Origin of the sequence: Amycolatopsis arida, assembly GCF_900115565.1 — a bacterium.
Lineage (GTDB): Bacteria > Actinomycetota > Actinomycetes > Mycobacteriales > Pseudonocardiaceae > Yuhushiella > Yuhushiella arida.
The window spans coordinates 1-56,950 of record NZ_FOWW01000012.1 but is presented as its reverse complement, the minus strand read 5'-3'; the positions used below and the strand labels follow the sequence as shown (position 1 = coordinate 56,950).

The following is a 56,950-nucleotide window of genomic DNA, read 5'->3' as shown; positions in this document are numbered from 1 at the left end:
AGACCACGTCCGGTCCGGGGCGGACTCGATGGCTGAACGTAGCTCCGTCACGCTGTGTTGCCCAGTCGAGCGATCACGCTGTGTCCACATCGTGACGCAGCCCGCCCACCCGATTGGGGGACCCCGCTTACTGACCGACCGTCCGGTTACTTGTTCATGCTGTCGAGGACCGCCTGGGCGACGGATTTCATCGTCGTACGGCGGTCCATCGCGGTGCGCTGGATCCAGCGGAAGGCGTCGGGCTCGGAGAGGCCCTGCGCGGTCATCAGGAGGCCCTTGGCGCGGTCGATCACCTTGCGGGTCTCGAGGCGGTCGGCGAGGCCGGCGACCTCGGCTTCGAGGGCCTGGAGCTCGGCGAAGCGGCTGACCGCCAGCTCGATGGCCGGGACGAGGTCGCGCTTGGCGAAGGGCTTGACGAGGTAGGCCATGGTGCCGGCGTCGCGGGCGCGCTCGACCAGGTCGCGCTGGCTGAAGGCGGTGAGGATGACCACCGGCGCGATGCGGTCGCCGGTGATCTTGGAGGCGGCCTCGATGCCGTCGACCTTGGGCATCTTGACGTCGAGGATGACCAGGTCGGGCTTGAGCTCGGTGGCGAGCTTGACGGCCTCCTCGCCGTCGCCCGCCTCGCCGACCACCTGGTAGCCCTCTTCGCGCAGCATCTCCACGAGGTCCAGCCGGATCAGGGCTTCGTCCTCGGCGACGAGGACGCGACGCTGCGGTGCGGCACCACTGGCCTCGGTAGCCCCTTCGGTCACCGGGGTCCTCCTGCTGTAGTCGATGGCGGGCGACACCCGCAGCGTACCGGCCGCCGGGACCTGCGCAGACATGGCGTTCACCACGAAACGTGACCGCGTGTTCGATGGCTTGTCGGGGGTCCGCGGTGGTAGCCCACGTGCTCGGTGGGAACGCCGGTCGCGTAGAGTTTCCGGTGCCGCCCCCGTAGCCCAATCGGCAGAGGCAGCGGACTCAAAATCCGTCCAGTGTGCGTTCGAGTCGCACCGGGGGCACTCCGCTCGATCACCCCCGTTCGGCCCCTCACCAGGGAAATCAGGTGAGGGGCCGATCTTGGAGTGTCCACCTGTGTCTCACCGTGTACCGCTGTGATCCGCTGGTTGTGGAACCCGTGTGGAACGCTGCCTTCCTCGGTGGGCAGCCCCAACGCCCGGCCGATGCGCTCGCGGGCGGCGTCTTCCTGGCCGGCGATGACCTTGGCGTAGATCTGGTGCAGCACGGTTACCGAGTGGCCGGCCCACTCGGCCACCTGAGTGGAGGGCACCCCAGCGGCGAGCCAGGTGGACACGCACGCGTGCCGAAGGTCGTAGGGCCGCCGGCCGAGCACCGAGACATACTCGGCCTCGCTCAACGCGGCCTTGCGCGCCTTGTCCCACACCCGCGCGATGGTCGACTCGCCGACGTAGCCACCAGTGAGGTTGCGGAACAACCGCCCATCGCCCGCGGTGCCGTGGCGTTCGAGGTGGGCGTGCAACAGCGCGGTCAACGGTGGCGGACAGGGCACGTGCCGCACCTCTCCCCTACCGCGCTGCTTGAGCTGCCGCCGATCCCGCCGATCCCCCGAGTCGGTCCACGCGGCCCCCGCAGTCGGCGCCGTCTGCGAGATCAGCAGCTCACCCCACCCCTCCTCCGGGATCTCCAGATCCTGCTTGCTGAGCATCGTGGCCTCCTCCGGGCGGAGTGCGGCGTAGTACATCGCCCCGAAGAACGCCACCAACATCGGCCCAGACGACCGTCGCGGCTGCCCCTCGACATGCTGGGCCTCGACGGCCGCCAGGAGCCGGCGCGCTTGCTCAGGGTTGATGACCACCCGCTTGTCGATCGCCTTCACCTCCTTCGGCGGAGTCCACTTGATCTCTCGCACCCGGTTGCGGCTCACCAACGTCAGCTCCACCGCGTACTCGACGGCGTTATGGAACACAGCACGCTTAGGCGCAACCGTTTTCGCCCCAGCCGACGTGCCATCCATCTTCAGCGCGAGCTGATCGAGCACGGCCCGCACGATCGCCGGGTCGTCCAACCGGGACACCGCCAGAGTGTTCGCCGCCAACCACCGGAGCGCCTTCTCGATCTCCGTAGGCTTCTCGCATCATCAGCACGGCGCGGTGCTCCAGCGGCCGACCGCACACTCCACACCACCGGTTGACCAAGGCGCGGCCCATCCGATCACGACCGACCGAGCCGAACAGGTAGCGACCGTCGGCCGTGCGAGGCGTAATCCAGGCACGACCAATCCGCCCACGGTCGGGAGGTGCTGTAGCGACAACGGAATCGGCGGCACGGTGACGTCGGCCATGATCCTTTCTTCTGTCTCCATGGGGTTGTCGCGTCGCGCACGCACGCACGCGAAGGCCGTGCGCGACGCTGAAGGTGGGTGAATGACGGTGAGGCGATGCCCGTGTCGGGGCCGATTGCGGGTTGTCAGGCTGCGTGTGGCCTGGTGTCGCGTGCGTGCCCGTTGGTGTGGCTGCTGATGCGGAGTTCGAGCCGCACGGTTTGGTTGTGGCAGCGGTACGAGGCGCGTGGGTCGAGCCAGTCGGTGTCCCGGTTGTCGTCCGGCGCGAGGCCGACGGCGGTGGGCACGCCGAGCTCGGCATCGGTGTCGGTGAACAACGTGCCGGCGCCGAGCGTGATCTCCTCGGCGACCCTCGGCGTGACGGGTACGAGGGACCGCGCGATGTCGCCACAGTGCTCGGAGCGACGTGTCTCGACCACGATGGCGACGAGCCGTCCCGGTTGGCCGACGGGTGCGTTCTCGAACGACACGTAGTCCTCGGCATCCGGACCAGTGAGCAGGAACACGGTGCCGTAACGGTCCGACTGGCGTTCGAACCTCGGCCACCACAGTTGGCCCTGGCCGAGCTCGATCGTGGCTGTCTCCTCGGGTGTTCCGCGGTTGCGGCTTGCTCGGCGGCGGTGATGATCTCGGCCATGGACAGGTCGTTGCGGAACCGGTGCCCGATCTCGGCTTCCAGCTCGGCGTACTCGGCGGCCAGCTCCGGGCGAAGTTGTGCGGCGCGCACGAAATCCGCGCGGCTGGCGAGCACGCACAGGGAGCACGACAGGGTTAACTGGACTACGAGCGAACTGGAGGGCCGAGAATCCTCCATCTCTCACGCAGCACGCGTATCCCACGCACATGTCCGCGGCCGGGCGCTCGTCCGGAATCGGCGCCGGCGGGATGCTGGCGGCAGCGCGGCTGGACCATCCCGGCGCGCGATGCCGGCGGGGCGTCGGCGATGCTGTGCGCGTGGAGTACGTGTCCAGAGTGCCGCGACCGCCGCTGGACGGGCTGATCGACGACCTTTACTACCTGGAGGGTGCGCCGCCGTACGCCCGGCTGACGCTGCCGCCGGCGCCGTCGGCGTGGCTTATCGTCAACCTCGGGGCGCCGTTTCGCATCCGTGCCGGCACCGACATCGAGACGGCCGAGTACGCCGACGGCTGCGTGGTCACCGTGCCCACCCGCGCCTTGGAGTTCGGCTACCCACTCCGGACCCGGTCCGTCGGCGTGCACTTCAAGGTGTGGGGGCTGGCGCCGTTCCTGCCGATGCCCGCGGCCGAGCTGTGTGACCGGCCGGTGACGGTAGAGCAGGTTTGGGGCCGGCCCGCCATTGCTGAGCTGCGAGACCGGCTGGCCACGGCGGACGGACCGCACGAGATGCTGACGCTGCTTGAGGAGGAGCTGATGCGACGGCTGTGCGAGACCGCCGGCCTGGGGCTGGTCCGCCATACGAGCAGCGTCATCGCGGCGACCAGTGGGGCGGTGGCGATCGGCGACCTGAGGGTGGCAGCCGGTGTCAGCAGCACTCATCTGGCACAGCGGTTCAAGGAGCTTATCGGCGTCACGCCGAAGCGGCTGGCTCGCACCTACCGCTTCGCCGCCACCGTGTTCGCGATCAACCCCGCCGGACCGGTCGACTGGGGCGACCTCGCCGGTGGCGCCGGCTACTTCGACCAGGCCCACTTCGGCCACGAGTTCCGGGCGTTCACCGGGCTCACGCCGACCCGGTACGTCGAAGTCCGGCGGCGGTTCCTCCGCGAACATCCCGGCCACGCGCTGGACGGCTGGCCGCTGCCGGCCGATTGATTTCTTACAAGAGCGACAGCTCACGACACGCTAATTTGGGGGCACCCCAAGCAGAGGAGAGCCCGTGGGCAAGGTGGTCATGTACAGCTCGGTGTCGGTGGACGGCTTCGTCGCGGACGAGAATGACCAGCCCGGACCACTGTTCGACTGGTTGTCCAGCGGTGACGTCCCGTTGGACGAGAGCGGCGAGCTGAAGGTGTCGCAGACGTCCTACGACTACACCCGGCCGTACTGGGACCAGATCGGGGTGACAATCGCCGGCCGCCACGTCTTCGACATGACGGACGGCTGGGACGGGAAGCCTCCGAGCGGGACCGACCATGTGGTCGTCGTGACACACCGGCCGAAGCCCGAGGGCTGGGACCCCGAGGCGCCGTTTCACTTCGTCGACGGCGTCGAGGCAGCCGTGGCCAAGGCGCAGGAACTTGCGGGTGACCGCATGGTCGAGGTCGCCGCCGGCGACGTCGGTGGCCAGGTGCTTGCCGCGGGCCTGGTCGACGAGGTGCGCATGGACGTCATACCCGTCGTGTTCGGGTCCGGCAAGCGCTACTTCGGGTCGGTCGACGCGCAGCACCTGTTGGAGGATCCTGACGTGGTGATTCAGGGCAACCGGGTGCTTCACCTGCGCTATCGGGTGCGCCGTTGACCGATCTGAGCGGGTACGCGAAGAAGTCCACTGCGAACGGTGACACAAGATCGGGCCTCCGGCTGCGTTTGCGCATCGCTGTCCCTGGTCGGGCAGCCGACGCCGATCCGCCCCAGCACCTCACCTGCGGCAAGTTCAACTTGAGATCACTGGTTGCCGGTTTCCGTCGTATCTTGGGCCCCCCATCAGGGGTATCCGGGGATCACCGGCATGCCCAGCTTCACCACACCCCGGTGCTGGTCTTGGTGCGCGCCAATCGATCCAGCGAGGCGAGTTTCTGCCGGGCCGCTTCCAGGCTGACCTGAAGCCCTTGAACTTCGCCGAGCCAGCCATTGGCGTGGGCCTCGGCGATGCGGTCGGTGAGGTTGCGGGCGATCTCGATTAGCCGATCCCGCTGTCGAGGCTCTACGCGCAGCATCGGGCAGCGAACGCAGGCGTGTTCGTGCGCGCACGTCCAGCACCACGAACGGAACGACCGCACCGGCTACGGGACCGACACGTCCCCACCGCGGCAACCCAACCGCGACGACCTCCACAGTCATGCAGCAACCTCCTCCCACTCGGGTGCACGACTCCTATCGGGAGCCCCCGCGTTACTCGGCGCGACACACGGGTGTGTCGCGCCGTAGTCCGGTCAATATGTCGGGTCATGCCCTGGTCGTAGGCCGGGTGGTATGGCACACCGGACGCCCGGATGCGTTGATACCTGGGCTTCGGTCCAGTCGTGGATCGGAAGCCAGGTGTCGACGGTGCGCCGTCCGCTGCTGGCAGCCTCGTCACGACTCAGGCGAGCCTGCTGGCGCCGCGCAATGCTCGTCCGCGCCGAATGATCCAACTCTGGGGTGACTCGTTGTTACGCGCGGGTGATTCCGTTCACCATGTGGTTGCGATCGTGAGCGCAGCGTCGGGCAGCCGCTCGTCGGAGCCCCGAAATAGCTGTAAAGCGCCCACAGATACAACACGCGGCTCGGCACCGACCGAAGTCCGTAGGAAGCGAAGTCTCCTTACCGCAGGTACTTGAGGATCATCGAGACGATCTGGTCGACCAGGTCGTTCGTCGCGAGCTGCGGGTTGTGGCCCATGAAGCGGTGGGTCAGTGACTCGATGGTGGCGACGACGAACCGGGCGGCCTGATCCGGACGCGTGACGTGCAGCCCGGTGTCCGTGCGGAGCAGCGCGGCGACCGCGGCCACCGCCTCCTGCTCGACCTGCCGGAACCGGGCCAGCAACTCCGGCGGTCGCGGCGCCTCCTCGAACAGCACCTGATGCAGTCGCGGGTTCTCGACGTGCAGGCCGACCACAGCCTCGGTGAGTGCCGGCAGCCATACCTCCACCGGTCGGGGCTCGGTCAACGTCTCCCGCACCACCTCCGCGGTCTGATCGAGGTGGGATCGCGCGAGCACCAGCAGGATCGCGTCCTTGTTCGGGAAGTACTGATACAGCGACCCGACTGACAGTCCGGCCGCTGCGGCGATCCGGTCGGTGGTGCCGGAGGCGTACCCGTACTCGGCGAAAACCTGAGCCGCCCCGGCGAGGATCCGCTCCCGCGTGCGCCGTGCCCGCTGCTGGATGGGCGTCTTCCTGGGCTGATAGACCGACTTCGACACGGACACCGGGGCCTCCGAACGCGAGTACCAAAAGTGAGGAATTCCTCATATTCTACCTGGGACGAACACACCCCCAGGAGGTATCCCGGATGACGACCCAGTTCACCCCAACGGCGACGGATCCGCAGGCCATGCACAGGCTTCGGGCCGCGCCGTTCCTGCTCCCGTACCTGGTCTACGTCCTGCACACCCTCGAAGAACTGCCCGGATTCGCCTCCTGGGCAACGAAGCACTTCGGCCCCGAGACCACCGGCATGTTCGCCACCTACCACATCCCGTTGATGCTGCTGGTGCTGCTCTGCTCCTGGAAGGCGCTCCTCGCCGACCGGCACGGCGGCTGGGTGGTCATGGCCATCGCCTTCCAGTGGCAGTTCGCGGTCAACGCGCTGTTCCACCTGACCAGCTGGATCACGCTCGGCGACTACGCCCCCGGTGCTGTCACCGGCGCGGTCGTGTCCATTCCGGCCACCGTCTACTTCTTCCTCTGGGTTCGACGCCAGGCCCGCGCCACCACCACCGAGATCACCCTCGCCATCACGATCGGCACCGTCATCGCCGCCCTCGCGATCGGATTCCTGTTCCTCTAACAAACGCCCGTGCCGCACGCCGTCCCACCACCGCCAACTACCTCGTCACCCGACCAACTTTACGGCTGCTACCCACCGTTTGTAGCGGCGGCCAACCGAACGCCCATTGTCGCTCGACCGGTGTGGTACACCTGCCCACGGCGGCTGACCGGTTGCGATCCTCGCCGGCCCCGGAGGGCCGGTGCTGCCCGACACGATGACCTCCACGATCCGCACGGAGGTGAACGCCTCGATCTGCCGCGGCATCCACGACCGGATGAGCCTCGCCGAGCAGGCGGGGATGCTGCGGCTGCTGGAAGAGCGCGACAGCGACGGCACGACGCGGTTCAACCGGCTGAAACAGACCGCCAGGGCCCGAGCTGGTCGCACTTCAAGCGCCTGTTCACGCATCTGGAGTGGCTGGACGAGCTCGGCGACACCGCGATGTGGGTGGACGGCGTCGCCTCGCCGAAGGTCACCGACCTCGCCGGGGAAGCGGATGCGGCGGACGCCTCCGAACTGCGGGACTACACGGTCGTCAAGCGGGTCGCGCTGTTGGCCTGCCTCGCTCATACATCATCGAGGGCCTCCTCAAGAAAACCAGCGAGGTCAAGCCGACCACCGTGCACACCGACACCCAGGGCCAGAGCGTGCCCGTTCTCGCCTTGGCGCACCTGGTGGGCTTCGATCTCATGCCCAGGATCAGGAACGAAAGGGCCTGACCTTCTACCGCCCGTCCAAGCAGACCGAGTACGTCCACATCGACTCCCTGTTCGGCGAGGCGGGCAAGAACGTCATCGACTGGGACCTGATCGAGTCCCAGTTCCGGCACCTGATGAAGGTCGCCGTCTCCGTCAGGGAAGGCGCCATCTCCTCCTCTACGCTGCTCAAGCGGCTGTCCTCGCCGACAGCGACCCCATCGAGCAGGAGTAGGCGATGAAGTTCAACGCCCTGCTCACGAACGCGGTGATCTTCCACAACGCCCTGGACATCGCGGAGATCGTCCGCCAGCTCCTGGAGGAGGGCTGGGAGATCGACCCGGAGGACCTGACCCACATCTCGCCGTACCTGACCGAGCACACCAAACGGTTCGGCGAGTACTCCACCCACGAACTCGGTATCCAGCCCGAGGCGTACGACCCGAAACTCGACGTCGACTTCACCCAGCTCCGCGACCAGGACCCGGCCGCCTCCGGCTTCAGCACAGCCGCCTGACCGTCACCTCTGTGAAGGACCCTGTCCTGCCCGTTGAGCAGTACGGCCCTCGGCCTCGCTTACATTCGGCAGGAGCTGAGCGTCACGCCGGCGGCCGGGTGAGTTTGGCGGCCACGGCGTCGAGGACCCAGTCCAGGCCGGTCGTGAAGGATGCCTCGGCGTCCACGTCCGTGCCGTCGTACACGGCCTTGGTCAGCGCCGGGAAGCGGCCCGTGGCCAGCACTCTCGTCAGGTGCGGGCCGCGGGCGCGCTGCCAGTCGTGCTTGGACAGGCCCGTGGCGCGCTCGGCCCGCAGATTCGTGATCTCGCGCCTGATCGCGCCCGTGAAGTAGGCGCTGACCGTCTCCACGGCGCGCATGACGGTGTCGATGTCGGCGAGGCCGTCGAGGGCGGACAGGGTGGACTCGGCCACGGCGAGGCCGTTCGGGCCCAGGGCCGGGCGGCCGCCGAGCAGGTCGGCCAGCCATTCGTGGCGGAGGGCGGCCTGCCTGGTGCGGTGGGCGAGGACGCGCAGCGCCTCCCGCCAGTCGCCGGGCTGCTCCTCGGGGAGGATCTCGGCCTGGACCTCGTCCACCATGAGGTCGAACAGCTCCTCCTTGGTGGAGATGTATCCGTACAGCCGCATCGGGCCGGCCTCCAGCCGGGCGGCGACCTTGCGCAACGAGACCGCCGCAAGGCCGCCCTCGTCGGCCAGCGCGATGGCGGCGGCGACGATCCGCTCCCGGTCGAGCGGCACGGGGCGAGTCGGCGGCTCCGGCCGGTCCCACACGGTCATGGTCACTCCGAACTGTTGCGATGCATCGACTGTTGCGATGCATCGTAATGAGGAAATACAGTGTATCGACATGAGACATCGTATCGCTGTGGTCGGGAGCGGCCCCGCCGGCCTTACCTTCGCCCGCGTCCTGCACCGTCATGGTCACCCCGTCACCGTCCTTGAACGCGATCCCGCCCGCGACGCCCGCCCCCCGGGCGGCACGCTGGACCTGCACGAAGGGCTGGGCCAGCTCGCGCTGGACAAGGCGGGGCTGCTGGCGGAGTTCCAGGCGCTGTCTCGCCCCGAGGGGCAGACCATGCGCATCCTGGACGCGGACGGGACCGTCCTGCGCGACTGGCGACCCCGTCCAGACGACCGCGCCAATCCCGAGATCGACCGCGGGCAACTCCGTGACCTGCTGCTCGGCCCTCTCGACGTCCAGTGGGGTCGGGGCGTGACGCAGGTGGTGCCGGGGACCCCGGATGGCGTACTGGTCCATTTCGCGGACGGGCGACAGGAGACGTTCGACCTCGTAGTCGGCGCGGACGGCGCCTGGTCCCGGATCCGCCCGGCAGTCTCGTCGGTGACGCCGCACTACACCGGCGTCACCTTGGTCGAGACCTCCCTCGACGACGTCGACACCCGCCACCCTGACCTCGCCCGGTTGATCGGCGACGGTTCCGTGGCCGTGTACGGCGTGAACCGAGCTCTCGTCGCCCAGCGCAACAGCGGCGGCCACGTCAAGGTGTACGCCCAGTTCCGCGCGCCGCTGGACTGGCACACGAACCTGGACCTGGCCGACGTCGAGGCCGTGCGATCGAGTCTGCTGGCTCTGTTCGACGGCTGGGCCGCTCCCGTCCTCGACCTCCTCCGCCACGGCACCGTTTTCGTCCACCGCCCCCTCTACGTCCTGCCCGTGTCCCACACCTGGACCCATGTCTTCGGGGTGACGCTACTGGGTGATGCCGCCCATCTGATGCCCCCATTGGGGGCGGGCGCGAACCTCGCGATGCTGGAAGGCGCCGAACTCGCCGAGTCCATCGCCAACGGCCCCGAAGATCTGGACGAGGCCGTCCGCGCCTGCGAGGAACAGATGTGGGCACGGGCCGGCAGGTGGGCGAAGATCACGACGGCCGGTCTGGAACGCCTCGTGAGCCCGGACCCCGCCGAAGCCCTCGCCCTCTTCGACCAAGTCCAGCCATCCTGACTGCCAAGCGCGAGAGCTCGCACGGCTTCACGGGAAAGTACGGCACCGCCGCGGTCCCTTCCGGCAAACCACCGTTAGACGAACGCACGGACGCCTGCACCCGAACGCAGCCCTCAGCCCGCTACCGCGAATCCGGTCCGATTCTCCTCGCACACATAACTACCGGGTGCGCGAAGAGTGATGGGCTCCAGCCGGGACGCCCTGGCCGTCCTCCGTGTCGTCAAAGGATCCTTTGATGGCATCCGCTCTGGAGGGGCCATCGGACCGCGGGGAGCATGGGAGAACGCGCGGCTCGATCCAATGCGCTCCGTTCCGGGTTGACGACGGGGTTTGACGACAGGCAGTAGCCGGAGGTGTCATCAACGAACGGATCAAGACGACAGGGAGGCCGCGAGCGTGGTGGAACTGGTCTACACGCGGGTGTCCGGGGTGGAAGTCCAGCTGCGCGGACACGCTGGTCAGCCTACCCGCGGCCTCACCGGCCGCCGCGGTACTGCGGCCAGCAGGAATTCGGCCGACACGATCTCGGGTTGCACATCGGGCCGCACCGCGGGGCGCAGTTCGGCTGGCAGGCCGGGTTGCAGTCCGGGTAGCACGGCCGCACCCCGGCCGACCGGACGCCGCGGCCCACCTGCCGCAGCCGATCTCGCTCACCCCGAGCACGGCAAGCTCGGCCTGGGCCTGCTCGGCGCGCTGGCCGTCGTCCAGGTCGATCACCCCGGCACGCAACGGGATGCCACGCCGCACCGCCTCGACGATCTTCGCCCTCGTCCGCGCATAGCCGGGCCGCTTGGTGATCGCGGCGTGCCGAGCCGGGTCGTCGGAGTAGTAGCTGGTCGCCACGCTGACCTCCGGCTGGGAGTTGCGATCCTCGCCGGCCCCGGAGGGCCGGTGCTGCGGGCTCTTTTCGTTACTCGTCGCCGCCGGGCTCTGGTTGCGATCCTCGCCGGCCCTGGAGGGCCGGCGCTGCCCGGGATGACCAGGGATTCTACGTCTCGCCAGTGGGTGGAGGCCTCCCTACTTGGTCCCGCAGGCCGCAACACGCCGTGGCGGCGGTTCGGAACCTCTCGGCGTGTCGGGCAGCACTACAGGTTCCGAACCGGCGTCCTGGGTCGGATCAGGGAGCCAGTGCGGTGGGGTGTGACGAAGGCAGCGGCAAGGTGGGTGGCGGTGGTGACGGTCCCTGGGTCGAGTTGGTAGAGGCGGACGCTGTTCACGCCCGGTCGATGATGTCGGGAGCTTGGCTTGCAGTTGAAGGGTGCTGCGAGGGGCTGTAGTCGAGTTCGAAGGCGGGCTTCTCATTTCTCAGGCTGCAGTGACCGTGTCGGTGTGCGGCACGGTTGTTACGACTCGGGGGAGATCTGGAGGGGGATGTGGGGGTGCGTGGGTGAGGGGGGAGCGATGACGACCCGATTGCGGCCGGTGTTCTTGGCGGTGTAGGCGGCGTCGTCGGCGGCGTGGAGGAGGCTGGTGTAGTCGTTGGCGGTGTGGGGGTAGAGGGCGGCGCCGATGGAGGCGGTGAGGCCGGTAACGGTGGGTGGCTTGCCGGGGGTGGGGATGGGGACGGGGACTTCGAGGGCGGCGATGGTGGCTTTGACGCGGCGGGCGATGGTGAGTAGTTCGGTGTCGGTGACGCCGGGGAGGAGGGCGACGAACTCGTCGCCGCCGTAGCGTCCGACGTAGTCGCCGCTGCGGACGGAGTCGGTGATGGCGGTGGCGATGGCGCGCAGGACTTCGTCGCCGGCGAGGTGGCCGTTGCCGTCGTCGATCTGCTTGAAGTGGTCGATGTCGATCATGAGTACGCCGGCGGTGGATCCGAGGCGTTCGGCGCGGACGAGTTCGCGGCGGGTGAGTTCGGACCAGAACTCGGGGGCGAGGATGCCGGTCTTGGAGTCGGAGCGGGCGGCGGTCTGGAGCTGGGGCAGCAGCAGGCCCAGGTGCAGGGCGATCGGTGGGACCAGGAACACGGGCAGCAACCATGGCCGCGCGGTCACGACCAGCGCGGTGCCGCATCCGGTGCCGACGGCGGCGAGCACGATGAGCACGTCGGACGGGTTTCCCAGGGCGTGACGGCCGGGTTGGTCGGGGTTGGTGATGATGATCATCAGGATCACCAGCACGTAGTTGACTCCGAAGTAGACGACGCCGGCCAGCAGCAGGCCGGCCAGGCCGGCTGGGCCGTCGATGTGGGGCATGAACGGGGCGAGTTGGCCGGTGCTCAGGTGCAGCACCGCGCCCGCGGCGGCGCAGGCCAGCACCACGGTGGCCGCGGAGAACACCTTGCGGTGCACCAGGCTGCGGCGCCGGTACACCCGTAGCCAGGAGTGGGTGTAGCTGATCACGATCACCAGGACGGCCAGTGGCGGCGGGAGGAGCAGCAGGCCGGCGAAGATCCAGATCGACTGCAGGTGCATGTGGGGGCGGCCCTCGGCGCCCAGTTCCCGGATCCGCTCGATGCGCTGCACGGCCTCCAGGTGCACGACCTCCGCCGCGACCAGCAGCCCACACCACACCAACGCCTGGGACGTGATGGGCACCAAGGTCGCGGTCGCGACGATCGCCACGACGGCGGCCGCTTCGACGGCGACGAGGTAGACCAGTGCCGGCCGGGTCAACCGCCACATCGCCCAATGTCGCGGATCGCAACCCAACCGTGGGGTGGTTGAGCTGGGTTCCGGTCTTCGCACCTTGGACAATTCCACGCGGAGCCCCTTCTCCCGGCGAATCCAGGAGGTTCGTCATCGTAATCGACCGCACGCGGTGTGTCACTAGGCCGGATGGTCCACCGGGCTCCGGTCACACCGCGTGCCCACCGCACCGGAGGCAACCCATGTCGATCAACATCCGCGCCCTGCAGACCGGCCTGCCCAGCAACCGGCGCCGCGGCCAGCGGCCAACCGACTGGACCCGGTCCTGCCCCACCGACTGGGCCGTCCGCACCGCGCCCACCGACTGGGCCGTGCGCCGCTCCCCCACCGACTGGGCCGTGCGCGAGCTGCCCACGGACTGGGCGGTGCGCACCGCACCCACCGACTGGGCCCGTCGCACCGATCCGCGCCGCGTGCCCGGGCCCCGCTTCTGACCTGCCCCGGCCAGGGGCTAGTCCGACGCCTCACCGGCCGCCGATCGCCACCCAGCCGGGCGGTCGGCGGGCCGGAGAGCGGCCCGGTGCCACGCCCACCCGGCGGCGCCCGCGGCCGCCGTGCCCAGCAGGCCGGCGCCGGCAACCACCACGTGGGGGGCGAGGTACTCGGCTGACGCACCGGCCAGCACCACCCCCGCGCCCTGGGACACCCGCAACGCGGTGATCGCCAAGCCGAACGCCTGCCCGCGGCGCTCGTCCGGTACGTGCTGCACGAACATCGTGGAAGCCACCACGTTGTACGCGCTGGCCACTCCCGAGACCAGAAAGATCCCCAACGTCACCGGCAGGCTCGGGTCGGCCGCGCAGCCGAGCAGCACCGCGCACGCCACCATCGGCAACGGCACCAGCACCCGCTCGCGGTTCGCGTCCGGCGCCCGGGCCAGCACCACCATCCCGATCACACTCCCGCCGGCGAACGCGCCCAACAACAACCCCACCGCCACCGACCCGCCGCCGAGCTCAGCGGCATACGGCGCGGCCAGCGCCTCCCCCGCGACGTAGAACCCAGACACACAGCCCAACGCCACCAACGCCCGCAACCGCCGGTCCGACCACACCAACCCCACCCCGGCCCGCACCTGCCGCCACCACACCCCACGCCGTGCAGTGCCGGACGCCGCGGGACGAGACGCCGCCGGACGTCGACCGGTCCCCCACCCCACCAGCACCGCCGAGACCACGAAACTGACCGCGTTCACCAGCAGCGCCCCCGACGGTCCCAACCACGCCACCAACGCACCCCCACCGGCGAACCCCAGCACCTGCCCGCCCTGCAACACCATCGACAACAGCCCCATCCCGGCCACCAACCCCCGACCCGGCACCACCTGCGCCACCAGCGCCGCCCGCGCCGCGTTCCACGGCGCGTTCAGCAGATGTACTCCCACCACCAGCACCCCCACCACCGGCAGCGGCATCCCCGGCACCGCCATCAACCCCACCAGCACCGCCCGCACCCCGTCCGCGACCACCATCACCGACCGCCGCGGAAACCGATCAGCCAACCCCGACAACACCGGCCCACCCACCAAGTCCGGCAGAAACGTCAGCGCATACACCACGGCCGCCCACCCCGGCGACCCCGTCCGACCGAACACCAACACCGACAACGCCACCCGCGCCAGCTGGTCCCCCACCACCGTCACCCACTGCGCGACGAACAACGCCCGAAACTCCCCCAACGCCAAGACCTCGCGAAATCCCCCCGACCGCCCTCCCCGCCCCACCACACCACCTCCACCCGCACCCACCACACCACGAGACCATGCGACCACAACGAGCAGCACACCCACGCCCCATGATGAGCCACAACGCCTGGTCGATCTCCGCGCGTCTCACCGGCAGCGCTGCCGGTGCGTACCCCGCAGATCAGCGCGCCGAGGTGTTCGTTGCGATCCTCGCCGGCCCTGGAGGGCCGGTGCTGCGCTGGCGGGTTTGGGCAGGTGGCTGGCGCCCTCCAGTTGCGATCCTCGCCGGCCCTGGAGGGCCGGCGCTGCCCTGGATGACCAGGGATTCTACGTCTGGCCAGTGGTTGGAGGCATTCCTACTCGGTTCCGCGGGTCGCAACACGCCATGGCGGCGGTTCGGAACCTCTCGGCGTGTCGGGCAGCACTACAGGTTCCGAACCGGCGTCCTGGGGCGGATCAGAGAGCCGGTGTGGGGTCTATGCCCGCGATCGGCAGGACGGCGTTGGTGGGGAGGCCGTCGCGGAGGATTCGCCAGGGTCGGCTTCGTGGGTGGGGATGATGGCCGCGCAGCCTGCGCGGCGCGCGACTCGTGCCCGAAATGCAGGAGCGAGGGGTATGCCGAGGTAGCCGGCTCCGTCGGTGCCCCAGGCCGGGTCGATGACCTCCCCTGAGGAGGTAGCACACCAGCCGTGTTCGAGCACGAGGAATCTGGAGCTCAGGCTGTCGAGGAGAAGGTCCTCGCATCTGCCGTACTGCCAACCCCGGCGCCTGCCGGCCGTCCGTCGGAGCGCGCCGATCTGGTCCAACCATGTGATCACGTGGCGGTGAGCGTGGCTTGCCGCGGTGACGGTCTGGCCCGGATCGCCGGCTGCTGGTTCCGTCATGGTCTCCTCGCACGCTGATTCAGTAGTCACAGGTCAGCAGCCGAACGATCCACGGCTCACGATGCTGGACGCACCATAGCGAACCCGCGCGAGGGCGTGGAGCGACGAGTCGTTCTGACGTTCGCGCCAGCGCTGCCATCGGGTTGCGCGACCGGAGCGAGGCTGCTCAGCGTGCGCCGGGTGTGGTTTCGGTCCAGTAGTCGGGGTTGCGGCCGTAGTCGGGGGTGGTGAAGGCCCGGTCCCAGGCAGCGTCGGGGGCGAGAAGTTCCTGCCAGGGGGCCGATTTCGGTGTAGAGCACGCGCATGGAGTTGAGCGCGGCGTAGTGGAGGTCGGGACCGTCGGTGGACACGGCGTCGTCTGGGACGGCGACCTCGACGTTGTGGGCGAGTCCGGCGCGTACGGTGGCTTCGACGCAGACGTTGGTCTGCAGGCCCGCCACGATCAGCCCCGCCCAGTGGAGCTCGACGCCGACAGCGAGCCGCTGGCCGAACTCGCCGGGCTGCTGTCCCGGCTCAACGGCTTCTACCTCGGCAACGCAGGCGTCCAGATCTTCCGCGCCGGCGACCCCGGCGTCGGCCCCGAGCTCCAAACCTGGAACGCGGCCCACACCTGGAAACACACCTACCACGGCCTGGCCGACAACCTGTTCTGTTTCGGCCAGGACCTCTTCGGCGTCCAGTTCGCCATCGAGGATCGTCGTCGCGTGGTCGCCTTCGACCCCGAAACCGCCCACCGCGACCCCCTCGGCGACACCCTCCACGACTGGGCCGCCTGACTTCGCCGCGATCTCCGTCTACGTCCCCACCTGACCGACGCCCTGAACCAGGAGGCGAGGCGGAACAGGCTCGCGCGCGTCGACGCCTACCCGCGACGGCTTTGTTTGAGCGTGTCGAGCATTGCGCGGTAGGCGACCTCGTCGTCGTGCTGCGCTGCAGAGTCGGAGGCGAACTCGGCGAGAGCGTGGGAGCACCGGGCAACGGGGAGCCAATGGCCACCTAGACGGGGCTCAGCGGTGGGGCCCGAACCAGGCGGGCGGTGGCGTCTGTGTCAGGCCATCGTCACGGCGATGGTCAGCAGGATGAGCACGACCTCGACGGCCGCGAGCCGCATTGCGCCCCGACGCTCACCCCGTCATGGCTTTGCGAAGCACCGTGTCGTCGGGCTTTCCACGCGTCGTTGCAAGCATGGCCAGCGTCGCGGTCGCCATCGTGTCGGCGTTACCCGAACGGGACTTCGCCGCAGCCCTTGGCTACTTCATGTCAACGTACTGTTGCGCGAAAGCGAACCAGGACCGCTCGTCGACCTCGCGGCCCGCGCTCACCGGCAAGCCGTCGACAGCCCGGAACGCCTCCTCCTCCTTCTGCGCGGTGACGAGCTTGGCCCGGAAACTCTCGGCCAACGCTTTCGTCGCATACGACTTCGACCACTCACGACCGGCCACCGTCCAGCGCACCGTGTAGGACTTCCGACCGCGGCGCCCAACCTTTTCGCGGAGCTTCCAGATCCGAACGTCGAACGTCGTCGACATCAGGCGGCCTCCTCGCAGTGCTGTTCGACCCAGGCGTCGAGGTCGGCGCGTCGGATGCGGATGCTGCCGTTGGGCAGCTTGATGCAGCGGGGCGCGCGTCCCTTGGTGCGCCAGTCGTTGAAGGTCGAGCGGGCTATGTCCAGTTCGGCGCAGACTTCGGCAATGCTGAGGTAGTTGCGGATGCGGCTTGCCATCGTGGGCGGTGCTCCTCCATGCGGTGACTGTGGGTGGCAGCGGTTGGTGGCATGGCGCATCTCCTCCTCGGGTGGGGGTTGGTGGGGTGGCGAACTCTGCGAACTTGCAAACTTTGGTGGTGGCCTGCGGGTTCTTGTGGAGCAAAGTTCGCGGGGTGCGAACTTTGCTTCCCGTGTTTGTGCTGGTCGGGGGGTCTGTTCGCTGGTTCGCGGTGTTCGCGTCGTTGGGGGCGCGGGCGGTGTAGAGCTCGGTGGGTCGGCCGCCGCCGGGGCGGGTTCGGTGACTGCGGGTGATGCGGCTGGCGTCGACGAGCTGATCGAGCACGCGCTGGGTGACGGTCAGGGTGGACAGGTCGCCGCCTTCCCACGCCGCCCGCAGGATCGCTGACAGCGAGTTGCCTTCGCGGCGCATCTTGGCCATGACCCCGCCCACTCGGACTCCATCACCATCAGCCGCAGGTCCCGCTCGCCGCCGGCCGGGTCAGCGTTGTCGGGCAGGGCGAAGCACTGGGCCAAGCCCTCGCCGGAGGACAGCCCGGATTTGATGTTGGTGCGGGTGAACTCGTCGTCGGCGGCGGCGATGAGCCGGCGTGCGGTCGACCACGAGGTGCCTTTCCGGCCGGCGGAGGTGCGGCCGATGATGAGCGGCCACACCAGCAGCGGGTGGGGGTCGTCGCCTGCCCGCACGTGCGGTCCCTGTCCCAGGTAGACCCCGGCGGCGCAGATCAGCGACGCCAGGATGGCCACCGGGTCGGCCTCGCTGGTCGGCTCGACCTGGTGGACCAGGTGGCCGAGGTAGCAGTCGAACACGGCCGGGTCGAGCGTGGGCAGCTCCCCGCGGGCGCGGGCCACCTGCACGATCGCCTCGGCCTCGGCCGCGTCCAGCGCGTCCGGGTCCGAGACCGGGTGCACCACCCGCAGCGGGCGGGCAGGGTCGACCATCAGGCAGCCTCCTCCGGGGCAGGGTGTCCGTGGTGGACCAGCAGGGCGGTTTGGGCTCCGCGATCTCGCGCGGCAGCGAGGTGGGCGAGCACAGCGCGGCGCCAGCGGGCGGCGGCGTAGCGGGGGCAGTCGGCGCAGTTCTTGGGGGCGGTGCAGCCGGGCAGCGGGGGGCTGCGGCGGGCTCGGTAGCTCCAGGCCAGGGAGCCCGCTGAGGCCAGCAGCGGCCCGTACCGGGTTAGCCCGCCGGTTTTGACACCGAAGCCGTGCGGGCGCAACCCGAGCGAGGCCAGGACGGTGACCAGGGTGGTGATCTCGGTAGTGGACTGGCGCCGGTTGTCGCGGCAGTGGCCGTGTCCCGTTGTGAGCGTGTCGCGTTGCGACCAGCCAGTGAAGCCCATCGGAGCCGTGCGCGTCCACATTAGACGATCCGACTTGCGGTCGGTGGAGGGGTGATGTCGTGTCGCAGTACTCCCTTGGAACAGGTCCTCGTTCAGCCGCATAATCCGGTGATCCTCGACTTCCTGGCAGGGATACTGCGGAGGTTGTTCGGCGAGTCGGCGAGCTGTCGAAGCCGGAGGATCTCTTCGTGCTGCGCGCTGAGTTGTGACAACGCGCGTTCCTTGAACTCGGCGAGCTCGGTGATCTGTGCATCGCGTTCCTGGACGCGTTCACCGAGCTTGGCGGTCTCGTCTTTCAGCCTGGTGATCCGACCCCGGCTTCTCGTGCGAGAGTCTTGAGGTCGCAACCACCGCGGGGCGGAAGCTGCCCCAGCAGTAGGCGGTCCATCGCAGCGCGGATGCTGGCCTCGTTGCGGCGGCGTTGTTCGGTGGTCAGTGGCATGATGTGCTCTCCTGCATTGCGGTCTGCGGAAACGTGGTGGAGTTCTGGGCCTGTTGGCGCCCGGTGACCGGCCTCTTCGCGTCGGTCGCCGACGAGATCGTGGTCATGGAATATCGTGTCGGTCGTGACGACGGACGACTGGTTGGCTGACACCCGAACCTCTTACGACACGGTCGCGGTCAGCTATACCAACCAACTGCGTGACGCCATCGCTGGTGACCCTTACCTTCGCGCCGCTCTGGCGGTGTTCGCCGATCGTGTGCGGGCCGCTGGCGGGGGGCCAGTGGCGGACGTCGGCTGCGGCCCTGGACACGTCACGGCCCACCTGCACGGGCTCGGTGTCGACGCCTTCGGCATCGATCTTTCTCCAGGGATGATCGACGTGGCCCGGCGTGACTACCCCGGCTTGCGGTTTGAGGTGGGCTCGATGACGGACCTGCACCTCCGCGACGCTTCGGTGGCCGGCGTGCTCGCCTGGTGGTCGTTGATTCACATCCCCGACGACGAGGTGCCGACAGTCTTCGCGCACTTCCACCGAGTATTGCGTCCAGGCGGACCGTTGCAACTCGGGTTTCACGTTGGTAACACCTCGAGGTTGAAGACGGAGGGTTATGGAGGCCACCCGATGACGGTCTATGTCCACCGCCGTCAGCCGGACAAGGTGGCCTCCTGGTTGCGTGACGCTGGGTTCGAAATCGAGGCCCAGTGGCTGTGCGACCCGGATGAGCGAGTTCCGCAAGCAGTTCTTGTCGCGCACCGCCCCTCCTAAGGTCCGTGGGAGCCGAGGGGCGTGTCGGTGTGTTCACCGCGGTGCTGGTCGCCTCGTCGATGTTGTGGAGCACCCGCTGGACCCGGTCGTGCTCGCGGCGCAACCGGGCTTGCTCACCTTTCGGGACTCGTGGGTTGCCGAGGAATGCCTGGAAGGTGGTGGCCTGCTCGGCCCATACCGGGCGGTGGCAGGCGTGGTGGGTGGCCTGGGGGCAGCGGGCGGAGTCGCAAAGTCCGATCAGCGGCCGTGTCGCCTGTGTGGTTCGGCCAGTCGCAGGCAGAGCGCTTTCGTTGGGTCGCGGAACCAGCAGTAGCTGGCCGGGCCGACGTGCAGAGCCCGACCACGGGTGCGGCGGCTAACAAGCCAGATCAGATGACACCCGTCCGTGCGGCAGTCCGGTTCTTGCGCTGGTTGGCATTGAAGCGCGCCTTCTTCTGACGATTCCCACACGTGTTCATGTCACACCATTTGCGGGTGCGACTTTGACTGGTGTCGAAGAAGGCGGCTTGGCAGGTTGGCGATGCGCACAAGGCCAATCTTCCGTCTCGTTCGCCTGCGATGATGCTGATCGCGTCGGCGGCGATTACGCCTAGGGCATCTTCTACGCGGGAAGCCGAACTAAGTCGCCATTGACGATTGCCCTCGGGCGTCAGGATAGCCGAGGCCCGACCCTGAATGCTGCGGTCATTGATGACTTGGACGGCAGACGCAGGGAGAGCGTCCTGGGTCGCGGTCGCTGTCGCGGCGGCGTGAATTGATTCCCTCAGTTCCCGAGCGAGTTCGAGTTGGGCGGTGGTGCAGGAGTCCACGGCTAGGCCGTTCACCGCCAGCCAGTCGACGAGTCGCTGCGGCGTGGGAATGCGCTCCACAGCGTTGCCATGACGCTCCGTCAGAGTCGCCGTGAAGCTGGTCGCCAGCACGTTACCGAGGCGAAAGTCAGGGAACCCAGCACGCATGGAACCACCTTAGCCTCGATCGTCCACGAGGACCGCATCCGGCACGCCAAAGACTCGGGGCTGGGCAGGTTCCCGTCGCGGGAGCTCGCGATCAACGCCACCTGGTCGATGCTCGCCCAGATCGCCGCCGACCTGGTCGCCTGGACTCGACTGCTCGCTCTGACTGGCGACGCGCAGGTCCTGGCCGCGTGCGAGCCGAAGGCCATGCGCTACCGATTCCCGCACGTCCCAGCCCGACTCACTCTCGGTGCTCGCAGGCGACGGATGCGCGTACCTGCAACCTGGCCCTGGGCAGCGGCGGTCGTGGCGATCTCCGCCAACAACGCAACCCGCCTGACCAGACCCAGTCCACTCACGAGAAACCTCAGAGACGCGTAGCCCGGCAGCGCCAGCTGGCACCCGGCCATGCCCGCCAGCGCACCCAGAGAGCCTGGTCACGGGTAACGCCGCAAGCGCCCCGACCCAGCGACCTTCCTGAAAGACCGGTTGCACGCAGGCATGAAGACATGCTAGAACCGTCTTAGCCGGTTCGCGACAGGTCGTAGCCGGCTCCGCGATGGCCAGGAGGTCTCATGCCCCGCCCAACCAGCGACGTGCACGCATTCGAAGCCCACGCACCTGACGCTGACCTCGACGATCTGCGCGCGCGACTGGCCGCGGCGCGGCTACCGGAGGCCGAGACGGTCTATCGCGCCGCGCCCGACCCTCGCCGATGGGAACAGGGCGTTCCTCTCGCCGACCTCGTCGATGTCGTGAACTACTGGCGCACCGGGTACGACTGGCGGTCGTTCGAAGAGCGCCTCAACCGTATCGGCCAGTTCAGGACGACCATTGATGATCTGGGAATCCACTTCCTGCACCGCCGATCCGCGCGCGCGGATGCCACTCCGCTGATCTTGACGCACGGCTGGCCAGACAGCATTGCTCGGTTCATCGATGCAGTAGACGAGCTGGCAGATCCGAAAGATGCAGACGCGCCGGCGTTCCACGTCGTGGTCCCGTCGCTACCAGGCTTTGGTTACAGCGACAAGCCGGCCACCACCGGGTGGGGAACCGAAAAGATCGCGGCCGCATGGGTGGAACTGATGGGAAGGCTGGGCTACGGCAAGTTCGCAGCCCACGGCGGCGACTGGGGAGGTAATATCACCACGGTTCTCGGCGGCCGGTTCCCGGCGCACGTTCTCGGCATCCACACAACGTTCGCGGAGGGACCGCCCGAGTTGACAACGGACGGGCTGACGGCGGCCGAGCGCAAATGGATCGAGGAAACCCGCGATTTCTGGCGCCACCGCGCGGCGTACGCGAAGCAGCAGGCGACCCGACCGCAGACCATCGGCTACTCGCTCGTCGACTCACCGGTCGGGCTTCTTGCCTGGATCCTTGACAAGTTCGCCGAGTGGTCAGATACCGAAGACAGCCCGTTCGAGACGATTTCCAGGGACCGCGTTCTTGACGACGTCACCCTGTATTGGCTGACGCGGACCGGCGCGTCGGCGGCCCGCATCTACTACGAAAGCCACAACTCGCTGGACCCCGAACTGCGGGTCGACGTCCCGTCAGCACTCACTATGTATCCCCGCGACGTCGAGAAGTGTCCGCGCCCCTGGGCGCAGGAGCGGTACCGACAGATCGTCCGATGGAGGACGCCCGAAATCGGAGGACATTTCCCGTCGCTGGAGGTTCCCGAGTATTTCGTCAAGGATCTGCAAGAAGGCCTCGGGGCAGTGTTGGCCGCTAATCGGTGAACGCGGCTGGGTGCCGGGACTCGGAATTGGTCCAGGAATCTGAGCTGCGCGCCGAATGCTCTGCGCGGCTAGCGGTCTCTGTTAGAAACTTTTGCGGTAGCGTTCGTGAGTTTCTTCCCAATCGTTGTGTGCTCGGTTCTCTGACATAGGCGTTCCCTTGAACGCTGAGGGTTCTCACCGGGATGTGGTGTTGGGCACCCAAATCGGCGGTTGTGACAGTGTGACTGGCCTGTCGGAGAGAATTCCGCACTCGCTGGGGCGCCCACAACGTTCGCCACCACAGCACCGGCACCAAACGCTTCCACCACTCCGCCGTTGGCGATCTCACCATCACCATCTACGCCGCCGAACCTCGACTCACCCGCCGACAAAGCCCTGCGCCTGCTCGTCTCCTGTGCTTCCCGTCCACTGGGCGTTGGTGGCTAGGTGTTCGCTCGGCGGAGGCGTTCGGCTGCCTGCGCGCGGACGGCGTCACCGGACACCGGGGGATCGCCGAGCAGTGCTTCCCATCGGACGTCGTGCGCTGCTGGCCACAGGCTGGCCGCCCACGCGATCTCCTGCTCCTCCGCGGTGAACCGACGCCCCCGAAGGTCCTGATAAGCCACCAAGAACGCCTCGGAACTTTCGATCGGTGGCAGTGTGGCCGGCCCGGTCTTGGGGAACACTCCACTCGCCGCTCCCACCAGTGCCGCCTCTGGCTGCCACGCCAGGCTGTCCCAGTCATGCACGGCCCACACGTGGCTGTCGTGCCAACGGAGGTTCTGCGCTTCGAAGTCGGCGTGACCCAGAACACGCGGCAGGTCGGCGGCCAGCAACCGCTCGCGGGCCCGGGCGGCCGTGTCGACGACGTAGGCGGGCACGGCGCTCTGGTCCCGCTGGTCGAGGAATCCGATCGCCGGCCACAGCCCGGAATCTGTGTGGTCCCAGCGCACCCAGCGAGGGCTCGGCACCGGAGGCGCGACGGTCATGTCGGCCAGTTCGGCCATCAGCCGGGCGAACACCGCCGCGTAGCGCACGGCGACCTCCGGCGAATCGCCACGCAGCAGTTCACCGCCGGGCCGGTACTCCTCGGCGTGCACGGCCAACGCATCGACGCCGACCGCGGGCGTGAGCGGCCGGGCACACGGAAACCCCCGCTCCGCCAACCGGGCCTGCGCGGCAACACACGACGCGGCCCGGCCGTCGTCCTCCCGCGCCTTCACCACGACGTCCCGCCCATCGGCCAACCGCAGCCCGAACACCGCCGATATCGACCGCTGCTCGAACAGCACGCTGACCGGCTCGTCCCCCAACTGGTTTACACACCAGGCCGGCAGCCAGTCCAGCAGATCATCCAACGGCACGGTGACGACTGTGCCATATGCGCCGGAAGCGATCTGGACGTGCCAACGACAAAGCCCAGCACGAGATCACAAACGCCGCAACGGTCATCCCTGCTTCTGAGCGCTGTTCGTGGCGCGAGCGAGGAGCCACGCCGCGGCCGACCGGGAAGGGCGCCAGCCGTTTCATGAGACAGCCGGTGCTGGGGAACGGCGGGTTCACCGAGTTGAGCTTGTACGGCCGGTGGCGGACCACCGCCGACCAGTACGTCGAGTCGGTGCGGTACTACCTCGACAGGATCGGCGGGCTGGACTTCGCCGCTTCGCAGGACTGGATGTGTGAGCCGGTCATGCTCGCTCGTACCGGGTTGTGCGTGCGCGAGCATCAAGACCGCACCGTCACCAACTTCTTGCGGCTGCGGGAGTTGGCGCCGGAGGTGCCTGGGCCCCGGTGGTGCAGGGTTGGCACCTGGTCGACTACGAGTTCTGCGTCGACCTCTACCGGCAGGCCGGGGTGGACTTAAGCCGCAACACCGCGCTGATCGACCTGGCCGCCCAACTTCCCGCGACAGTGCTGTCCGACCTGCTCAACCTGCACACCGAGACCGCAACGGCCTGGAACGATATCGCGGGCAACACCCGCGCCGGCTGCGCCGCCGAGTTGTCCCGCCGGCACGCCGACACCTGACCCGTCGAACGCGAGTCGGCATGACACGATGCCAGCGCCGCGCAGCACTCGGACCAGCGACTCCACGCTCGCAGCATCTGGCTACTGGCCAGCGGGCACGCGCTATCGAGCCCCTCAGGTCAGGCCGGACGCCTTGAGCAGTTTGATGACCGCCTCCAGTAGCGGTCGCCGACAGTGCCCACAGCCGCCGCGATGTGCTGAGTCGTTCAGCGGCCCGCCACAGACCAGCAGGTAGGCAACGTCAGCGCACCGCTCAGATCTGATTTCGGCAAGTTGAAGTGGTTCTGGCCCCACCTCGTTTGGGTGTTTCCGCTGGCCGCGTGAAGTTGCTAGCCCGGTGACGATGGCGTGGTGGAAAGGCATAAGCCTCTGGCCCGGTGATGCTGATGCGGGCGCTGGACGAGGTGTTCACCGGGTACTACGGCGACCCCCACCTCGACATCGAGGGTGTGCCTGACCTGGAGCACCTCCCCTGGATCGACCCGGCCCATCCGCCCTGACGAACGACCCGGTGTCAGCGGCTTCACCGATCAGAAATCCTCCGCCATGCCGTCAGTTCTGGTAGCCCCCTCGCACCGGTGGAAGGATTGATGACCATGACCGACGCTAGACCGCTGGGCGCCGACGAGGCCACGTTCATCGCGGTGGTCCGCTCAGGCGATACGGGACGGTTCGCGCTCATCACGGAGCGTCACCGGCGTGAGCTGCAGGTGCACTGCTACCGGATGCTCGCGAACTACGAGGACGCCCAGGACATGACGCAGGAGACGTTCCTGCGAGCGTGGAACAAGCGGGAGTCGTTCAAGGGCCACGCTGCGCTGCGGACCTGGCTGTACCGGATCGCGACGAACGTCTGCCTCGACTTCCTGGAGAAGCGCAACGACCGCACACCCGTACCCTCCGAGCTGTCGGACTCCGGCTCCGAGGTGCCGTACCTGCAGCCGTACCCCGACCGGATGCTCCCCGAGGACCCGCAGGAATCGGTGGTGGCGCGGGAGACGATCGAGCTGGCGTTCATCGTCGCCGTCCAGCACCTGCCGCCGCGGCAGCGGGCGGTGTTCATCCTGCGCGACGTCCTCGGCTGGCCGGCGTCGAAGGCCGCCAACGCCCTTGAGCTGACCGTCGCATCGGTGACCAGCGCACTGCAGCGGGCGCGCGTGACGATGCGCGAGCAGCTGCCCGACCGCCGCCTCGACTGGCGGAGCCCCGCCACCCACGAGCTGTCGAATGACGAGCGCGGCGTGGTGAAGTCGTACATCGACGCCCACGAGCGCAACGACCTCGACGGGCTGATCTCCCTGCTGCGCGACGACCTGCGCTTCGCGATGCTGCCCGAGCCGGGCACCGTGATCAGGACGGCCAAGGACGCGGTGGACGGCTGGGTCTCCGGCGGGCTTTTCCAGCGCGGCTACGACGACTGGCGCGGTATCACCACGACGGTCAACCGCATGCCTGCCGCCGTGCTGTACCTCCGCACCCCCGACGACCCGGAGTACCGGCTATTTGCCATCGCGGTCCTGCGCATCGCGGACGGGAAGATCGCCGAGCTCACCGGATTCGACGCCACCGACAAACCATGGCTGGACCTGCCCCCGACACTGTGATCACACATGTCCCCATCGTCGACGAGTCCAGCGCACGGGCCGGCCTCACCGAAGTCACCGCGGAATGAGCACCCCGACCGGCTGAACACCAACGCGACAACGCGAACACCACCGCCCCGCCGGCGTTTGACAGCGTTGCCGGCGGGGCGTCTTCATGCCCCGAAGAACATCGTCACGATCAACGACGCCGTCGTCCTCATCTCCAGCGAGTCGGTCAACAGCTCACTCGGAACGCAAGGAAAGGGCCGGGGAAGGTTCCCTCATAGCCAAGGGTCACGGTGAGCACGCCAGGAAGGATTTCGACCTGACCTCACGAGCCGATCGTCTGGCCCGTGCTCATCGCCTCGTCTCGTATCGGGTCAGCACCACGCCGCCGGGAAACGTCCGGGTCTCCACGAGGTTCAGGTTCACCCAGCTGTCCAGCCCGGTGAAGAACGGCGTGCCGCCGCCCACCAAGACCGGCACGGTGACCAGCACGTACTCGTCGATCAGCCCGGCCCGCATGGCCGCCCCGGCGAGCGTCGCGCCGCCGATGTCCATCGGGCCGGCGTCCTCGGCCTTGAGCCGGGTGATCTCGGTGACCGCGTCGCCGGTGACCAGGCGGGTGTTCCAGTCGACCGTGCTGGTCGTCGAGGAGAACACCATCTTCGGCATGTCCCGCCAGCGGCGGGCGAACTCGATCGCCGCCGGTGTGGCGCCGGGCTGCTGGTCGGCGGTCGGCCAGTGGGAACTCATCGTCTCCCACAGCTTGCGCCCATACAGCGCCAGGCCCGTCGCCGCCACCCGGTCGGACCACCACTGGAACAGCTCGTCGCTCGGCGACGAGTCCGGTCCCTCACCCCCACTCCAGCCGAGGTCGTCGCCGGGCGCGGCGATGTAGCCGTCCAGGGTCACATTCATGCCAAAGGTCAGTCTCCGCATCATGCCAGCCTCTCGTGAGTCGATCTCACACGTACAGACGGGCGCGGCGCGAAAACCTAATCGGTGCGCGATCTGCGTCCGCAGGTAGTCCTCGCGTTCCGGACTGAGAGCGTGTTTGAGAAGATCAACTTGCGGTGGTGAAGGTGCGTCGTTGCTGCCGGGTTACCAACGGACCGGCCGGCTACCTCACCTGCCCGACGGTCTTCTCCGAGCCGATGGCCTCCTGCACCACGGAGCTGGTCGGGTTCATCCCGGTCACGGTCAACGGCTGCCACCTCGCGTGCCACTTGATCACGGGCGTAATCGGGATGGTCGCAGTGGCCAGAAGGACCCGGGCGACCTCCTACGCCCTGCTGGGCGGTCTCTACTACCTCGTCTGGGGAGCCGTCGGCCTGGTCGGCGGCCCCGATGTGCGGCACCACCTCGGCGTCGACGTTGTCGGCACCTGGGTGCACATCGCCGAAGGGGCACTCCTCGTCGTGATCTGGCTCAGCACCCGGCGTCGCTCAGTCGCGACGGCGGAGCGGAGGCGGGCTGCCACGGCATCCACTACCTAGCAAGACCAACTCTGATGAGCAAATCAATGCGAGCACATGCCGTCACCGTCGTCGACAAGCCGTCCAATCGGGTGCGGGCCGCAGCGGCCGACCACGCCGCTATCACCGGGTGGGGCCCGCGGCTGCCTGTCCACGCTGACGGTGAGTCCGTCCCCGGCGCTCTCGGAACTGTTCGCCGCGTCACGGTCGGCCCCGTACCCGCGATCGTCGAACGCGTCACCGCCTTCACACCTGGAAGCGCCTGGGAGCTAAACAGCAGACATCAACCGACGGAACTCAGCATGTTCTGCACCGCGCAAGTCGCGATTGGGTAATTGTCGCTTTCGCCCGTGAGAGATCGTCTGGAGCGTCTGCCGGGTGGCGAAGTGGCCAGTGACGCGATGGTCGAGGTAGGTGACGATGTCGGCGTGGCGTTGTCGTCTGTCAGGGTGCGGTCTGGTGTCGGACGGCTTTGGCGAGGGTGCGGATGCCGCGGCGGATCTGGAGTTCGCTGACGTTGCCGAAGCCGAGTACGAGAGCGGGCGGGCGCTGCTCGATTTCCGCGCCTGTGGGCGCGAACCGGTAGTGGGCGAGTCCCTTGACTCGGACGCCCATGGTCGCTGCGGTCGCCACGACGGCGCGCTCGGATGTCCCGTCGGAGAGGCGCAGCAGGGCGTGACAGCCGGCCGCCAGCCCGTGTAACCGGCCCGGCCCGAAGGCGGCCTCGGCCTCGGCTGCCAGCACATCCCGGCGTGCGCGGTAGATCTCCCGCACGCGTCGCAAGTGGCGGTCGAAACGGCCCGACTCCATGAGCAGCGCCAGCGCTTCCTGGTCCAGGCCGGGGGCGCCGCGAGAGCTGAGCCGCTTCTCCTCGACGATCCCCGGCACGAACCGCGGTGGCGCGAGCACCCAGCCTAGCCGGATCGCGGGTGCGAGCGTCTTGCTGACTGATCCCAGGGCGATCACCCGGGCCGGGTTGAGGCCCTGCAGTGAGCCGACCGGCTGACGGTCGTATCGGAATTCGGCGTCGTAGTCGTCCTCGAGGATCACCCCGTCGACCTCGTCCGCCCAGGCAACCAGGTCGCGTCGCCGCGACGGGCCGAGCGCGACACCGGTGGGGCACTGGTGGGCCGGTGTCAACAGCACCGCCCGTGCCCCGGTCTCGCGCAGGCGGCCCACGTCGAGGCCGTGGTCGTCAACGGGAACCGGCACAGCGTCCAGACCCGCGCGGCGGGCGATGACGTCGTGCTCGCGAGGGCCGGGATCCTCCAGCGCGATGCGCTGGATGCCGTGCTGTGCCAGCGTCGCGAGGGCGAGAGCCAGTCCCTGCCGGAAACCGGAGACGACGACGGCGTCCTCGGCGACCGCGCAGCCCGACCGAACGCGACGGTGGTAGGCGGTGACAACCTCTCGCAGGTGCCTCGAACCGGCCGGATCCTCGTCACCCAACTCGGCGGTCGGAAGGGTCCGCGTCGCCTTCGACACCGCCCAACTCCAGTCGGTCAACGGCACCGAGCCGAGATCCGGGATGCCGTACTCGAAGTCGGCCTCGATCGGTCGGGACGACGAGGCCGCGACGACGCCGGGCGCTTGCCCGGCCGGCCCGCCGGCCGGCATCGCGGCCACCCGCGTCCCGGAGCCGACCGCCGACTCGACATATCCCTCGGCCAGTAACTGCTCGTAAACATCGACGATGGTGCCGCGGGAGACGCCGAGCAACTCGGCCAGGCGTCGAGTCGACGGCAAGCGTTCGCCGGCGCCGAGCCGTCGGTCGCGGATCGCCGCCCGCAGCTGGTCCTGGATCTGAATCCCGAGCGGTCCAGCGCGGCGGTCCAGCACCACCAGAACGTCGGGGCCACCGCGCGTCCAGTCCACCATCATGCCACCAGTACACCAAATGGTCCGCTCCGTGGGTCCGCGAGTGGACCTTCAGACTGGACCGCATCGACCTCAGGATCGATGCCATGAACCTCGGAATCATCTTGGCGCTCTCGTCGGCTCTCGCGTACGGCGCCGCGGACTTCGCGGGCGGCGTGGGCTCGCGCCGGTACTCCTCATGGCAAGTCGTTCTGGTCGGGCAGTCGGCTGGCGCGCTGGTCATGCTCGTGGCTGGCCGGTTGCTGCCGGGTAGCCCGGCGCGTCGGACTTCGCCTGGGCGCTGCTGGCCGGAGTCGGCTCGGCGACCGGCAGCATCTTCCTGTTCCGCGGGCTCGCCCGTGGCCGGATGGGCCTCGTGGCGCCGATCTCGGCGGTCGGGGCCGCGGTCCTGCCCGTGTTGGTGGGTGTGGTCCTCGGCGAGCGTCCTGGTTGGTTGGTCTGGGTCGGTGTGCTCGCCGCACTTCCGGGGATCTGGTTGGTCTCCCGCGAAACCACATGGGATCGACCGGATCGACCGGCGCGCACGCGGGGAGCGCTCGTCGACGGCGCCATCGCGGGCGTCGGCTTCGGGGTTCTGTTCATCGCACTCGCCCAGATCTCGGCTGACGCCGGCCTGCTGCCGCTGGCCGCCAACCAACTGATCGGCGCGATCCTGACCATGGTTGCCGCCACGAGCCTCGGACAGCCTTGGCGTCCCCGCCGCGGCATGGTCGCAGGCGTGGTCGGCTGGGGCAGTGCCTCCGGCGTGCTCGGCGCATCGGGCACCCTCGCGTTCATGGTCGCTACCGGAGCGGCGAGCCTCGGCATCGCCGGAGTCCTTGCCTCCCTCTACCCGGCCGTCACCGTGCTGCTCGCGGCCGGCGTGCTCGGAGAGCGGGTCTGCGCCAGGCAGCGAACGGGCATCGGCATCTGCACCCTCGCAGTTGTCACCCTGGCTCTGGGCTGAGCCAGGGTGACAACACAACCCACGACAGGAGACCATGAATGAACGACACCAAGCCGCAGACCACGGAAGGAAAGGTGCTCCGGCACTTCACGATGTCGCTGGACGGCTTCGTGGCGAGCCCGAACCACGCGATGGACTGGATGGTCGGGACAAACCGCCCGGGCCTGGAAGGCGAGTACGTCACGACCACGGGCGCCGTGCTCGGGGGTAGGGATGGTTGGGACATCGCCGCCACGAGCGGGGGCCGCCCCATACGGCGGCGACTGGGACGGACCGATCTTCGTGCTCACCCACCACCTCGACGACGCGAGACCCGCCGACGGAGTCACCTTCCTCGACTATGACCCCGCGGAGGCGGTACGGACCGGGCGTCTCGGACGGCGGTGCAAACTACAAGCGGAGGAGGAGCCTCATGCTGACGCAGGTTGCTGAGGGTGTGCTGATCCACCAGAGCGAGTCGCTCCGGAACAACACTGTTGTCGTGCAGGGCCGGGCCGGCGTGTTGCTGATCGACCCCGGGATCCGCGGCGATGAGATGGTCTGCCTGGCGAATGACCTTCGTAAGTTGGGCCAGCCCGTTGTAGCAGGCTTCGCGACGCATCCTGATTGGGATCACGTGCTCTGGCATCCCGAACTTGGCGAAGCGCCTCGTTACGGGACAGCCCGCTGTGCGGCTGCTATGCAAGATCTGCTGGCGAGCGCCGGATGGAAGGCCCGCGTTTCCGAGGGGTTACCGCCGGAAATCGCCGAAGAGGTACCACTGGACCTGTTCGGCCTCATTACGGGTCTGCCTGTTGAAACTGCGCAGATTCCTTGGGATGGCCCTCAAGTCCGCATTATTGAGCATCCGGCGCATGCCCCGGGCCATGCGGCACTGTTGATCGAAGAACGCGGGGTTCTCGTTGCCGGCGACATGCTCTCTGATGTGTTCATTCCGATGCTCGACGACGTGAACAGCACCAATGACCCGATCGAGGACTACCTCGTCGGGCTGCGACTGCTCGAAGACGTGGCGGACGACGTTGATGCCGTCGTCCCGGGTCACGGATCCGTCGGCAGAGCTGGTCAGGTAAGCGCAAGGATCGAACAGGATCGCGCGTACGTACATGCCCTGCGTGCCGGGGATGTTCCCGAAGACCCGCGGATCGGCTCATCGGCCGAGCCTGGCTGGGAATGGGTAAGCGACATACACGCAGGGCAGTTCCAGCGCTTCGCGCAAAGAAGCGAGCGCGACGAGACGCCCGGCTAGCGACCCCTTGCGGACGTTCCAGCGGGAACGCGTTGCCCGTCACCGATCCGCCTGTGGAGCAGCAGTTGATCCAGATCGAAGCCATGTGAGCACTGTTGTCGCTGGCGGAACCGCATCCGGGCACCCCGTGATCAAGTCAGCGTGCCCGGTAATCACGCGGCAAGGTCCCTCCCGGCGCAGCACCGCCAGTACGTGCCCGACCGCGCCGACCAGCGCGGCCAGCCACACCAACCCGGACAGCGACTCGTCCTCGCCCGGCAGCCGCCCGGCCAGCTCGGCCACCGCCCCCACCGGCCACCAGCCAGCCCGCCACCACCACGGCGACGGTGGCGGCCAGCCACCGCGCTGACCGCGGCCGGCCCACCAGCCGCGACTGCTGCCACAACAGCACCGTGTCCCGCTAGAAGAACGGCCCGCGTCGGCTTCCGTGCGATACCGGCGGCCTGGCAGTCCTGGCAGGTGCAGGTGGTCGGCCCAGGCAGGCTCGCCGAGCCCAACGCGCTGCCGGACGGCAGCAGATCACCGACCAGGTGGGTACCGTCGGTCAGGACGGCGCGGCATCCGGCTCGCCATAGCGGGGCCGCGGGCAGGCACAGTCGACCATCTCGCAGGCCACGGCCCCGGTGCTCAACCGCGCGGTGTGGAACAGTCTGAGGGTGAGTTTGAGGCGAACGCTCAGCCCAGGCGCCCTATCCACGCTCGCCTCCCGCACGCCCGGTGTCTGGTTGGGTGTCGATGCGGTAGCCGACGCCGGGCACGGTGGCGATGATCCAGGGTTCGTCGAGTCGCTTGCGTAGGGCCGAGACCGTGATGCGCACGGCGTTGGTGAACGGGTCGGCGTTCTCATCCCATGCCCGCTCCAGGAGCTCTTCGGCGCTGATGACACCACCCTCGGCGGCGACGAGAACTTCGAGCACGGCGAACTGCTTCCTGGTCAGCGCGACGTAGCGGCCATCGCGGTAGACCTCGCGGCGGAACGGATCCAGCCGCAGACCCGCGATCTTCCGCACCGGCGGCCTGTTGTACGCGCGCCTGCGGTCGAGTGCTCTGAGCCTGAGCACGAGTTCTCGGAGTTCGAACGGCTTGGTGAGGTAGTCGTCGGCTCCGAGCTCGAACCCGGAGGCCTTGTCGTCGAGCCGGTCGGCAGCGGTCAGCATCAGGATCGGCATGCCGCTGCCGGAGGCGACGATGCGTTCGGCGATCTCGTCACCGGAGGGCCCGGGAATGTCGCGGTCGAGGACGGCGATGTCGTAGGCGTTGATGCTCAGCAGCTCCAGAGCGGTGTCGCCGTCACCGGCGATGTCGGCCGCGATCGCTTCCAGGCGCAGCCCATCACGGATGGCCTCTGCCATGTAGGGCTCGTCCTCGACGACCAACACACGCATGCTCTCGATGCTACGAGCCGGAGCATATCGTCGGCATATCGAGAACCACGTACGTGCTGGCAACACCGCGCTCCCTTGTGACTGGCAGCATGAGTCGAATCGCATCAGCACGAACAACGACCCGCCAACCTCGACCCCGATCTGCTCCAGGCCCTGCGCGAAGCGGCGACGGATGCCGCTGCCGACGGCGTCGAGTTCTACGTCAACAGCGGCTGGCGTTCACCGGAGTACCAGAATCGGCTTCTTCGCGAGGGGGTCTCGCAGTACGGCTCTGAAGAGGAAGCTGCCCGATGGGTCGCCACCGCGGACACGTCCGCTCACGTGTCGGGGGGGACGCGGTCGACATCGGGTCTTTCGATGCCACGGCGTGGCGGTCGGAGCATGGCGCCAGGTACGGACTGTGCCAGATCTACAGCAACGAGCCCTGGCACTACGAACTGCGCCCCCAGGCGATCGGTCGTGGTTGCCCACCCATATATGTCGCGGCATCGGCGCGCGCACCGCGCACCGGTTCGCCCAGTATGGCGCCAAGGTCGCCGTGAACTATCTGCGCGATCACACCGTCGAGTACCTCGACATCTGGCACAACCGCCGGGCGGCGCCACAGCCGCCTCGGCGTGCTCCATGGTCACCCCGGTAGAGCTCGAGAACGCGACCACCGTGGCAGGAGATCCAGCAACGCCACTCCGCGAAGCCCGGGGCAGATCGCGTCGTAGCCGCGTTGTTCAGTCGGTGTGGGCGGCCTGGATGACGCCGTGGATGGCGCGGCCGATGCGTTCGGCGGCGCCCTCTGGGTCGGGTTGGCCGAGGTCGAGCCAGGCGATGACGGCTTCGAGGGTGAAGGTGGGGACGACGTGTGCCGCCCAGTCCCGCCACGGGCCCTCGGGGATCGCGGCGCCGAGGTGTCGGTGTGCGACCTCGGTCGATCCGGACCGGATCGCGTCGACCACGTCGCGGAACTCCGGTTCCCGGGCCGCGTGCCGGAACAGCAGCCGGAAACCGTCGGGGTCCGCGGCGGCGGCACGGATCAGCGCGGGCAGGCTGGTGCTGTCGAAGTCGTCGGTCCCGACGGTGTCGGCAAGTCGGGTACAGGCGCGGTCGAGCACGGCGCGGTAGAGCTCGCTCTTCGAGGCGAAGTGCCGGTAGAGGATCACATGGGTGACGCCGGCCTCGGCGGCAACGTCGTCGAGGCCGGTGGCGGCGAATCCCGTGCGGGCGAAGGCACGGGTGGCCGCGTCGAGGATCTGCTCGCGCCGCTCGGCGCGTGGCATGCGCCGGGCACGCTCGGGTCCGCTCCCCGACCTTCGTCGAGCGGGTTGCCCGGCGTCTGCCACCACAACGACCTCCCCTTGCTCAAGGCAGACTATACGAGTATTTTGTTTAAGTAATCTTATACAAGATGGCTTGGACTTGATGGAGGTCGTCATGGTCGCCCCCGTGCAGTTGCCGTTCGAGCAGTCGGATCCGCTGCGGGTCGCGCCGCTGCTCCGCGAACTTCAGTTCCGCGGCCCGGTCCACCGGGTGCGCACCGCCGTGGGTGACGAGGCGTGGCTGGTCACCGGCCACGCCGACGTGCGGCGGTTACTGGACGACGACCGGCTCGGCCGTTCCCACCCCGCCCCGGAGACCGCGGCCCGGACCGGCGAGTCGGCGCTGTTCGGCGGCCCGCTCGGCGACTTCGGCACCGAACAGGCCGACCACGCCCGGATGCGGTCCCTGCTACGGCCCCACTTCTCGCCCCGGCACATGAAGGCACTGCGATCCAGGGTGGAGGTCCTGACCGCCGGGCTGCTGGACGAGATGGTCGAGCACGGATCGTCGGCGGACCTGCACGCCGCGGTGGCGCTGCCGTTGCCGATCCTGGTGATCTGCGAACTGCTCGGCGTTCCCTACGAGGACCGCGACCGGTTCCGCGCGTGGACCGCCGACGCCGCCAACACCCGCGACCGCGCCCGATCCGAACAGGGGTTGGGAGAGCTGTTCGGCTACGGCCTCAGACTGGTCGCCCGCAAGCGGACCGACCCCGGCGACGATGTGATCTCCCGGCTCTGCTCGACCGACGGGGTGTCCGACGCCGAGGCCGCCGGGTTGTCCATGGCGTTGCTGTTCGCCGGACACGAGACCACGGTCGTGCAGATCGGCCTGGGCGCGCTGCTGTTACTGGCCAACCCGGAGCAGTGGCAGGCCCTGGTCGACCGGCCCGACCTGGTGCCGGGCGCGGTGGAGGAGATCCTGCGGGCACCCGGCAGGGGCGGCGGCGGGATTCCCCGCTACGCGCGCACCGACCTGGAGATCGAAGGGGTCGTCATCCGGGCCGGGGACCTCGTGCTGCTGGACAACGGCGCCGCCAACCACGACCCGGCTGTGTTCGCCGAACCCGACAGGCTGGACATCACCCGCTCGGCCGCCGCCCATCTCACCTTCGGGCACGGCGCGCGGTACTGCATCGGCGCACCGCTGGCCCGCATTGAGCTGCAGGTCGTGTTCTCGCAGCTCGCCCGCCGGTTCCCCACATTGGAACTGGCCGTTGGCGTGGAGGAGTTGCGGACGCGTCGCGACGTGCTGACCGGCGGTGTGGTCGAGCTTCCGGTGCGGTGGTGATCGGCATGTCGATGCGGCATCCAGTCTTCGCGCGGCTCTACCCGATGATGGGCCGGGCGATGGAGCGGGGCGGTATGGCGGAACGCCGGCAGGCGCTGCTCGCGGGCGTCACCGGCGAAGTGGTGGAGGTCGGCGCCGGTGACGGGCTCAACTTCGCACACTACCCGTCCACTGTCACGCGTGTCCTGGCGGTGGAACCGGAACCGCGTTTGCGGCAACTCGCCCACGCCGCGGCGGGGCGAGCGGCGATACCGGTCGAGGTCGTCGACGGTCTCGCCGAGCAACTGCCTGTCGAGGACTCCACTGTCGACGCAGCCGTCGTTACCCTCGTGCTGTGTTCGGTGCGCGAGCAGGAGGCGGCGCTGCGGGAGATCCGCCGGGTACTCAAGCCGGACGGGCAGTTGCGGTTCCTCGAACACGTCCGGGCCGACACGCCCGGCCTGGCACGTGTCCAACGTGTCCTCGACGCCACTGTCTGGCCGCGGCTGGCGGGCGGCTGCCACACCGGGCGCGACACCGTCGCCGCGATCGAGCGGTCCGGCTTCGCCATCGAGCGGCTCGACCGGTTCCTGTTCCCCGGCGCCCGCACGCCGAGTTCCTTCCACATCCTCGGCACGGCCGTACGCCGGAGCTGAACTCGGCGGGCCACCGGCAGATCGGCCAGCCGCCATTCGAGCATGCCGTCGACCAGTCGGCGGGCCGTACGTCCGTGGGCGGTGAGCAGTCGGACCGCGTCGTGGGAGAACACGCAGTACGCCCCGCGGCGGTAGGCGACGATCTCCTGATCGACCGGGAGTTCGGCCAATCGCTCCGCGAGTTCGTCCAGCGGGATCGACACCGCGCCGCGGATGTGCCCGGCGGCGTATTCCTCGCGTGGGCGCACGTCGATCACGATGGCGCCGCCCGAGCGGACCCGGCGTAACAACTCCTCGCGGGTGTCCTGCTCGGGTGTGGGGTCCGGCCGCGGTGGCCGGAATCGGTGCCGAACCCGGCAGTGCAACATGGACAAGAACATGAATTCTTCTCAGTGCCCTCGCCCGTGGCACTGTTCGGTGTTCGACCGCGTACTTGCGTCCCGTCGAATACGGCGCGACGCTTGTCCCGCCCGGTCACACCATTGTCCATACCCCCAGATGGCGACGACCGGGCGAGGAGCGGGAGTGCCGGGTCGGACGCGGCTCGGCACTCCCGTTCGGCTCCTGGCTCGGGCAGCGGTCTCACCGATCCGCAGGAGAGTTCCATGTCGTTGATCCGCGGGGCGCCGAGCGTCTTGCGGATAGCCTCCATGTCGAGCGCCGAGTCGAGGGTCGTCATACGAGGCAGCGGCCCGGGACCGTGGTCGGCGGTCGGCCGCCTGGCGCCGCTGACCGGCCGCGACCCCGTACCCGCTCGGAAGCGGGAACTCTTCCGCAACGAACGCGACACGTTCGGCGCCGCCGGGTTGCGACCCCTGCCCTCGGAGGTGGTCTCTCCCGCGAGAGCGGCGCAGTGTTCCATGCAACTATTGACAATTTCCGCCACTACTACGGCCTCGGCCACGAGCTCGGCCACAGCTTTCGGTCCACCACCTCGCGAACCCCGGGGGATGGTGCCGAGCAGCCAGGTCAATCGGCTCCAGCGAACATCTTCCCGACAACCGAAGCAATCGAGTGAGACACCACGGTCGCGGGTAGCACAGCGTGTCGCCCGTGGTCCTCATGCCGTCCGTGCCTCGACTCCCGATGTCGTCCTGTCTCGAACTGCCCGTGCTCGAGTTTGCGCCGCTCGCCAGTCGAACAGCGTTGCCTGTTTCGTCCGCCGGTCAGCCCGTGCTACTGGGCCCGGCGGCCCATCGCGCCTCGCGCCTTGCGCCTTGCGCGACTCGCGGTGCTCTCGGTAGCCCGCCGGCTCGACCCCAAACGGCGCGCGAGTTCCTCGTGGCTCACTCCCTGTTGCAGTCCGAACAGCACAATGCGTTCGCGTTCGGTCAACCTGCCGCAGCGCGCCATCAGCCACCGGGCCTCCTCGCGGTCGACCACGGTCTCCTCCGGCCCGGGGCGCGGAACCGGCAGTAGCCGCGGGTCGGCGGTCACGGTCCGCAGCGACACCTGGCGACGCCGGTCGTCCACGCACAGCCGGCGGACGACCGTGAGCAGGAACGAGGTGAGCCGGTCCAGATCCAGGCCGGGGTGGCCGGCGGCGCGCAGGAAGGCCTCGTGCACGATGTCCTCCGCGTCCACCGTGGCACCGAAGCGAGTAGCCGCCCGAATCAGGCCGGGCCGCAGCCGGAGACACTCCCCCCAGAAGTCTCCGGCCCGGGTCCGCCCATCCTCGTCACCGTCATCGCCACCCCTGCTCGACACGCTCTTCCCTCTCTCGACAAGGCTTTCGTGCCGAGAAGCCACGTTCGCAGGTCCCGCCGATCGGCCCATACCGCCGTTCGTGCCCGAGGGCGAACAGGGACGGCGACGTAGGCGGCATCGTGCCCGCGATGGTGAGAACAAGCTGTTCGACCGCCCGCTTCACGCGGTCGAACAAGGCGCTCGGCCAGTGCGGTTTCCTCGACCTCCACCGTCGGTTAACGTCTCCGGCCGGCAGGGGGCAAGCCGGAGACGCCAACCGAAGACGCTCCCCCAGGAATGGAATCGCGATGAGCCTCGAGTTGTAAGGAGACAAGAGTTTGGACCAGCTGTCGCGGCTCATCGCGCGGCGCCGTGGTCGTGGTCACGTCACAGTTCGAGCACAACGTGTACCGGTACCGGGAGCCAAGAACGTTCCGCACGCTGTCCATGGACGTCGGGCACCTGTTGACCACCGCCGAAGTCCTCGGAGCGGCGACGAAGACCCCGGGTACGGCTGGGACGCGGGTCTCGCGCCGGTCGACGAAGGCATCGAGAGGAACGGAAGATGAGCGTCATCCTGACCACCTTTCGCCCAGTGCCTCCCGGCGCGATCGACTACGCCGAACAGTCCCCCATCGAGGTGTCGTCGCCCGCCCACGGCAGGCGGACCCGGTTGTCCCGGCGGGCGGCGTCGGAGTACCTGTACCGGGGAGAACGGGCGGGCGAGAGATCCGCGCTGCTCGGCGGAACCGGCCCGTGGGAATCCGGGCGCCGCCACTGGTTCAGGCGGAACTGGGGATGGGCGGCCGCCAACTACCTCGCCTCGCGCCGCGCCCGCCTCGCCGATGGCCCAATGCGGCTGCTCGACAGCTTCGCGTGACCGCCGCGCCGTTCGTGCCGCGCGATCCCCTCGCTCACCTCGTCGTCGGTGACGAGTCCGTCGCCTCACTGGCGGCGAAGGGCTTGACATGGTCGCGCTGGCCTGTCCACTGCTGTCCGGCGCCTACTACTGGGGCGTTCGACCGCGCGTGCCGAAGCAGACATCCGCCGAGCTCGGCGTGAACGTGGTGGCCGTCGCGGCGGTCCAGCTGCCCACCGCGATCCTCGGCCGGTCCATCGCGGGCCTGACCGGCGTCGTCGCGTCCGCCCTCGGATGCTGGGCGTGCCGCCTGGCGGTCAGTCCTGCGATGGCACGGCGGATCGAACGCCGCCGTCACGCCGGACTCGGGAGCGCCGGTGCGAGGCGATGAGACCGACCCCACGGGCGGGAGGGACCCGAGGAAAATCGCGCGCCGATCCCTGGATGGGGCATTCCGGCGATCAACCCACTGGCTTCGCACCTTCCGCCCCTTCACCGCCTGGCTGGAAGGACTGTCCCCGCACGGCCCGTTCGTCGGACAACTCGACATCGCGGCCACCGAGCTGCGCCGACTCGGCAGGGAGATCGGAAGGATCCCGGAGTCGTCGTTGACGGCCCCCCAGCGAATGATGCTGTGGCAGGTGGCCGCGTGGACGCGAACCCAACGGAAGTGGTTGGCCACCACCGTGACGTCGGGTTCCGCGGTCCTGGAGACGGTCCTGCTCGGCTGCGTCTGCCTGGAGGAAGACGACGAGAACGAACTCGACCCTCGTCTCGTCGAGGACTACCTCGTGGGACTGTTGCGGTCGACGGACCCAGAGGCGCGGCGACCAACAATCACTCCGCGCGGCCGAACGATCCTCCGCCTCGCCGCCCGACACGGCCTGCGCCGCCTGGTCGACGAGCTCGACCGCGGTCTCGTCGAGCATCCGCCACTCGGCACCATCCACGCACCCACCCCGCCAGGGGTTCCGGACCTCAAGCCACAGGTCGTCGTCGACACCCTGCTGCGAGCGGTCCGCGAGCACGCCGCGGCGAGCGGTCGCTCCCACCGCTCCTCCCCCAACTTTCGGCGACTCGTGGCCGACGGCGTGCTCGACGTCTCGGCCACCATCAGCTATCTCGCGGACCGGCTCAACCCACCCTGGCTCGCCGACGGTCTGCGACTGCCTCGGATCCGCCGCGGCGGCCCCGCCGCCACGTTGCTGGCCCCACACGCGTTCTTTCGGTACGCGAAAGGCGCTGGTGACGTGTTCCACCGGCCCGTCCCGATCGACACGACCGGCGACCCGGACCGCGATCTCCGCGCCCAGGTGCTGATGATCGCGCACGAGGTCCTTCCCGGGCACGCGCTGCACCACCAGCAGGCGGTGTCGAGCCTGGGGCTGGAGCACGCCGCGGTGCTCCGGGACGGGCACGGCGTCGAGGGGTGGGCGGTGTGGGCCGAAGGGCTCGTGTCGGTGTCCTTACCCGAGATGGTGGAGACCGTGCTGTGGTTCCGGGTGAAACGGCTGCTGCCACTGGCGATGGCCGCCCTGCGCCACCACCGAGGCCACGACGCGGCACGCCGGCTGCTGGTCGAGGTGGCGCGCGCGTCCCCCACGCTGTTCACCGCCGCCCCGGCCGGACACCAACTCCGCGTCACCAACGGCGCGTACGGAGCCGCCTACCTCCGCACCCTCGAACTCCTCGGAGAGCCGGTGAACTGGACGGCCCCCCGCGCGAACCGGGCCTGGCTGCGCGCCTATCTCGGCGCCGGCGGCATGAGCCCGGAACGGTCGGCCGTGGTCGCCGACGTGATGACCAATCCGGTGACCTTCCACAACTGAGCAGCGAGTGGTCCTGCGAGTCCGTGGAACGGACGAGTGTTTGGAAGGACTGAAAAAGCCTCCAGCACACCGCACCACTGCCCAACCGGCACCGACCCGAGACTGTCGGCACGACGATCTACCCGCGGCAGCACTACCACTTCGGACCAGTGCACGCAGCACTTTTCGCTGGGCGATATCGGGACCGCCGCGGCCGAAACCTCGTATAGTCGAAACCTCGCACAGTGCGGCGAGCGCAGGGCGTCGCGGGGAGAAGACGGATGACTACGGGCACGAGGTTCCGGGTGCTAGGGTTGCTCGAAGTCGACCATGACGGTTGCCGCATACCGATATCCGCGGGAAAGCATCGTGCTCTGCTGGCGACGTTGCTTCTCCGTGCCAACAGAACCGTCACTGTCGCCGAGCTGACCGAGCGGATCTGGCGCGCCGCACCGCCGGCGGACCCGAAGGGCACCATCCAGAAATACGTGATGCGACTACGGCAGGTTGTTCCGGACAGCCGGATCCGGACCGAACCCGACGGGTACCGGATCGAGGTGACCGGTGATCAGCTGGACCTGCTTCGCTTTCAGGAACTGATCTTCGCCGCGGACCGGGCAGCCGTCGTCGGTGACTCGACCACCGAGGCCGCGCTACTGCGGGACGCGCTGGCGTTGTGGCGCCAGACGCCGCCCCTGCCCGATGTTCCTTCGGAGTGGGTACAGCAGGCCGAGGTGCCACGCCTGACCGAACTGTACCTCCAGGCAGTCGAGCGCCGGATCGAGTTGGACCTCGCCGCCAACCGGCACAAGGACGTGGTCGCGGAACTCGCGGCGCTGGTCCAGGACTACCCACTGCGGGAACGGTTCTGGTCGCAACGGCTGCGGGCGCTGTTCGGCGCGGGGCGACAAGGCGAGGCGCTCACCGCCTACCGCGAGGTGGTCGCGCTCCTCGCCGGCGAACTCGGCATCGCCCCCGGGGCGGAACTGCGTGCCGTCCATCAGCAGATCCTCCGGGGTACGGCCGAGGGCGGCACCCGCGACGTACCACGGAACCCACCCGACTCGGCGTCCGCGGGCCACCGCCCGCAACACCACCTGCCGATGTCGATCACCGGGTTCGTCGGCCGGAGGACCGAGGTCGAGCAGGTCGTGAACGCACTGAGCGCGCCCGGCTCGGGTGGCCTGCCCGAGCTCGTGGTGATCACCGGCCCCGCGGGAGCCGGGAAGACGACGTTGGCGGTGCACGCGGCTCACCAGGTGGCGCACCTGTTCCCAGATGGACAGTTGTACGTGGACATGCGCGCGCACGCCGACGCCGTCGCGTTGAGCGAGTCCGAGGTGTTGGGTCATTTCCTGCGCAGCCTCGGGGTCACCCCCGACGAACAGGCACTGACGCTCGACGACCAGATCGCCACCTACCGGACGCTGTTGGCGGGCCGCCGGATCCTCGTTGTGCTGGACAACGTCGCCGACGCGACACAGGTACGTCCGCTGCTGCCGGGCTCGCCGGGCTGTGCCGTCATCGTCACCAGTCGCCACGAGCTCACCGGACTCGCGGTTGTTCCCGGTGGCCGGTTCCTGTCCCTCGGGATGCTGTCCCCCACCGAGGGGCACCAACTGCTGGCCAGCATGCTGGGCGAGCGCCGAGTGTCCGCCGAGCCGGACGCGGTGCGGGCACTGGTGGACGCCTGTGGCGGGCTGGCGCTGGCCGTGCGGTTGGCCGGCGCACATTTGTTGCTCCATTCCGACCTGGGCATCGGTGACTACGTCGAGCAGCTCACGGCGGCGAGCCCGGTTCAGAAGCTCCAGGTCGACGGCGACGAACAGGCCAACCTGGCAGCCGCGTTCGACTGGTCCTATCGCCGGCTGTCCCCACCCCAGCGCAGGATGCTGCGGTTGCTCAGCCTGGTTCCCGGGCCCGACATCACTCCGCTGTCCGCGGCGGCGCTGATGGACATCAGCGGGTCCATGGCTTCGGAATACCTCGAGCAACTCGCCGCGGCGAGCCTGCTGACCCGCCGCGGCGCGGGACGGTTCGGTGTGCACGATCTCGTTCGCGCCTACGCCGCGGACCGGTGCCGAGACGAGGAGCTGGTTCGGGAACTGCACCAGGCCAAGCTGCGACTGATCACCTGTTACATCGCCGCGGCCGACGCCGCCTCGACCCGGTTCCTTCCGCTGACCAGGCTTTCGCGCGCCGCCCTGGATCCGCCTCCGGTCGCGGGTGAGGCGACGATGGACGACCTCGACGACAACCACGCGTCGATGGTGGCCGCCGTCCGCGAGTCGGCCGACGGCGATCACCCGGAGCTGACCTACCACCTCGCGGACGCGCTGCGCGCGTACTTCATGGTTCGAGGACACACCGTCGACTGGCTGACCGTGGTCGAGATCGGCCTCGGCGCCGCCCGACGCGACCGGGCCGACGAGGCGATCGCCGCGATGCTCAACAGCAAGGGAGCGCTCCGGTACCACACCGGCGACACACAGCAGGCCGAGGACTGCTTCCGCGGCGCTCTGACGATCTACGAGCGCCTGGAATCTCCGGTCGTGCACGACGTGCGGGTCAACCTCGGAATCATTGCCGGGGTGAGTGGTGACCCGCGGCTGGGCGTCGAGTACCTGACGTCGGCGTTGGCAGGTTATCGCGAGACCGGTGATGTCACGGTGGAGCATCGGACCCGCGAGAACCTTGTGCTCGCGCTGCTACAGAGCGGTGAGCTGGAACAGGCCGGCCGCGAATGTGTCGTGCTCGGTGGCGTCGGCTCTCGGCCGGACAGGTATCGCGCGCTCGGGATGGCCGGGCTGGTGGCGCAACACACGGCCGACCTGCGGGCGGCGGCGCGTCTGTTGACCGAGGCCGCGGAGGCGTCAGCCGCCCACGGTGACCACCGCACCGAGATCTGTCTGCGCACGGCCGTCGCGGCCTGTCAGCTGGAGATGGGGCAGGTGGACCAGGCGATGCGCCTGGCCAGCACGAGCCTCGAATGGGCCCAACGCGACGACCGCCGCAGCGTGGCGAGTGCGGAGACCATCCGCGCGGGTGCACTCCGCCGGGCCGGCCGGATCGCCGAGTCGCGAGCCGGGTACGTCCGTGCCCTGCGTGAGGCCCGCCAGGCACGACATCGCGACCAGGAGTGCGAGGCGCTGATCGGTTGGGCGGAGCTCGAACTCGAGGTACACCGCCTCGACGACGCGACGGCCAAGGCGCACGAGGCCGTCCGACATGCTCGCCGACCACGGCGCCCACTCCGGCTGACGCACGCACTCGCGGTGCTCGCCGCGTGCCATCGCCGTGACGGTGAGCTGGGCCAGGCTCGCGAGGCCGTCGACGAAGCACTCCGAACGGCCCGGGCATGCCGCTACCGACTCGGCGAGGCACGGGCACTGGCCGAGCTGGGTGAGGTCGAGTGGGCCGAGGGCAACCGTGCCGACGCCGTGCGCAGCTGGCGACTGGCCGAGACCCTGTACACCCAGATCAGCTCGGACCGAGGCCGCACGATGGGCAGGCGTATCGACGAGCTCACCGACCAGGACCCTGCGAGGTAGCTTCGGCGCACCGTGTTCGGTGCCACGGACAGTCGGTTCACTCAGGCGTGCATCCGCCCGTCCGGATCCGGATTCCGGCGCTGCAGCTGGTCGGCCAGCTCGTACCAGGCCCGAGCCGTGTCCGACGCCAGTTGGATGACCGCATGGAGGCAGTGCGGCGGCAGGTTGTCGATGATCCTGGCCCGCTCATCGGACCCGGCGGGTGCCGCCTCCAGCCAGCGAAGCAACATCCGGCCTGCCTCGGTGCACCGCAGTGAAGGATCGTTGCGGAGGCTCCGCAGGACGACGGCTCGATCCGGATCCACTCCGGAACGGGACCGCGTGGCCGGCGCCGACGTCGGGGGCCGCGCCTGGAGTGGAACGGGATCCTTACCCGACAGCAGCCGCTTCCGGACGTCGTGGGCCGTCGACACCGACACGCCCGCGCCTTCGCGATCTCGCGTAACGAAGCCCCTGGGCGCTCCGCCATGACCGTCCTCACCCTGCGGCGGCCTTCGGCACTGTTGGTCGGCCGTACCCTGCCGTCCTTGCCGATTCTGCCGTCAACCCGCGCCATGGACTCGGTCGACCGTTGCCTTATCCCGGCGACCGTCGTCGGCGCGAGGCCGGTCGCCGTGGCGATCAACCGGTCGGACCAGTTCGGGTGCGACACCACGATTCGCGCCGCCGCCTCGGTCCGCTCGGCCAGCGAGAGGGGCAACCCGCGGGTGACGTTCGCCTGGACCGCGAGTACGAAGGCATCCATCTCACCACCCTCGTAGAAGCGCACCTCGATCTCGGTGGAGCCCCGCAAGGCCGCGGCACGGAGCCGATGCATTCCATCGATCACCCGCATCGTCGGCCGGTGCACCACGATCGGCGGCAGGTCTGTTTCCGCGTCCGCCAGGAGCCGGACGTGGGCGAGGCTCTCCCCGTTCCGGCGAACAGAGATCGCCGGGGCCAGCAGCGCCATCAGCGGGACCGTCTCCACCGCCAGCATGTCGAGTCCCGACCAGCCACCCGTCGCCTCCACGCGCTCCTCACCAACCGCCGCACCATCGTCGACTTCCTCGACTCGCTCCATCCGCTGCCTCTCCCGCCCGGACGGCGACCCTGCCGCCCACTCGCCCCCAGGACCCTTGCCCACGATCCGGCCGTCGGTCGGAACACCTCGCTCGACGCTGACATCGCCGGAGAGGGTGAGGGCAGTGTGACTCACCTCACTGCCATTCCACTGCCACTCCGCGGGCCGTGTGAATCTGTCAGAGGCCGGTCCGTACGGCGAGCACGGCCCGTCGCACGCGGTGGTCGCTGCCGCTCTTCGCCATCAGGTTGCCCACGCGTGTCGTGCCGGTGGTGATGACGAGGTGTGCGCGCTGGGCGATCTCTCCGTCGGAGAGCCCGGCGCCAACCAGCGCGAGTACCTCGGGAGGAGGCAGCCGCCTTCCGGCGGCCCGCGGTGACGCCCACCCGGCGAGTCTTGACTCCCATGGCGACGGTGAACGGACGGCGTGGCCGCCACCCAACAACCACGGACTGCCACGCTGTCCGACTCCGCCGTGCTCGGCTCGGCTCGCTAGGGCAACGTCACGTAGGTGCCGAGGAAGGCCCGCGCCGACCGGCTGTCGAGTCGGTAGGTGTGGTTCCTGGCCACGCAGAACAAGTCGCCCGTCACCGTGATGGACACGACGATGTCGGTCTCCTGTGCTCCGGCACCGAGGAAGTGCGGCCCGCCGGAGTCGCCACCACAGGTTCCGCCGTCACCGGTGTGCGGGTTCTGCGACAGGCGCAGCCAGGACTCGTTGAGCGCGCTGAACTCCGACACCGCACGCCAACGGGCACCGTCATAAGGCTGGGCCGGAAAGCCGCCACCGAACTCCGCCTCCCGGACGCCGTAGCCCACGGCCGTGAACCTGTGGCCGTTGAGCGTGCCGGCCGACTTCATCCGCTTCAGCAGGTCGGCGGACGGCAACCGGGCGGGAGTGATTCCGGTGATCGGCTCGTCGAGGACCACCACGGCGATGTCGTGCGGATCCGACTGCACCCGGCCGTACTCCGGATGCCCGTAGAAGGTTCCTGAGTAGAGCGTCGTCGACGAGGACACCGGGTCGACGTCCTGGTCGAAGGAGACCCACACTCGGTTGTCGCCGCCCCGCAGAAGCGGGGAGCAGTGTGCCGCGGTGAGAAACACTGTCGGTGAGATGAGTGCCCCCGTGCAGGCGTGCTCGACCCCAGGACTGTCGGGATTCCAGTCGAACATCAGCGCGCCCACGTTGCGGTGCGTGTCGCCGTCCGGCTCACCGTAGACGATGGCGTGCGCGACAGCGCTGGACAGCATCAACCCGAGCACGACCGAGAGGACCAGAAAAATACGCTTCATTGCTTGTCCCTTCACTGAGGCGAACTGTTCTAACACTCCCGCATTCTGCTGTCTACAACGGATTGCCGCGCGGGCACCCGAAACTGAATCACAGTAGGCGGAACGTGTGCACTGGTGCTCACGGTGTCACCGGCAGCGTCCCGCCCCCGCTGTCGGTGACTCCAGGAGAAGGTGCGACGAGCACAGCCAGCTCCCGCAGGTCGCCCGGCCATGGAGCCGAACGGCGTATTGACGGTTCGGACGGCTCTCTCACATTCTCTGGGCAACCGATTACTCGGCGCCTGCTGGTGTCGCCATGTCGTGCGGAGGCGGTGCGGAATGAACAGAGCCGTACACGGACTGTTGGTGGCCGTGCTGATCGTGGTCTCATCCCTTGGCTCGGCGGGAACCGGTGTGGCCGCGCTGGACGTCCCCGCCCCGCCCGAAGCCGGAACCGCACCGCAGGCACCGGGGTTGGCCGCGGAGCTGCCCACGGTCTCCGCGGGCACGTTCTTCCGGGTGTACGACCCCTCCGTCGGCGAGACCCAGCGCTGGTACTACAACGACCACACCATGATCCGGGACGTGGCGACGGGGACCTGGCATGTCTATGCCATCACGCATCCCGAGCCGGCGAACCCGTTGGACGAGAAGAACTTCGGCCATGCCACGGCACCGTCGCCGAGTGGACCGTGGACCAAGCGCCCGTTCGCGCTGACCGCTGACCCGGCCGCCGGGGAGAGCCACATCTGGGCGCCACACGTGATCTACGACAACGGCCGGTACTACATGTTCTACGCCGCGGGCACGCCTGACCACGCGGCGTACCGGATGCACCTCGCCACGTCCACCGATCTGAACACCTGGGTCCGCAGCTCGGCGAATCCCTTGTTCACCGACGGGTTCGACGGCCGGGATCCCATGGTGACCAAGGTCGGGACCCAGTGGGTGATGTACTACACCGCCACTCGTACCCCGCAGGGCGGCAACCACCAGGTCGCCTACCGCACGAGCACGGACCTGACCCACTGGAGCGGCAAGCAGGTTGCCTTCGAACACCCGCGGGCGGGCACGGTCGGCGGTCCGACGGAGTCGCCGTTCGTGGTGTGGCGCGGTGGCTGGTGGTACCTGTTCATCTGTTGCGACTCCGACTACAAGGACACTCGCGTCTACCGTAGCCGGGACCCGTTTCGGTTCTCGGTGAACGACCTGGCCGGCCGGATTCACACCCACGCCGCCGAGGTGGTGACCGAGCCGAGCGGCACCACCTGGGTCACCGGAGCGGGATGGGGGCAAGGCGGGCTGTTCCTCGCTCCGCTCCGGTGGTCGTCCCCGCTCGCCGGGGTCTTCACCGGGTCGTCCGCGGACTTCACCGGCGACGGCCGGGACGACGTGGTGACGTTCACCCACGGTCCCTTGGCGGACGTGTACGTCGCCGTGTCCACCGGCTCCGGATTCTCCGGCAGTTCGAAGTGGCACGACTTCTTCTCCCTCGACGGCGAGACTCCGCTGACCGGAGACTTCGACGGTGACGGCAAGGACGACATCGTCACCTTCACCCACGGTTCCGGTGCCGATGTCTACGTCGCCTTGTCCACGGGTACGGGCTTCGCCGTGGCGCGGAAGTGGCACGACTTCTTCTCCCTCAACGGTGAGGTCCCCGCCGTCGGCGACGTCAACGGCGACGCCAAGGACGACATCGTCACCTTCACCCGCAACGACCTCGCCGACGTCTACGTCGCGCTGTCGACCGGCACCGGGTTCACCGCGTCCGCGAAGTGGCACGACTACTTCGGGCTCTCCGGCGAATCCCCGGGAGTGGCCGATGTCAACGGTGACGGACGAAGTGACATCGTCACGTTCACCCAGGGAGCGAACGCGGACGTCTACGTCGCGTTGTCGACCGGCACGGGGTTCACGACATCCACCAAGTGGCACGACTTCTTCGCGGTCGGCCTCGAGTCACCACGACTCGGCGACTTCAACGGCGACGGTGCGGCCGATATCGCGACGTTCACCAACAACGGGGACGGCGATGTGTACGTCGCGCTGTCCAACAGGACCGGCAGGTTCACCGACACCGGCACGAAATGGCACGACTTCTTCGCGTTGACCACGGAGTTTCCCTACGTCGGCGACTTCGACGACGACGGCCGAACCGATCTCGTCACCTTCACCCACAACGCCGGCGCGGACGTCTACACCGCACTGTCCACCGGCAGTGGTTTCGGACCCGGCGTTCGGTGGCACGACTACTTCGGCCTACCAGGGGAGACCAGCCTCTGATCCGCACAGCGTGGCTCACGAGGCGAGCTCGGACCGGGAGTGACGGCTGAGCCATTGCCGGTAGGGCCGACTGCGGCGGACGGCGGCGTCGTAAGCCCCGGTCGCGGCCGAGACGACCTGGTCGGCCATGGCGGCGATGGGGCCGGCGGTGGCCCAGATCAGGGAGTGCCGAACACGCAGTGGCGACCCCACGATCGCGCGGACGGCGATGCCGGGTGTGGCGCGAAAGCTCGCCTGTCCGATCCCGATGGCGTGACCGGAGGCGATGAGGTCGCGCGCCCCGCTCGCGTCCGCCTCGTGAGCGAGCCGGGGCCGGAAACCGGATGGGGCGCACGCTTTGTCCAGGGTGTCGCGCAGACCGTTGTCGGCCAGCGGTGGCAGCACCCACGACGCGTCCCGCAGATCGCTCAACTCGAGCTCCGCCCGCTCGGCCAACGGACAGTCCGCTGGAAGGAGGACGAAGGCCGGCTCCACGGCGATGACTCGGCGCTCGATGTCGGCGGCCAGCCCCACCGGGTAGTCCACGTACTCCAGCAATGCCGCCAGCTCCAGACTGCGATGGGCGACCAGGTCGGCCAGCACGAGCGACGACGGTTCGGTCCGCATACTGACCGCGGTCACCGAACGGGACGCAAGGCGCTGCAGGAGCCCGGCCATCAGCGGGCCCGGCACCGCGCCGTACCGCAGCGGCATGGCGGCCGAGAAGCCCGCGGCATACCTGCCGGCTTCGCGGTTGAGCTCGTCAACGGCCGGCAGCACCAGTCGTGCCTTGGCGAGCACGAACTCACCGAGCGGGGTGGCCACGGCTCCGTGCCGGCCCCGGCGGAACAACTGCCCTCCGAAGTGCCGCTCGATGCGCTGCAGCTGAGTCGTCAGTGCGGGCTGGGACAGCCCGAGTGTGGCAGCTGCCTTGCTCAGGCTGCCCTCGGTGGCGATCGTGTCGACGGTTCGCAGATGGCGAACGTCCATTTCCATCGGGAAAGATTAGGTAAGGGTGGGACTGGCGTCAACGAACTCGGTCCGCAAGAGAGTGGCGTGGCCGCACGAACACTTTTCTGGCGATACTCCCGAGATCGGCTGTCGTCGGAAGACGAACAACGGCACGAATGAACGGCGGTCGTCTCCGCAGCTTCCACTACCTCTCACACACCGGGTCGACCACCCGCGACACCTCCCCGAGCCGATCGACCGGTTCGTGATCACCGAGACGGACGCACTGAGCGACGACCGGAAGAGCCCTGCCGAAACGTCAACCGCGTACATCGTTGTCGGCCACTGGAACTCGGTCACTCGACCCCGGGTCCGCGGACGTGTCCGGTCGACCCGGAAGGCCGGGTCACGTTCACGTAACGATGCGAGCCGTTCGAGTGACCGGGACGCTCAGTCGAACGGCGGCGTGCCGGGGCTCGGGTCGCCTGCCGTTCGATCGTGAGCTGTTGCGGTTGGACCCACAGATTCCTAACTCTGTCCAGCGCAGAACCGTAGATCCATGAGGAGTCAGGAGTAGTGACGAATGTCGTCAACCGCGGTCGTACCGCCGATGGTCGTGCCGGGCGGAACAAGATCGTGGACACGGCGTTGGATACCACGGGGATGACGGGGGAACCACCGAGCCCTCGTGGCGAGGAACGCGCTCAGGTTGGTGATGCTGTCCCACGGGCCGCAGAAGCCGTTCGGCTGGTTCGGTGGTGCGGGCTTGGCGTCCATTCTGGACTTCGTGTCGGCCGCGGAGATCCCCGCCGCCGCCACTCCCCCGCTGATCGCCGGGTTCGCCGGCCGCGTGGCGGCCTTCTGGATCAGCGCGGCGATAATCGGCGCCATCTTGACCGTCCACCTGCCGATCGGGATCTTCATGAGCTGGTCGGACCGCTCCGCGGAGAAGGATTCGAACACCATCGCGTGGCCGTCGGACTGGCCGTCGTCGTGCTGATCAAGGGTGGCGGGCGCCTACGCCCTCGATCGCCTTCTCGGCACGAGCTGGTCGCGGCCAGGAGCCGAACGGCGACCGAGGGGCATCACCATGACCCGCGGCGGTGCTCGGACGGCCCCAGCCCGCCGTCCAACCGGTCCACATCGGACCGCCTGGTGCAGCCAGAACGTAGTGGAGCCAACGATGTACCGCGGTCGCGAGTCTGCGGCGTTCGAGTCGCGGTTGACATGTTCGCAGCACCGGGAAACCGGACCTTTGCGACGAACGGCGTATTGACGTTGGATTCCCACCATCTCACACTCTGTCGGGTAAACGATTACCCAGTCGTTCCCTGCCCTGCCCGGCCAGTGTCGCTCACCGCTGCCATCGCTGCGCCGGCCGACTGGAAGGCGGCCCTGATGCGGTGCTTCCGGATAGCTGTGCTCGGTCTTGTGCTTGGTGTTTCCCTGGTCGTCGCGCCCAGCTGGTCGCCGGCGACTCCCACGGCGGTGGGCGCTCCACCGGCCGAACCGCCCACGGCCACGGCCGCGGGCGGAAACGGTCCGGTGGGCTGGGATGTGTATCGGCGGCTGGACCTGTTGCCCGACCTGGCATCGGGGTCGCAGACCAAGCAGTTCTCCAGCTTCGGCCGCGACGGAACCAACAACGACGGCTTCACGGGTGCGTTCTCGTGTCTGCGCGGAAACGGGCCGGGATGTGTTCTCGCCGAGGATCGTGGACCCGGTGAGGTGAGCTCCATCTGGTTCACCCGAGACGGCGGCGACGTACGCGCGACCGGCACGATCAGGGTGGTGCTGGACGGCGTGACCGTGCTGAACGCCAACCTCCAGAGCCTGGTCAACGGTGATCTGGGCGCGCCATTCGTGTGGCCGTTGGTGACCAACGCCGACCAGACCTCGGGCGGGGTCACCATCAAGGTACCGATGCCCTATCGGGACTCGATGCTGATCACTACCACGAACAACCCGCGGTTCTACCATGTGACCTACCGTGAGTTCGCGGACACGGGGGGAGTCGGCCGGTTTAACCCGGCCGACCCTGCCCACGATGTGGTGCAGAAGCTGCGCTCGGCCGGGCGTGCCGATCCGAAACCGGCCCAGCCGGGTGCCACCACGAGCACGGTGACGGTGTCGCCGCCCGCGGGCGGTGCGGCAACGGTGACCGAGCTGGCCGGTCCTGCCGCGATCACCGCGCTGCGGATCCGGGTACCCGACGGTGCGGCGACCGAGGGCACGCTGGCCGGCCTGCGGATCAGGATGACGTTCGACAACCGGACCACGGTGGACTCCCCATTGGGCGAGTTCTTCGGTGCGGGACTCGGGGAACGCGACGTGCGCTCGTTGATGTTCGGGATGGATGCGGCGCCGGGTGGCTGGTACAGCGCGTGGTGGATGATGCCCTTCGCGGCATCGGCGCGAGTGTCGTTGGTCAACACGACCGGTGGCGGCGTCTCGGGAATCCAGGCACAGGTCTCCCATGCACCGAACCCCCGGTGGACCGCCGAGCTGGGTCCCACTGGAACGGCGGGACACTTCACCACTCAGTCGTTGCGTGGGGAAACCGCTCCGGCGCGGGACTGGATCGTGGCCCAGCAGAGCGGCCGGGGACGCTTCGTCGGCGTCACCCAGGTCGTGCGGGCCCGCAGCACCGGCGGCGTCGGCTGCTGCAACGGCCCACGGGGCTATCTCGAGGGCGATGAGCGCGTCCACGTGGACGGCTCCCTGAGCCCCCAGCTGTACGGGACCGGCACCGAGGACTACTACGAGTCGGGCTGGTACTTCAACCGGGGCGAGTACAGCGGGGTGTTCACCGGTAACACCGGCCACCGCGTCGGCTCCGGATCGTGTGCCATCGAGTGCGACAGCATGTACCGGCTGCAGATCGGCGATGCGCTGTCCTACAACTCCGGGCTGCGGTTCGGCATGGAACACGGACCGCAGAACGATCTTCCGGTCGAGGAGAGCTCCACGGCCTACCTGTACACCAAGACCGAAGCGAGCATCCGGCACACCGACACCGTCGTCGTGACCGACGCCACGAGCCGCACCGCCCACGGATACACCGAGACCGGCGCGGCCACACAGTACTCCCTCGTCGGCGTCTACGAGGGCAACGACGACTCCGACACCGTCGCCGCGCCCGTGCGGGCCACCGGCGGAGCCGTCAGCTTCCGCCTGGCCGTGGACCCAACCAACCAGGGCGTGCGGTTGCGCCGCACCGGTGACCAGGCCGAGGCCTACCAGTCGGTGTCGGTCAACGTGGATGGCGCGGCCGTCGGCACGTGGGTTCAGGCACTGGGCAACCGGTTCCAGCGCTGGCTCGACGACGACTTCACACTGCCCGCACGAGTCACCGCGGGCAAGTCGGTGATCACCGTACGGCTCACGCCGACCGGGGGCTCGGCCAGGTGGACCGCGGCGAAGTACGGCGCGCTCAACCTGGTCCCCCCGTTCGTGGATCGAACGGCACCGAGCCGGGTGGAAGGCCTCACCGTCGCTGCCGGGCGCGTCCACGCGATCCCCTTGACCTGGCGTGCTTCCGGCGACGACGTCGGCGTTGCCCAGTACCGGATCCACGCCTCGACCGATCCCTCGGTTCCGGTGACCGCCGGCACGCTCGTCGGCACCAGCACCACCCCCGGATTCCGGCACGGACCGTTGCCGGCCAACACCACCCGCTACTACCGAGTGGTGGCGGAGGACCACAACGGCAACACCGGACCGGCCTCGGCCGTGGTGAGCGCCCGGACCCGGTCCCGGGCCGCCAGTGACGTGAACGGCGACGGCCGGGACGACGCCGTGCTGTTCACCCAGGGCGACGCCGCGGACGTCCATGTCGCGCTGTCCGGCGGGTCCTCCTTCGGCGCCCGGCAGAAGGCCCACGACTTCTTCTCGCTCACCGGCGAGGTGCCCCTGACCGGTGACGTGAACGGGGACGGACGGGCGGACATCATCACCTTCACCCGCGGCACCAACGCCGACGTCTACGTCGCGCTGTCCACAGGGGCCGGCTTCGGTCCTTCCAGCAGGTGGCACGACCACTTCGCCCTGGGCACCGAACACCCCGAGGTCGGCGACGTCAACGGCGATGGGCGGGCGGACATCATCACCTTCACCCGCGGCAACAGCGGCGACGTGTGGGTGGCGCTGTCCACCGGCGCGGGGTTCGGGCCCGGGCTGAAGTGGCACGACAACTTCGGTTATGGCGCCGAGCGCCCCGCTGTCGGCGACTTCGACGGGGACGGCCGGGACGACGTCGCGACGTTCACCGGAGGTAGCGCAGCCGACGTCTACGTGTCGCTGTCCAACGGCGTCGCGTTCGTGGAGGAGGTGTGGCAGTGGCACACCCACTTCGCCGCCGGTACCGAGCTGGCCGGTGCGAGCGACGTGAACGGCGACGGCCGCGACGACGTCGTGACCTTCACCCGTGGGGAGACGGCCGACGTGTACGTGTCGCTGTCCGACGGAGGCAGGTTCGTCCAACAAGGCTGGAAGTGGCACGACTACTTCGCGGTCGGTGAGGAGGCCCCCGGCCTCGGCGATGTCAACGGTGACGGCCGAGCGGACGCCATCACCTTCACCAGAGGGACGCCCGAAGCCTCCGACGTCTACGTCGCCACGTCCACCGCGTCGTCGTTCGGCTCGTCGGCGAAGTGGCACGACGACTTCGGCTCCTTCGCGGAAGTCCCCCGCCCCAGCCTCATCCGGTAGCGGCCGGAACCCTCCGCACGGCCGACCGGCGTCGGCCGGACTCGCCACCTGACCCAGCCCTTCCCCTGCGTCCCCACCGAGAGGCAGTCAGTCATGACCCACCACCCTGCCCTACCCCGTCCACATCGGATGTTGCTGGTCCCGTTGCTCGCGACGGGGACCGTACTCGCCGCCACCGCCGGCTCAGTGCAGGCGCAGCCGCTCTGGGCGGACGACACTCCGCGGGCCGGGATCACGGCGGCCGGGCCGCGGCCGGACTTCCGGGCGCCCTGGCCGTGCGGACAGCAACGGCAGTACTACCACCATGCCAGCGAGGTCGTGAACGCGATCGACTTCAACCTTCCCGGGTCGCAGGACCTGGGAACTCCGGTACTGGCCTCGGCAACCGGCACCGTCAGAGACGTGGTGCGTAACCACGCGGGTTACGGCAACTACGTTCGGGTCGATCACGGCGGTGGGTGGACCAGCCTCGTCGCGCACCTGAACAGCATCAGCGTCAGCCGAGGACAGGTCGTCCCGGTCGGGGCCGAGCTCGGCAAGGTCGGCAGCACCGGGAACTCCACCGGGCCGCACCTGCACTACGAGCAGGAGGCCGACGGCGCGAACCAGCGGATCGTCATCGACGGAATCGCCCTCCGGTACAGCACCACGGCGTCGTATCACACCAGCCGCAACTGCGGTGGTAGCGGAAGTGTCCTGTTCGGCGGTTCACCGACCGACTTCACCGGCGACGGCAAGGACGACATCGTCACCTTCACCCAGAACTCGTTGGCCGACGTCTATACCGCGCCGTCCACGGGAACCGCGTTCGGAGCCGCCGTGAAGGCCCACGACTTCTTCGCGCTGGCTGGCGAGACTCCCCTGACCGGTGACGTCACCGGTGACGGTCGCGACGACATCGTCACCTTCACGCACGGCCCGGCCGCCGACGTCTACGTGGCGCCGTCGGCGGGGCTCACCTTCGGTGCCTCGGCCAAGTGGCACGACTTCTTCTCGCTCAGCGGTGAGGTGCCGGCGGTGGGTGACGTCAACGGCGACGGCCGGGACGACATCATCACCTTCACCCGCGGCTCGGCCGCCGACGTCTACGTCGCCCTGTCCACCGGCACCGGCTTCAGCCCGAGCACCAAGTGGCACGACTACTTCGCGGTCGGCGCCGAGTTCCCGGCGGTGGGTGACGTCAACGGCGACGGCCGGGACGACATCATCACCTTCACCCGCGGCCCGGCCGCCGACGTCTACGTCGCCCTGTCCACCGGCACCGGCTTCAGCCCGAGCACCAAGTGGCACGACTACTTCGCGGTCGGCGCCGAGTTCCCGGCGGTGGGTGACGTCAACGGCGACGGCCGGGACGACATCATCACCTTCACCCGCGGCCCGGCCGCCGACGTCTACGTCGCCCTGTCCACCGGCACCGCCTTCGGCGCCGGGACCAAGGCGCACGACTACTTCGCGGTCAACGCCGAGCAGCCCCGGGTCGCCGACGTCAACGGCGACGGCAGGGACGACATCCTCACCTTCACCAACGACCCGGCCGCCGACGTGTACGTGGCGTTCTCCGACGGTGCCACGTTCGGGCCCGGCGCGAAGGCGCACGACTTCTTCAGCCCGGCCGGTGAGTTCCCGTACATCGGTGACTTCGACGGCGACGGCAAGGACGACATCGTCACCTTCACCCACAACCACCTTGCCGACGTCTACGTCGCCCTGTCCACCGGCGCCACCTTCGGACCGGGCGTGTTGTGGCACGACTTCTTCGGCCTCGCCGGAGAACGCGCTTTCTGAGCCAGCCCCACCATCGCGAACCACCGCAGGATCCCCGAAGCCGAAAGGACACCCCATGGACGAACATCGGCACCTATCCAGACCCCGCTGGAGGCGGGCCACGCTGGCCCTCGGCACGATCGTCGCCATCGCGGTGACGACGCTCTCGGGAACTTCGACGACGGTGAGCGCACAGGACGGGACTGCCACGCCCACCTCGGATGTCGGCCCGCTGGTCTGCCCGAGCATCCCGACCACGCATGATCCCAACGTCATCAAGATCGTTTACAAGGTCGGTGTCGACCGCAACGTCTCGGACAAGGTGATGCTCGCCGGCTTCGAGGCGGGGTGGGTGGAGTCCCGGATGAACAACCTCCCGTGCGGGGAGGACGACTCACTCGGCGTGTTCCAGCAACGGCCGAGCTGGGGTTGGGGCACGCCCGAACAAATCATGGACGTCGCCTATGCCTCCACCCAGTTCTTCAGCCGCGCGCAGACCAACGAGCCCCGGTATCCCCACTACACGGCAGGGCAGCTGGCGCAGAGCGTGCAGCGCTCCTGCTGCCCGGCACGGTACGACCAGGCGGAGACCAAAGCTCGTGCGCTCATCGAGGAGGCGCGCCGCCTCGTCAACCCGACACCCTTCACGGGTTCGTCGGCTGATTTCAACGGTGACGGCCGCGACGACGTGGTGACCTTCACCCAGAACAACCTGGCCGACGTGTACGTGGCGCTGTCCTCGGGCACCGAGTTCGTCGGAAGAGAACAGAAGTGGCACGACTACTTCGCCCCAGCCGGCGAGACACCACTCACCGGCGATGTCAACGGCGACGGCAAGGACGACATCATCACCTTCACCCACGGCCCGGCCGCCGACGTCTACGTCGCCCTGTCCACCGGCACCGGCTTCGGCCCCGGCGTCAAATGGCACGACTACTTCTCCCCCAGCGGCGAAGTCCCAGCCG

At 68.7% G+C, this 56,950-nt stretch carries 52 protein-coding genes, 1 tRNA gene and 3 pseudogenes; 33 read left to right on the top strand and 23 right to left on the bottom strand.

The features are described from left to right. Positions 1–146: 146 nt before the first annotated feature. Positions 147–755: an ANTAR domain-containing response regulator gene (locus BM051_RS25870; protein ID WP_092536072.1), complete on the bottom strand. Its 609-nt coding sequence runs from the start codon at positions 753–755 to the stop codon at positions 147–149. Positions 756–933: 178 nt separating this feature from the next. On the opposite strand from BM051_RS25870, the gene BM051_RS25865 reads away from it, so the two are divergent. After that, a tRNA-Leu gene (locus BM051_RS25865) sits at positions 934–1,007 on the top strand. Positions 1,008–2,433: 1,426 nt separating this feature from the next. Here BM051_RS25865 and BM051_RS29265 read toward each other — a convergent pair. Continuing rightward, positions 2,434–2,814 (bottom strand): hypothetical protein, encoded by a 381-nt coding sequence (locus BM051_RS29265; RefSeq protein WP_092535854.1) that lies wholly within the window; start codon positions 2,812–2,814, stop codon positions 2,434–2,436. A 466-nt stretch (positions 2,815–3,280) separates the two neighbouring features. Between BM051_RS29265 and BM051_RS25845 the strand changes: the two genes are divergently transcribed. Beyond that, positions 3,281–4,102, top strand: a complete 822-nt coding sequence (locus BM051_RS25845; protein ID WP_092535851.1) for a helix-turn-helix domain-containing protein — start codon at positions 3,281–3,283, stop codon at positions 4,100–4,102. 64 nt (positions 4,103–4,166) lie between these two features. Continuing rightward, on the top strand, positions 4,167–4,748 hold the full coding sequence (locus tag BM051_RS25840; RefSeq protein ID WP_092535848.1) for a dihydrofolate reductase family protein: 582 nt from the start codon (positions 4,167–4,169) through the stop codon (positions 4,746–4,748). Positions 4,749–4,968: 220 nt separating this feature from the next. Here BM051_RS25840 and BM051_RS25835 read toward each other — a convergent pair whose 3' ends face one another. Further along, positions 4,969–5,166: a hypothetical protein gene (locus BM051_RS25835; protein WP_208325882.1), complete on the bottom strand. Its 198-nt coding sequence runs from the start codon at positions 5,164–5,166 to the stop codon at positions 4,969–4,971. Between the two features lie 586 nt (positions 5,167–5,752). Next, a complete protein-coding gene (locus BM051_RS25830) occupies positions 5,753–6,361 on the bottom strand; it encodes a TetR/AcrR family transcriptional regulator (RefSeq protein WP_134046026.1) in 609 nt (202 codons plus the stop codon). Between the two features lie 83 nt (positions 6,362–6,444). Between BM051_RS25830 and BM051_RS25825 the strand changes: the two genes are divergently transcribed. The 4 genes from BM051_RS25825 (at position 6,445) to BM051_RS25810 (ending at position 8,136) form a co-directional block, all read left to right on the top strand. Beyond that, positions 6,445–6,942: an HXXEE domain-containing protein gene (locus BM051_RS25825; protein WP_092535842.1), complete on the top strand. Its 498-nt coding sequence runs from the start codon at positions 6,445–6,447 to the stop codon at positions 6,940–6,942. Between the two features lie 395 nt (positions 6,943–7,337). Then, complete coding sequence (locus BM051_RS30745) at positions 7,338–7,643, top strand: Tn3 family transposase (RefSeq protein WP_424923259.1); 306 nt, start codon at positions 7,338–7,340, stop codon at positions 7,641–7,643. Beyond that, positions 7,640–7,861 (top strand): Tn3 family transposase, encoded by a 222-nt coding sequence (locus tag BM051_RS30740; protein WP_092536069.1) that lies wholly within the window; start codon positions 7,640–7,642, stop codon positions 7,859–7,861. The genes BM051_RS30745 and BM051_RS30740 overlap by 4 nt, the downstream gene beginning before the upstream one ends. Next, positions 7,858–8,136: a Tn3 family transposase gene (locus BM051_RS25810; protein ID WP_092535836.1), complete on the top strand. Its 279-nt coding sequence runs from the start codon at positions 7,858–7,860 to the stop codon at positions 8,134–8,136. The genes BM051_RS30740 and BM051_RS25810 overlap by 4 nt, the downstream gene beginning before the upstream one ends. A gap of 82 nt (positions 8,137–8,218) precedes the next feature. Here BM051_RS25810 and BM051_RS25805 read toward each other — a convergent pair whose 3' ends face one another. Continuing rightward, on the bottom strand, positions 8,219–8,911 hold the full coding sequence (locus tag BM051_RS25805; protein ID WP_092536066.1) for a TetR/AcrR family transcriptional regulator: 693 nt from the start codon (positions 8,909–8,911) through the stop codon (positions 8,219–8,221). Between the two features lie 70 nt (positions 8,912–8,981). Here BM051_RS25805 and BM051_RS25800 point away from each other — a divergent pair, with 70 nt between their 5' ends. Beyond that, positions 8,982–10,100, top strand: a complete 1,119-nt coding sequence (locus BM051_RS25800; protein WP_092535834.1) for an FAD-dependent oxidoreductase — start codon at positions 8,982–8,984, stop codon at positions 10,098–10,100. Positions 10,101–11,443: 1,343 nt separating this feature from the next. Here the strand turns inward: BM051_RS25800 and BM051_RS25795 are convergent. Further along, positions 11,444–12,724: a sensor domain-containing diguanylate cyclase gene (locus tag BM051_RS25795; protein ID WP_092535831.1), complete on the bottom strand. Its 1,281-nt coding sequence runs from the start codon at positions 12,722–12,724 to the stop codon at positions 11,444–11,446. A gap of 206 nt (positions 12,725–12,930) precedes the next feature. Here BM051_RS25795 and BM051_RS25790 point away from each other — a divergent pair, with 206 nt between their 5' ends. Then, positions 12,931–13,182, top strand: a complete 252-nt coding sequence (locus tag BM051_RS25790; protein ID WP_092535828.1) for a hypothetical protein — start codon at positions 12,931–12,933, stop codon at positions 13,180–13,182. 17 nt (positions 13,183–13,199) lie between these two features. Here the strand turns inward: BM051_RS25790 and BM051_RS25785 are convergent, their stop codons facing one another. Both BM051_RS25785 and BM051_RS30735 read right to left on the bottom strand, forming a co-directional pair. Then, a complete protein-coding gene (locus BM051_RS25785; protein WP_243859343.1) occupies positions 13,200–14,426 on the bottom strand; it encodes an MFS transporter in 1,227 nt (408 codons plus the stop codon). Between the two features lie 946 nt (positions 14,427–15,372). Continuing rightward, the gene (locus BM051_RS30735) at positions 15,373–15,756 is read right to left on the bottom strand and encodes a cysteine hydrolase family protein (protein WP_208325881.1); all 384 of its coding nucleotides are present in this window, start codon (positions 15,754–15,756) and stop codon (positions 15,373–15,375) included. Here BM051_RS30735 and BM051_RS29470 point away from each other — a divergent pair. Then, positions 15,640–16,092, top strand: a complete 453-nt coding sequence (locus tag BM051_RS29470; protein WP_218151706.1) for a hypothetical protein — start codon at positions 15,640–15,642, stop codon at positions 16,090–16,092. The genes BM051_RS30735 and BM051_RS29470 overlap by 117 nt on opposite strands. Positions 16,093–16,566: 474 nt before the next feature. On the opposite strand, the gene BM051_RS25775 is transcribed toward BM051_RS29470, so the two are convergent. The 4 genes from BM051_RS25775 to BM051_RS30730 all read right to left on the bottom strand — a co-directional run bounded on the left by BM051_RS25775 (position 16,567) and on the right by BM051_RS30730 (position 18,379). Then, positions 16,567–16,845 carry a hypothetical protein gene (locus BM051_RS25775; RefSeq protein WP_177217004.1) on the bottom strand — a complete coding sequence of 93 codons (279 nt, stop codon included), beginning with the start codon at positions 16,843–16,845 and terminating at the stop codon, positions 16,567–16,569. Beyond that, a complete protein-coding gene (locus tag BM051_RS25770; RefSeq protein ID WP_092536060.1) occupies positions 16,845–17,039 on the bottom strand; it encodes a helix-turn-helix transcriptional regulator in 195 nt (64 codons plus the stop codon). The genes BM051_RS25775 and BM051_RS25770 overlap by 1 nt, the downstream gene beginning before the upstream one ends. Before the next feature lie 339 nt (positions 17,040–17,378). Next, positions 17,379–17,981, bottom strand: a complete 603-nt coding sequence (locus BM051_RS25765; RefSeq protein WP_243859339.1) for a hypothetical protein — start codon at positions 17,979–17,981, stop codon at positions 17,379–17,381. After that, the gene (locus BM051_RS30730; RefSeq protein WP_424923263.1) at positions 17,981–18,379 is read right to left on the bottom strand and encodes a deazapurine DNA modification protein DpdA family protein; all 399 of its coding nucleotides are present in this window, start codon (positions 18,377–18,379) and stop codon (positions 17,981–17,983) included. Before BM051_RS30730 ends, BM051_RS25765 begins: the two co-directional genes overlap by 1 nt. A 566-nt stretch (positions 18,380–18,945) precedes the next feature. On the opposite strand from BM051_RS30730, the gene BM051_RS25750 reads away from it, so the two are divergent. Then, a complete protein-coding gene (locus BM051_RS25750) occupies positions 18,946–19,590 on the top strand; it encodes a class I SAM-dependent methyltransferase (protein WP_092536058.1) in 645 nt (214 codons plus the stop codon). Positions 19,591–19,958: 368 nt separating this feature from the next. Here BM051_RS25750 and BM051_RS25745 read toward each other — a convergent pair whose 3' ends face one another. After that, positions 19,959–20,546, bottom strand: a complete 588-nt coding sequence (locus tag BM051_RS25745; RefSeq protein ID WP_092536055.1) for a CGNR zinc finger domain-containing protein — start codon at positions 20,544–20,546, stop codon at positions 19,959–19,961. Between BM051_RS25745 and BM051_RS30545 the strand changes: the two genes are divergently transcribed. From BM051_RS30545 to BM051_RS30540, 3 genes and pseudogenes are all read left to right on the top strand, one after another. Then, a complete protein-coding gene (locus tag BM051_RS30545; protein ID WP_092535822.1) occupies positions 20,469–20,924 on the top strand; it encodes a transposase in 456 nt (151 codons plus the stop codon). The two genes, BM051_RS25745 and BM051_RS30545, sit on opposite strands and share 78 nt — an antisense overlap. A 194-nt stretch (positions 20,925–21,118) precedes the next feature. Continuing rightward, entirely contained in the window at positions 21,119–22,291 is a 1,173-nt protein-coding gene (locus tag BM051_RS25735) for an epoxide hydrolase family protein (protein ID WP_092535819.1), read from the top strand. A gap of 224 nt (positions 22,292–22,515) precedes the next feature. Next, positions 22,516–22,581 (top strand): annotated as a pseudogene (locus BM051_RS30540) (hypothetical protein); the annotation flags it as partial. Positions 22,582–22,713: 132 nt separating this feature from the next. On the opposite strand, the gene BM051_RS25725 reads toward BM051_RS30540, so the two are convergent. Next, positions 22,714–23,634 carry a phosphotransferase gene (locus tag BM051_RS25725; RefSeq protein WP_092535816.1) on the bottom strand — a complete coding sequence of 307 codons (921 nt, stop codon included), beginning with the start codon at positions 23,632–23,634 and terminating at the stop codon, positions 22,714–22,716. Positions 23,635–23,651: 17 nt separating this feature from the next. Between BM051_RS25725 and BM051_RS30725 the strand changes: the two genes are divergently transcribed. The 4 genes from BM051_RS30725 to BM051_RS25715 all read left to right on the top strand — a co-directional run bounded on the left by BM051_RS30725 (position 23,652) and on the right by BM051_RS25715 (position 25,902). Further along, complete coding sequence (locus BM051_RS30725) at positions 23,652–24,134, top strand: deazapurine DNA modification protein DpdA family protein (RefSeq protein WP_424923258.1); 483 nt, start codon at positions 23,652–23,654, stop codon at positions 24,132–24,134. Next, positions 24,062–24,298, top strand: coding sequence for a hypothetical protein (locus BM051_RS28725; RefSeq protein WP_134046022.1), 237 nt, complete (start codon positions 24,062–24,064; stop codon positions 24,296–24,298). Before BM051_RS30725 ends, BM051_RS28725 begins: the two co-directional genes overlap by 73 nt. 377 nt (positions 24,299–24,675) lie before the next feature. Further along, a complete protein-coding gene (locus BM051_RS30405) occupies positions 24,676–24,798 on the top strand; it encodes a hypothetical protein (protein WP_279587026.1) in 123 nt (40 codons plus the stop codon). A 96-nt stretch (positions 24,799–24,894) separates the two neighbouring features. Beyond that, positions 24,895–25,902, top strand: a complete 1,008-nt coding sequence (locus BM051_RS25715) for an RNA polymerase subunit sigma-70 (protein ID WP_092536052.1) — start codon at positions 24,895–24,897, stop codon at positions 25,900–25,902. Between the two features lie 336 nt (positions 25,903–26,238). Here BM051_RS25715 and BM051_RS25710 read toward each other — a convergent pair whose 3' ends face one another. Further along, entirely contained in the window at positions 26,239–26,823 is a 585-nt protein-coding gene (locus tag BM051_RS25710) for a dihydrofolate reductase family protein (RefSeq protein ID WP_092536049.1), read from the bottom strand. Positions 26,824–26,957: 134 nt separating this feature from the next. On the opposite strand from BM051_RS25710, the gene BM051_RS25705 reads away from it, so the two are divergent. Then, positions 26,958–27,380 (top strand): DUF4383 domain-containing protein, encoded by a 423-nt coding sequence (locus BM051_RS25705; protein WP_134046020.1) that lies wholly within the window; start codon positions 26,958–26,960, stop codon positions 27,378–27,380. 423 nt (positions 27,381–27,803) lie between these two features. Here the strand turns inward: BM051_RS25705 and pdxR are convergent, their stop codons facing one another. Beyond that, on the bottom strand, positions 27,804–29,240 hold the full coding sequence (gene pdxR / locus BM051_RS25700) for a MocR-like pyridoxine biosynthesis transcription factor PdxR (RefSeq protein ID WP_092535807.1): 1,437 nt from the start codon (positions 29,238–29,240) through the stop codon (positions 27,804–27,806). Between the two features lie 343 nt (positions 29,241–29,583). On the opposite strand from pdxR, the gene BM051_RS25695 reads away from it, so the two are divergent. Further along, entirely contained in the window at positions 29,584–30,183 is a 600-nt protein-coding gene (locus BM051_RS25695; RefSeq protein ID WP_092535803.1) for an EamA family transporter, read from the top strand. A gap of 412 nt (positions 30,184–30,595) precedes the next feature. Beyond that, positions 30,596–31,432: an MBL fold metallo-hydrolase gene (locus tag BM051_RS25685; protein ID WP_092535800.1), complete on the top strand. Its 837-nt coding sequence runs from the start codon at positions 30,596–30,598 to the stop codon at positions 31,430–31,432. A 689-nt stretch (positions 31,433–32,121) separates the two neighbouring features. On the opposite strand, the gene BM051_RS25680 is transcribed toward BM051_RS25685, so the two are convergent. Beyond that, positions 32,122–32,817, bottom strand: coding sequence for a response regulator transcription factor (locus BM051_RS25680; protein WP_092535797.1), 696 nt, complete (start codon positions 32,815–32,817; stop codon positions 32,122–32,124). 141 nt (positions 32,818–32,958) lie between these two features. On the opposite strand from BM051_RS25680, the pseudogene BM051_RS30110 reads away from it, so the two are divergent. Continuing rightward, positions 32,959–33,087 (top strand): annotated as a pseudogene (locus tag BM051_RS30110) (M15 family metallopeptidase domain-containing protein); the annotation flags it as partial. Between the two features lie 455 nt (positions 33,088–33,542). Here the strand turns inward: BM051_RS30110 and BM051_RS25670 are convergent. After that, positions 33,543–34,088: a TetR/AcrR family transcriptional regulator gene (locus tag BM051_RS25670; RefSeq protein WP_092535794.1), complete on the bottom strand. Its 546-nt coding sequence runs from the start codon at positions 34,086–34,088 to the stop codon at positions 33,543–33,545. Between the two features lie 154 nt (positions 34,089–34,242). On the opposite strand from BM051_RS25670, the gene BM051_RS25665 reads away from it, so the two are divergent. Beyond that, positions 34,243–35,418, top strand: a complete 1,176-nt coding sequence (locus BM051_RS25665) for a cytochrome P450 (protein WP_243859337.1) — start codon at positions 34,243–34,245, stop codon at positions 35,416–35,418. Beyond that, positions 35,412–36,053 carry a class I SAM-dependent methyltransferase gene (locus BM051_RS25660; RefSeq protein WP_243859335.1) on the top strand — a complete coding sequence of 214 codons (642 nt, stop codon included), beginning with the start codon at positions 35,412–35,414 and terminating at the stop codon, positions 36,051–36,053. The genes BM051_RS25665 and BM051_RS25660 overlap by 7 nt, the downstream gene beginning before the upstream one ends. A 41-nt stretch (positions 36,054–36,094) precedes the next feature. Here the strand turns inward: BM051_RS25660 and BM051_RS25655 are convergent. Continuing rightward, positions 36,095–36,421: pseudogene (locus BM051_RS25655) on the bottom strand (rhodanese-like domain-containing protein); the annotation flags it as partial. An 808-nt stretch (positions 36,422–37,229) separates the two neighbouring features. Then, complete coding sequence (locus BM051_RS25650) at positions 37,230–37,829, bottom strand: RNA polymerase sigma factor (protein ID WP_092535788.1); 600 nt, start codon at positions 37,827–37,829, stop codon at positions 37,230–37,232. 475 nt (positions 37,830–38,304) lie between these two features. On the opposite strand from BM051_RS25650, the gene BM051_RS25645 reads away from it, so the two are divergent. From BM051_RS25645 to BM051_RS25630, 4 genes are all read left to right on the top strand, one after another. Next, positions 38,305–38,619, top strand: a complete 315-nt coding sequence (locus BM051_RS25645; protein ID WP_092535785.1) for a hypothetical protein — start codon at positions 38,305–38,307, stop codon at positions 38,617–38,619. An 88-nt stretch (positions 38,620–38,707) separates the two neighbouring features. After that, positions 38,708–38,989: a hypothetical protein gene (locus tag BM051_RS25640; RefSeq protein WP_092535782.1), complete on the top strand. Its 282-nt coding sequence runs from the start codon at positions 38,708–38,710 to the stop codon at positions 38,987–38,989. Between the two features lie 217 nt (positions 38,990–39,206). Then, on the top strand, positions 39,207–40,427 hold the full coding sequence (locus tag BM051_RS25635) for a hypothetical protein (RefSeq protein WP_134046016.1): 1,221 nt from the start codon (positions 39,207–39,209) through the stop codon (positions 40,425–40,427). A 260-nt stretch (positions 40,428–40,687) separates the two neighbouring features. Further along, positions 40,688–43,957: an AfsR/SARP family transcriptional regulator gene (locus BM051_RS25630; RefSeq protein WP_092535776.1), complete on the top strand. Its 3,270-nt coding sequence runs from the start codon at positions 40,688–40,690 to the stop codon at positions 43,955–43,957. A gap of 41 nt (positions 43,958–43,998) precedes the next feature. On the opposite strand, the gene BM051_RS30105 is transcribed toward BM051_RS25630, so the two are convergent. Beyond that, on the bottom strand, positions 43,999–44,187 hold the full coding sequence (locus tag BM051_RS30105) for a hypothetical protein (RefSeq protein ID WP_243859333.1): 189 nt from the start codon (positions 44,185–44,187) through the stop codon (positions 43,999–44,001). 1,325 nt (positions 44,188–45,512) lie between these two features. After that, entirely contained in the window at positions 45,513–46,316 is an 804-nt protein-coding gene (locus tag BM051_RS25620; protein ID WP_092535773.1) for a trypsin-like serine protease, read from the bottom strand. 318 nt (positions 46,317–46,634) lie between these two features. Here BM051_RS25620 and BM051_RS25615 point away from each other — a divergent pair, with 318 nt between their 5' ends. Further along, a complete protein-coding gene (locus tag BM051_RS25615; protein ID WP_092535770.1) occupies positions 46,635–48,581 on the top strand; it encodes an FG-GAP-like repeat-containing protein in 1,947 nt (648 codons plus the stop codon). A 15-nt stretch (positions 48,582–48,596) separates the two neighbouring features. On the opposite strand, the gene BM051_RS25610 is transcribed toward BM051_RS25615, so the two are convergent. Further along, positions 48,597–49,556 (bottom strand): LysR family transcriptional regulator, encoded by a 960-nt coding sequence (locus BM051_RS25610; RefSeq protein ID WP_092535767.1) that lies wholly within the window; start codon positions 49,554–49,556, stop codon positions 48,597–48,599. A gap of 643 nt (positions 49,557–50,199) precedes the next feature. Here BM051_RS25610 and BM051_RS25605 point away from each other — a divergent pair. From BM051_RS25605 to BM051_RS25590, 4 genes are all read left to right on the top strand, one after another. Then, positions 50,200–50,511 carry a hypothetical protein gene (locus BM051_RS25605; protein WP_092535763.1) on the top strand — a complete coding sequence of 104 codons (312 nt, stop codon included), beginning with the start codon at positions 50,200–50,202 and terminating at the stop codon, positions 50,509–50,511. Between the two features lie 728 nt (positions 50,512–51,239). Then, a complete protein-coding gene (locus tag BM051_RS25600; protein WP_208325879.1) occupies positions 51,240–54,221 on the top strand; it encodes a DUF2961 domain-containing protein in 2,982 nt (993 codons plus the stop codon). 129 nt (positions 54,222–54,350) lie between these two features. Next, positions 54,351–56,006, top strand: coding sequence for an FG-GAP-like repeat-containing protein (locus BM051_RS30400; RefSeq protein ID WP_280522177.1), 1,656 nt, complete (start codon positions 54,351–54,353; stop codon positions 56,004–56,006). Between the two features lie 55 nt (positions 56,007–56,061). Then, on the top strand, positions 56,062–56,950 hold an 889-nt coding region (locus BM051_RS25590), incomplete at its 3' end, for an FG-GAP repeat domain-containing protein (protein ID WP_143095728.1).

What these genes read in the sequence shown, in the direction of transcription:
- BM051_RS25835 (WP_208325882.1), bottom strand. Translation starts at nt 5,166, where the DNA reads ATGCTGCGCGTAGAGCCTCGACAGCGGGATCGGCTAATCGAGATCGCC.
- BM051_RS25825 (WP_092535842.1), top strand. Translation starts at nt 6,445, where the DNA reads ATGACGACCCAGTTCACCCCAACGGCGACGGATCCGCAGGCCATGCAC.
- BM051_RS25810 (WP_092535836.1), top strand. Translation starts at nt 7,858, where the DNA reads ATGAAGTTCAACGCCCTGCTCACGAACGCGGTGATCTTCCACAACGCC.
- BM051_RS25805 (WP_092536066.1), bottom strand. Translation starts at nt 8,911, where the DNA reads ATGACCGTGTGGGACCGGCCGGAGCCGCCGACTCGCCCCGTGCCGCTC.
- BM051_RS25800 (WP_092535834.1), top strand. Translation starts at nt 8,982, where the DNA reads ATGAGACATCGTATCGCTGTGGTCGGGAGCGGCCCCGCCGGCCTTACC.
- BM051_RS25795 (WP_092535831.1), bottom strand. Translation starts at nt 12,724, where the DNA reads ATGTGGCGGTTGACCCGGCCGGCACTGGTCTACCTCGTCGCCGTCGAA.
- BM051_RS25790 (WP_092535828.1), top strand. Translation starts at nt 12,931, where the DNA reads ATGTCGATCAACATCCGCGCCCTGCAGACCGGCCTGCCCAGCAACCGG.
- BM051_RS25775 (WP_177217004.1), bottom strand. Translation starts at nt 16,845, where the DNA reads ATGTCGACGACGTTCGACGTTCGGATCTGGAAGCTCCGCGAAAAGGTT.
- BM051_RS25770 (WP_092536060.1), bottom strand. Translation starts at nt 17,039, where the DNA reads ATGGCAAGCCGCATCCGCAACTACCTCAGCATTGCCGAAGTCTGCGCC.
- BM051_RS25765 (WP_243859339.1), bottom strand. Translation starts at nt 17,981, where the DNA reads ATGGTCGACCCTGCCCGCCCGCTGCGGGTGGTGCACCCGGTCTCGGAC.
- BM051_RS30730 (WP_424923263.1), bottom strand. Translation starts at nt 18,379, where the DNA reads ATGGGCTTCACTGGCTGGTCGCAACGCGACACGCTCACAACGGGACAC.
- BM051_RS30545 (WP_092535822.1), top strand. Translation starts at nt 20,469, where the DNA reads ATGACGCTCCGTCAGAGTCGCCGTGAAGCTGGTCGCCAGCACGTTACC.
- BM051_RS25745 (WP_092536055.1), bottom strand. Translation starts at nt 20,546, where the DNA reads ATGCGTGCTGGGTTCCCTGACTTTCGCCTCGGTAACGTGCTGGCGACC.
- BM051_RS25735 (WP_092535819.1), top strand. Translation starts at nt 21,119, where the DNA reads ATGCCCCGCCCAACCAGCGACGTGCACGCATTCGAAGCCCACGCACCT.
- BM051_RS30725 (WP_424923258.1), top strand. Translation starts at nt 23,652, where the DNA reads ATGCGCCGGAAGCGATCTGGACGTGCCAACGACAAAGCCCAGCACGAG.
- BM051_RS25715 (WP_092536052.1), top strand. Translation starts at nt 24,895, where the DNA reads ATGACCGACGCTAGACCGCTGGGCGCCGACGAGGCCACGTTCATCGCG.
- BM051_RS25710 (WP_092536049.1), bottom strand. Translation starts at nt 26,823, where the DNA reads ATGCGGAGACTGACCTTTGGCATGAATGTGACCCTGGACGGCTACATC.
- pdxR (WP_092535807.1), bottom strand. Translation starts at nt 29,240, where the DNA reads ATGATGGTGGACTGGACGCGCGGTGGCCCCGACGTTCTGGTGGTGCTG.
- BM051_RS25695 (WP_092535803.1), top strand. Translation starts at nt 29,584, where the DNA reads ATGGGCCTCGTGGCGCCGATCTCGGCGGTCGGGGCCGCGGTCCTGCCC.
- BM051_RS25685 (WP_092535800.1), top strand. Translation starts at nt 30,596, where the DNA reads ATGCTGACGCAGGTTGCTGAGGGTGTGCTGATCCACCAGAGCGAGTCG.
- BM051_RS25680 (WP_092535797.1), bottom strand. Translation starts at nt 32,817, where the DNA reads ATGCGTGTGTTGGTCGTCGAGGACGAGCCCTACATGGCAGAGGCCATC.
- BM051_RS25670 (WP_092535794.1), bottom strand. Translation starts at nt 34,088, where the DNA reads ATGCCACGCGCCGAGCGGCGCGAGCAGATCCTCGACGCGGCCACCCGT.
- BM051_RS25665 (WP_243859337.1), top strand. Translation starts at nt 34,243, where the DNA reads ATGGTCGCCCCCGTGCAGTTGCCGTTCGAGCAGTCGGATCCGCTGCGG.
- BM051_RS25650 (WP_092535788.1), bottom strand. Translation starts at nt 37,829, where the DNA reads ATGGGCCGATCGGCGGGACCTGCGAACGTGGCTTCTCGGCACGAAAGC.
- BM051_RS25645 (WP_092535785.1), top strand. Translation starts at nt 38,305, where the DNA reads ATGAGCGTCATCCTGACCACCTTTCGCCCAGTGCCTCCCGGCGCGATC.
- BM051_RS25640 (WP_092535782.1), top strand. Translation starts at nt 38,708, where the DNA reads ATGGTCGCGCTGGCCTGTCCACTGCTGTCCGGCGCCTACTACTGGGGC.
- BM051_RS25630 (WP_092535776.1), top strand. Translation starts at nt 40,688, where the DNA reads ATGACTACGGGCACGAGGTTCCGGGTGCTAGGGTTGCTCGAAGTCGAC.
- BM051_RS30105 (WP_243859333.1), bottom strand. Translation starts at nt 44,187, where the DNA reads ATGTTGCTTCGCTGGCTGGAGGCGGCACCCGCCGGGTCCGATGAGCGG.
- BM051_RS25620 (WP_092535773.1), bottom strand. Translation starts at nt 46,316, where the DNA reads ATGAAGCGTATTTTTCTGGTCCTCTCGGTCGTGCTCGGGTTGATGCTG.
- BM051_RS25615 (WP_092535770.1), top strand. Translation starts at nt 46,635, where the DNA reads ATGAACAGAGCCGTACACGGACTGTTGGTGGCCGTGCTGATCGTGGTC.
- BM051_RS25610 (WP_092535767.1), bottom strand. Translation starts at nt 49,556, where the DNA reads ATGGAAATGGACGTTCGCCATCTGCGAACCGTCGACACGATCGCCACC.
- BM051_RS30400 (WP_280522177.1), top strand. Translation starts at nt 54,351, where the DNA reads ATGTTGCTGGTCCCGTTGCTCGCGACGGGGACCGTACTCGCCGCCACC.